General features: G+C 41.4%; 55 protein-coding genes, 2 tRNA genes and 1 other RNA gene (1 of these 58 running past the window's edge). 31 read left to right on the top strand and 27 right to left on the bottom strand.

Features of this window, described 5'->3' with window-relative positions:
- Positions 1-130 precede the first annotated feature (130 nt).
- The 6 genes from A3775_RS23380 to murA form a co-directional block, all read right to left on the bottom strand.
- The gene (locus A3775_RS23380; protein WP_082803665.1) at positions 131-1,207 is read right to left on the bottom strand and encodes a nitroreductase family protein; all 1,077 of its coding nucleotides are present in this window, start codon (positions 1,205-1,207) and stop codon (positions 131-133) included.
- 339 nt (positions 1,208-1,546) lie between these two features.
- Positions 1,547-1,801 (bottom strand): hypothetical protein, encoded by a 255-nt coding sequence (locus A3775_RS03385; protein ID WP_066381010.1) that lies wholly within the window; start codon positions 1,799-1,801, stop codon positions 1,547-1,549.
- A gap of 29 nt (positions 1,802-1,830) precedes the next feature.
- Positions 1,831-1,914, bottom strand: a tRNA-Leu gene (locus A3775_RS03390).
- Between the two features lie 128 nt (positions 1,915-2,042).
- The gene (locus A3775_RS03395; protein ID WP_066380632.1) at positions 2,043-3,140 is read right to left on the bottom strand and encodes an alpha-hydroxy acid oxidase; all 1,098 of its coding nucleotides are present in this window, start codon (positions 3,138-3,140) and stop codon (positions 2,043-2,045) included.
- Positions 3,141-3,263: 123 nt separating this feature from the next.
- Positions 3,264-4,139, bottom strand: a complete 876-nt coding sequence (locus A3775_RS03400; RefSeq protein ID WP_066380636.1) for a M48 family metallopeptidase — start codon at positions 4,137-4,139, stop codon at positions 3,264-3,266.
- 345 nt (positions 4,140-4,484) lie between these two features.
- The gene (gene murA / locus A3775_RS03405) at positions 4,485-5,840 is read right to left on the bottom strand and encodes a UDP-N-acetylglucosamine 1-carboxyvinyltransferase (RefSeq protein ID WP_082803666.1); all 1,356 of its coding nucleotides are present in this window, start codon (positions 5,838-5,840) and stop codon (positions 4,485-4,487) included.
- Between the two features lie 384 nt (positions 5,841-6,224).
- On the opposite strand from murA, the gene A3775_RS03410 reads away from it, so the two are divergent.
- Both A3775_RS03410 and A3775_RS03415 read left to right on the top strand, forming a co-directional pair.
- Positions 6,225-6,306: transfer RNA gene (locus A3775_RS03410), tRNA-Leu, on the top strand.
- Between the two features lie 47 nt (positions 6,307-6,353).
- Complete coding sequence (locus tag A3775_RS03415) at positions 6,354-7,148, top strand: RNA methyltransferase (protein ID WP_066423857.1); 795 nt, start codon at positions 6,354-6,356, stop codon at positions 7,146-7,148.
- A gap of 31 nt (positions 7,149-7,179) precedes the next feature.
- Here A3775_RS03415 and A3775_RS03420 read toward each other — a convergent pair whose 3' ends face one another.
- From A3775_RS03420 to ssrA, 4 genes are all read right to left on the bottom strand, one after another.
- On the bottom strand, positions 7,180-7,431 hold the full coding sequence (locus A3775_RS03420) for a hypothetical protein (RefSeq protein ID WP_066380645.1): 252 nt from the start codon (positions 7,429-7,431) through the stop codon (positions 7,180-7,182).
- A gap of 323 nt (positions 7,432-7,754) precedes the next feature.
- On the bottom strand, positions 7,755-9,467 hold the full coding sequence (locus A3775_RS03425; protein WP_066423859.1) for a diflavin flavoprotein: 1,713 nt from the start codon (positions 9,465-9,467) through the stop codon (positions 7,755-7,757).
- 141 nt (positions 9,468-9,608) lie between these two features.
- Positions 9,609-11,348, bottom strand: coding sequence for a diflavin flavoprotein (locus A3775_RS03430; protein ID WP_066423861.1), 1,740 nt, complete (start codon positions 11,346-11,348; stop codon positions 9,609-9,611).
- 391 nt (positions 11,349-11,739) lie between these two features.
- Positions 11,740-12,131, bottom strand: a transfer-messenger RNA (tmRNA) gene (gene ssrA / locus A3775_RS03435).
- A 492-nt stretch (positions 12,132-12,623) separates the two neighbouring features.
- On the opposite strand from ssrA, the gene A3775_RS03440 reads away from it, so the two are divergent.
- Both A3775_RS03440 and drt5 read left to right on the top strand, forming a co-directional pair.
- Positions 12,624-13,262 carry a Uma2 family endonuclease gene (locus A3775_RS03440; RefSeq protein WP_066423863.1) on the top strand — a complete coding sequence of 213 codons (639 nt, stop codon included), beginning with the start codon at positions 12,624-12,626 and terminating at the stop codon, positions 13,260-13,262.
- A gap of 237 nt (positions 13,263-13,499) precedes the next feature.
- Complete coding sequence (gene drt5, locus A3775_RS03445) at positions 13,500-14,972, top strand: antiviral reverse transcriptase Drt5 (protein WP_066423864.1); 1,473 nt, start codon at positions 13,500-13,502, stop codon at positions 14,970-14,972.
- A 221-nt stretch (positions 14,973-15,193) separates the two neighbouring features.
- Here drt5 and A3775_RS03450 read toward each other — a convergent pair whose 3' ends face one another.
- The 10 genes from A3775_RS03450 to A3775_RS03495 all read right to left on the bottom strand — a co-directional run bounded on the left by A3775_RS03450 (position 15,194) and on the right by A3775_RS03495 (position 24,940).
- Positions 15,194-16,141: a F0F1 ATP synthase subunit gamma gene (locus A3775_RS03450; RefSeq protein ID WP_066380662.1), complete on the bottom strand. Its 948-nt coding sequence runs from the start codon at positions 16,139-16,141 to the stop codon at positions 15,194-15,196.
- A gap of 98 nt (positions 16,142-16,239) precedes the next feature.
- Positions 16,240-17,760, bottom strand: a complete 1,521-nt coding sequence (gene atpA, locus A3775_RS03455; protein ID WP_066380664.1) for a F0F1 ATP synthase subunit alpha — start codon at positions 17,758-17,760, stop codon at positions 16,240-16,242.
- A gap of 131 nt (positions 17,761-17,891) precedes the next feature.
- Entirely contained in the window at positions 17,892-18,446 is a 555-nt protein-coding gene (atpH, locus tag A3775_RS03460; protein ID WP_066380665.1) for an ATP synthase F1 subunit delta, read from the bottom strand.
- Positions 18,447-18,448: 2 nt separating this feature from the next.
- On the bottom strand, positions 18,449-19,006 hold the full coding sequence (locus tag A3775_RS03465; protein WP_066380667.1) for a F0F1 ATP synthase subunit B: 558 nt from the start codon (positions 19,004-19,006) through the stop codon (positions 18,449-18,451).
- A gap of 118 nt (positions 19,007-19,124) precedes the next feature.
- Positions 19,125-19,616 carry a F0F1 ATP synthase subunit B' gene (locus tag A3775_RS03470; protein ID WP_066380668.1) on the bottom strand — a complete coding sequence of 164 codons (492 nt, stop codon included), beginning with the start codon at positions 19,614-19,616 and terminating at the stop codon, positions 19,125-19,127.
- Positions 19,617-19,743: 127 nt separating this feature from the next.
- Positions 19,744-19,989, bottom strand: coding sequence for an ATP synthase F0 subunit C (gene atpE, locus A3775_RS03475; protein ID WP_006278178.1), 246 nt, complete (start codon positions 19,987-19,989; stop codon positions 19,744-19,746).
- A gap of 145 nt (positions 19,990-20,134) precedes the next feature.
- Positions 20,135-20,890 carry a F0F1 ATP synthase subunit A gene (gene atpB / locus A3775_RS03480; RefSeq protein ID WP_066380673.1) on the bottom strand — a complete coding sequence of 252 codons (756 nt, stop codon included), beginning with the start codon at positions 20,888-20,890 and terminating at the stop codon, positions 20,135-20,137.
- Between the two features lie 52 nt (positions 20,891-20,942).
- Entirely contained in the window at positions 20,943-21,404 is a 462-nt protein-coding gene (locus A3775_RS03485; RefSeq protein ID WP_066380674.1) for an ATP synthase subunit I, read from the bottom strand.
- A gap of 537 nt (positions 21,405-21,941) precedes the next feature.
- The gene (locus A3775_RS03490) at positions 21,942-23,123 is read right to left on the bottom strand and encodes a bifunctional 2-polyprenyl-6-hydroxyphenol methylase/3-demethylubiquinol 3-O-methyltransferase UbiG (RefSeq protein WP_066423865.1); all 1,182 of its coding nucleotides are present in this window, start codon (positions 23,121-23,123) and stop codon (positions 21,942-21,944) included.
- Positions 23,124-23,419: 296 nt separating this feature from the next.
- Positions 23,420-24,940, bottom strand: coding sequence for a PIN-like domain-containing protein (locus A3775_RS03495; RefSeq protein WP_066423868.1), 1,521 nt, complete (start codon positions 24,938-24,940; stop codon positions 23,420-23,422).
- Position 24,941: 1 nt separating this feature from the next.
- Between A3775_RS03495 and A3775_RS23385 the strand changes: the two genes are divergently transcribed.
- The 11 genes from A3775_RS23385 (at position 24,942) to A3775_RS03545 (ending at position 35,160) form a co-directional block, all read left to right on the top strand.
- Complete coding sequence (locus tag A3775_RS23385; protein WP_231866934.1) at positions 24,942-25,175, top strand: WD40 repeat domain-containing protein; 234 nt, start codon at positions 24,942-24,944, stop codon at positions 25,173-25,175.
- A 140-nt stretch (positions 25,176-25,315) separates the two neighbouring features.
- Positions 25,316-25,600, top strand: a complete 285-nt coding sequence (locus A3775_RS03500; protein ID WP_066423869.1) for a ribonuclease domain-containing protein — start codon at positions 25,316-25,318, stop codon at positions 25,598-25,600.
- Positions 25,601-25,624: 24 nt separating this feature from the next.
- The gene (locus A3775_RS03505) at positions 25,625-26,008 is read left to right on the top strand and encodes a barstar family protein (RefSeq protein ID WP_066423870.1); all 384 of its coding nucleotides are present in this window, start codon (positions 25,625-25,627) and stop codon (positions 26,006-26,008) included.
- Positions 26,009-26,350: 342 nt separating this feature from the next.
- Positions 26,351-26,797: an Imm30 family immunity protein gene (locus A3775_RS03510; RefSeq protein WP_066423871.1), complete on the top strand. Its 447-nt coding sequence runs from the start codon at positions 26,351-26,353 to the stop codon at positions 26,795-26,797.
- 69 nt (positions 26,798-26,866) lie between these two features.
- The gene (locus A3775_RS03515) at positions 26,867-27,187 is read left to right on the top strand and encodes a hypothetical protein (protein WP_066423872.1); all 321 of its coding nucleotides are present in this window, start codon (positions 26,867-26,869) and stop codon (positions 27,185-27,187) included.
- Positions 27,177-27,593 (top strand): type II toxin-antitoxin system VapC family toxin, encoded by a 417-nt coding sequence (locus A3775_RS03520; RefSeq protein ID WP_066423873.1) that lies wholly within the window; start codon positions 27,177-27,179, stop codon positions 27,591-27,593. The genes A3775_RS03515 and A3775_RS03520 overlap by 11 nt, the downstream gene beginning before the upstream one ends.
- 660 nt (positions 27,594-28,253) lie before the next feature.
- Positions 28,254-31,661: a phycobilisome rod-core linker polypeptide gene (locus tag A3775_RS03525; protein ID WP_066423875.1), complete on the top strand. Its 3,408-nt coding sequence runs from the start codon at positions 28,254-28,256 to the stop codon at positions 31,659-31,661.
- A 396-nt stretch (positions 31,662-32,057) separates the two neighbouring features.
- Complete coding sequence (apcA, locus tag A3775_RS03530) at positions 32,058-32,543, top strand: allophycocyanin subunit alpha (protein ID WP_066380685.1); 486 nt, start codon at positions 32,058-32,060, stop codon at positions 32,541-32,543.
- A 68-nt stretch (positions 32,544-32,611) separates the two neighbouring features.
- Positions 32,612-33,097 carry an allophycocyanin subunit beta gene (gene apcB / locus A3775_RS03535; RefSeq protein WP_015141457.1) on the top strand — a complete coding sequence of 162 codons (486 nt, stop codon included), beginning with the start codon at positions 32,612-32,614 and terminating at the stop codon, positions 33,095-33,097.
- A 236-nt stretch (positions 33,098-33,333) separates the two neighbouring features.
- Positions 33,334-33,540, top strand: a complete 207-nt coding sequence (locus A3775_RS03540) for a phycobilisome linker polypeptide (protein WP_066380687.1) — start codon at positions 33,334-33,336, stop codon at positions 33,538-33,540.
- Between the two features lie 414 nt (positions 33,541-33,954).
- Complete coding sequence (locus tag A3775_RS03545) at positions 33,955-35,160, top strand: glycosyltransferase (RefSeq protein WP_066423877.1); 1,206 nt, start codon at positions 33,955-33,957, stop codon at positions 35,158-35,160.
- On the opposite strand, the gene A3775_RS03550 is transcribed toward A3775_RS03545, so the two are convergent.
- The gene (locus A3775_RS03550) at positions 35,124-36,323 is read right to left on the bottom strand and encodes a glycosyltransferase family 4 protein (protein ID WP_066423879.1); all 1,200 of its coding nucleotides are present in this window, start codon (positions 36,321-36,323) and stop codon (positions 35,124-35,126) included. The two genes, A3775_RS03545 and A3775_RS03550, sit on opposite strands and share 37 nt — an antisense overlap.
- A 141-nt stretch (positions 36,324-36,464) precedes the next feature.
- Here A3775_RS03550 and A3775_RS03555 point away from each other — a divergent pair, with 141 nt between their 5' ends.
- The 9 genes from A3775_RS03555 to rnhA all read left to right on the top strand — a co-directional run bounded on the left by A3775_RS03555 (position 36,465) and on the right by rnhA (position 46,556).
- The gene (locus tag A3775_RS03555; RefSeq protein WP_066423880.1) at positions 36,465-37,367 is read left to right on the top strand and encodes a hypothetical protein; all 903 of its coding nucleotides are present in this window, start codon (positions 36,465-36,467) and stop codon (positions 37,365-37,367) included.
- 1 nt (position 37,368) lies between these two features.
- Entirely contained in the window at positions 37,369-38,037 is a 669-nt protein-coding gene (locus A3775_RS03560) for a hypothetical protein (protein ID WP_066423882.1), read from the top strand.
- Between the two features lie 3 nt (positions 38,038-38,040).
- On the top strand, positions 38,041-38,652 hold the full coding sequence (locus A3775_RS03565) for an FHA domain-containing protein (protein ID WP_066380697.1): 612 nt from the start codon (positions 38,041-38,043) through the stop codon (positions 38,650-38,652).
- A gap of 53 nt (positions 38,653-38,705) precedes the next feature.
- Entirely contained in the window at positions 38,706-39,701 is a 996-nt protein-coding gene (locus A3775_RS03570; protein ID WP_066423884.1) for a glycosyltransferase, read from the top strand.
- Between the two features lie 195 nt (positions 39,702-39,896).
- Positions 39,897-41,090, top strand: a complete 1,194-nt coding sequence (locus tag A3775_RS03575) for an FtsW/RodA/SpoVE family cell cycle protein (RefSeq protein ID WP_066423887.1) — start codon at positions 39,897-39,899, stop codon at positions 41,088-41,090.
- 86 nt (positions 41,091-41,176) lie between these two features.
- On the top strand, positions 41,177-42,829 hold the full coding sequence (locus tag A3775_RS03580; RefSeq protein WP_066423889.1) for an ABC transporter substrate-binding protein: 1,653 nt from the start codon (positions 41,177-41,179) through the stop codon (positions 42,827-42,829).
- Between the two features lie 249 nt (positions 42,830-43,078).
- Complete coding sequence (locus tag A3775_RS03585; RefSeq protein ID WP_066423890.1) at positions 43,079-44,104, top strand: ABC transporter permease; 1,026 nt, start codon at positions 43,079-43,081, stop codon at positions 44,102-44,104.
- Positions 44,105-44,299: 195 nt separating this feature from the next.
- Entirely contained in the window at positions 44,300-45,523 is a 1,224-nt protein-coding gene (locus A3775_RS03590) for a glycosyltransferase family 4 protein (protein WP_066380706.1), read from the top strand.
- 124 nt (positions 45,524-45,647) lie between these two features.
- Positions 45,648-46,556: a ribonuclease HI gene (rnhA, locus tag A3775_RS03595; RefSeq protein ID WP_066381014.1), complete on the top strand. Its 909-nt coding sequence runs from the start codon at positions 45,648-45,650 to the stop codon at positions 46,554-46,556.
- 51 nt (positions 46,557-46,607) lie between these two features.
- Here rnhA and cruG read toward each other — a convergent pair whose 3' ends face one another.
- Complete coding sequence (gene cruG / locus A3775_RS03600; RefSeq protein ID WP_066424005.1) at positions 46,608-47,807, bottom strand: 2'-O-glycosyltransferase CruG; 1,200 nt, start codon at positions 47,805-47,807, stop codon at positions 46,608-46,610.
- A 267-nt stretch (positions 47,808-48,074) separates the two neighbouring features.
- A complete protein-coding gene (cruF, locus tag A3775_RS03610; RefSeq protein WP_066381015.1) occupies positions 48,075-48,980 on the bottom strand; it encodes a gamma-carotene 1'-hydroxylase CruF in 906 nt (301 codons plus the stop codon).
- Positions 48,981-49,247: 267 nt separating this feature from the next.
- Between cruF and A3775_RS03615 the strand changes: the two genes are divergently transcribed.
- Positions 49,248-49,694: a hypothetical protein gene (locus A3775_RS03615; RefSeq protein ID WP_066380712.1), complete on the top strand. Its 447-nt coding sequence runs from the start codon at positions 49,248-49,250 to the stop codon at positions 49,692-49,694.
- Positions 49,695-49,764: 70 nt separating this feature from the next.
- Here the strand turns inward: A3775_RS03615 and rpmA are convergent, their stop codons facing one another.
- Positions 49,765-50,043 carry a 50S ribosomal protein L27 gene (gene rpmA, locus A3775_RS03620; RefSeq protein WP_066380715.1) on the bottom strand — a complete coding sequence of 93 codons (279 nt, stop codon included), beginning with the start codon at positions 50,041-50,043 and terminating at the stop codon, positions 49,765-49,767.
- A 32-nt stretch (positions 50,044-50,075) separates the two neighbouring features.
- Entirely contained in the window at positions 50,076-50,471 is a 396-nt protein-coding gene (rplU, locus tag A3775_RS03625; protein ID WP_066380717.1) for a 50S ribosomal protein L21, read from the bottom strand.
- A gap of 409 nt (positions 50,472-50,880) precedes the next feature.
- On the opposite strand from rplU, the gene A3775_RS03630 reads away from it, so the two are divergent.
- The gene (locus tag A3775_RS03630; protein ID WP_231866935.1) at positions 50,881-51,030 is read left to right on the top strand and encodes a DUF2281 domain-containing protein; all 150 of its coding nucleotides are present in this window, start codon (positions 50,881-50,883) and stop codon (positions 51,028-51,030) included.
- 82 nt (positions 51,031-51,112) lie between these two features.
- A complete protein-coding gene (locus A3775_RS03635) occupies positions 51,113-52,201 on the top strand; it encodes a DNA polymerase beta superfamily protein (protein WP_066380720.1) in 1,089 nt (362 codons plus the stop codon).
- Between the two features lie 171 nt (positions 52,202-52,372).
- Here the strand turns inward: A3775_RS03635 and A3775_RS03640 are convergent, their stop codons facing one another.
- Both A3775_RS03640 and bchI read right to left on the bottom strand, forming a co-directional pair.
- Positions 52,373-52,672, bottom strand: coding sequence for a hypothetical protein (locus A3775_RS03640; RefSeq protein WP_066380722.1), 300 nt, complete (start codon positions 52,670-52,672; stop codon positions 52,373-52,375).
- A gap of 61 nt (positions 52,673-52,733) precedes the next feature.
- Positions 52,734-53,858 carry a magnesium chelatase ATPase subunit I gene (bchI, locus tag A3775_RS03645; RefSeq protein ID WP_066380724.1) on the bottom strand — a complete coding sequence of 375 codons (1,125 nt, stop codon included), beginning with the start codon at positions 53,856-53,858 and terminating at the stop codon, positions 52,734-52,736.
- Positions 53,859-54,563: 705 nt separating this feature from the next.
- On the opposite strand from bchI, the gene A3775_RS03650 reads away from it, so the two are divergent.
- The 4 genes from A3775_RS03650 to A3775_RS03665 form a co-directional block, all read left to right on the top strand.
- Positions 54,564-54,887: a hypothetical protein gene (locus A3775_RS03650; RefSeq protein ID WP_066423894.1), complete on the top strand. Its 324-nt coding sequence runs from the start codon at positions 54,564-54,566 to the stop codon at positions 54,885-54,887.
- A 447-nt stretch (positions 54,888-55,334) separates the two neighbouring features.
- Positions 55,335-56,864 (top strand): photosystem II chlorophyll-binding protein CP47, encoded by a 1,530-nt coding sequence (psbB, locus tag A3775_RS03655; RefSeq protein ID WP_066380728.1) that lies wholly within the window; start codon positions 55,335-55,337, stop codon positions 56,862-56,864.
- Between the two features lie 93 nt (positions 56,865-56,957).
- Complete coding sequence (locus tag A3775_RS03660) at positions 56,958-57,065, top strand: photosystem II reaction center protein T (protein WP_066380730.1); 108 nt, start codon at positions 56,958-56,960, stop codon at positions 57,063-57,065.
- A gap of 366 nt (positions 57,066-57,431) precedes the next feature.
- Positions 57,432-57,671, top strand: partial view of a 30S ribosomal protein S1 gene (locus A3775_RS03665; protein ID WP_066380732.1) — the start only. Its footprint extends 816 nt past the window's final position; only the first 240 of its 1,056 coding nucleotides appear in the window; the start codon lies at positions 57,432-57,434; its stop codon lies beyond the right edge, outside the window.

Below are 57,671 nucleotides of genomic sequence, written 5' to 3' on the forward strand. Positions count from 1 at the left end.
GTTCTGGAAACATTAAAAATGTGCCAGAAGCCTACATCGACCCGCTAGGGCGATGTAGGTAGTTCACTGAGTTCCTTCAAGTAGCCTACCAATGTTTGAGTCGGGTAAAGCATGCAACATTCAGTAATGGCTATTTCATCACCAATACTTCATCTACCTTTTTTCTGGCAGATTGAGCAACATTTAATTTTTCAGGTATATGCCCAACTGCAATCATCATGATTATTGATTCTGAATCTTTAATGCCTGTAGTTTGCTTAAGTGCTTGGTCTACTTTATACTCAACACTCCAATTTAGACAACAAGTACCCAAACCCAAGGAATGAAGAGCATAGACAAGAGACATAGCATACATTCCTCCGTCAATCCAACATTGATTTCGCTCTCCTATGGAGGTAAAATTTTCTAAGTCTGATACAACGATTAAAATTTTGTTGGCTTGATCACCAAAACCACGATTGCCATTTTGGTAGCTCAGAACTTTTATTTTATCTTCATAGCTACTGAAAACGTACACCTTACATGATTGTCGATTACAAACTGATGGAGTTTTCTGAGCCATAGTCACTGCTTTTTCTATGAGGCTCATATCCACATCTTCTGAATCAAACTGTCGAATACTATGCCGAGATTTAAAAAAAGCTTGAAGATCCATCTGGGCTGCTTCAACAATAGTTTTTCTGCTTATCTCAAGGATGCCTCCTTGATTTGTAGTATTTTGGGAATCATGAATATAGTTTTTGAGCTTCGTAATCTTTTGAAAAAGGTCTTCATCTACTAGCCCATGCTCTAAATTAAATTGATAATAAGCAGACAGAGTATTAAGTGCTATTTGTCCAATAGTATCGATACCATACTTATTCTGAAGTTCCTCTAAATTAGATACAAGTCTTTTAATGGTATCTTTGCCAAAGCCTACTTTTGGCTGTCGTAAAGCTAGTCCCTTTTCAATACTATGATAATTCTTCGTGATTGATGCGTGAAGTTTACTCTTGGTGTTAAATCCACTGGTAGCTGATGACCATTTTATCAACCGATTATAATCATAATAGTAATTGTATATTAACAACACATTTTGGATAATTCTCCAGATGAAAACACTACTTTTATAAAGAATACTTTGATGTGAAACCTTGCTCAGTTTTTGTTTTGCGAAAGACCGTAAACTGTTCGAGGAATAGTCAGAATAAGACTGTAAAGTTTGCATATTTATTGCCGACTAAATTTCCGAATATTTGGTTGAGATGATTTTACGCAGTGCTTGATGAGTCATACACTCTATCTTTAGAAATAGATTTACATTTACTATACGTTGTTATATAGTGTTATCTTGGTTATCTCTTGTTCGCTTTACTACCTATAAACTTTAATATTCCATGCCGCAAAAGTGATGCTTTGTCTGCTTAATCCCTAAAGTTTTTGGTGTTTTACAATTACCCGATATCAGGGGAGGAAATTAATTAGTCGGTTAAAATAAATGTGTAAATAATAACTAATAATTAATACTTAATATTTATACAGATTTACATGAAAACTTCATGAAAGTTCATAAATAAAGCTGACGATAAGATTTGTGTTCGCGTAGTATTTTACGCATACCTATCAAACAACATAAAAAAACAGGGAAGAAAAAATCTTCCCTGTTTTTACTATTTCGTTGACTGTCCTGATTGTTAGTCTCTTTCAGTTTTTTACGTAACATCTGACGTTGTTTTTTGAGTTGTCGCTGTCTGGCAGAACCGCCTCTACCTTTATCGTTTCTCCCTTCACGACGGGGAGACTCCCATCTTTTTAGTCTCATTGTCTGACTTGTTTTTAGTTTATTAACAGTGGGCAGGAGGAGAATCGAACTCCTATGACCGCAAGGTCGCCACATTTTGAGTGTGGTGCGTCTACCAGTTTCGCCACCCGCCCTCGGAGGCAACTACATTAATATAGCGCATCCCAAGAGTTTCATGCAAGTAATTAATCAAAATTTTTTCTTGCTACTTAGATTGTAGCGTGACAGAAAATTATCGACCAAAAGAAAAGCTGTTGATTAACTAGAACCTGAGTAGACTGGAGTCAATATCTTGTAGCTGGCTACAGCCACTCAGAGCCATAGCCAAGTTTAATTCATTTTGCAGCAACGAAAGGACATGAGATACACCTGATTGTCCTGCTACGGCTAATCCCCATAGTATAGGTCTGCCAATCAAAACGGCGTTTGCGCCTATGGCTAAAGCTTTGAGAATGTCTGTACCTCGGCGGATACCTCCATCAACTAAGATTTCTACTCTACCATTAACGGCTGTGACTATTTCAGGTAGGGCATCTAAGGAGGCGATCGCACCATCCAATTGTCTGCCTCCATGATTAGACACTACAATTGCTTTAGCTCCATACTCGACAGCACGCACCGCATCATCTCCTCGCAAAATGCCTTTAAGTACCAAAGGTAGAGGTGATAACGACTGTAACCATTCTAAATCCTGCCAAGTCAAAGCCGGGTTGAGTTGTTGGGCAAAATAACTAAACAAGCCCGACTCCCCTGGTTGATAGGGAATTTCTAGCCCTGACATGGTGGCAAGATTAGCTAGATGTAACCCTGATGGTAAGACAAACTCGTTGCGTCTATCTCTTTCTCTTTGTCCTAATACGGGTGCATCTACGGTCAGACACAAAGCTTTGTAACCTGCTGCATAAGCTCTTTCCACTAAGGCGCGAGTTAATCCTCTATCTTTGTGAATGTATAACTGAAACCATTGCTGGGAATCAGGAAATTGACTCCCAACCTCGGCGACTGCTTCTAAGCTGGTGGTGGATAGGGTACTCAATACCATACCCACACCTGCTGATGCGGCAGCTTTGGCTGTGGCTGTTTCGCCTTCTGGGTGCGCCAGACATTGAAACGCCATTGGGGCAATTAATAGGGGAAATTCCAGGGGTTGCCCTAAAATGGTGGTCTTGAGGTTGATGTGGCTGACATCTACTAGCATCTTCGGCCGCAGTTTGATGCGCTCAAAGGCGGTGCGGTTCTCTTGCAGGGTGATTTCATCCCATGCGCCACTGCTGTAGTAGTCAAATGCCATTTTTGACAGATGCGTTTTTGCTAGTTGTTCGTATTCAAAGAGGTTGATGGGATGGGGGGCATCTGTCATACTGGCGATTTGAGTTATTGGGTTTTTTTATCTCACGCAGAGGCGCAGAGGCGCAGAGGAGGACACTTGCGTGGGCGGCTTTGCCGACTTGTAGCAACTGGCGTGCAAAGAGAATTTTGGAGTTTACCAGTTGCGCCAGCCGCCTTTGGGGGGGGTTTGAGTGGGGTGTTTGTGTTGGTGGTTTTGTAATAATGATTGATATTGTTGACTACTTGCCCAACGGTCGATTTCTCTGGCTCGTAGGACTGGTACGGGGTGGGTGAGTTGGGCTGTCCGGGCTGATTTTACCATTTCGCCGAGTTCGGTTTTACTGATGTCGTCGTAAGCACGGGCTTGGGCAATGAAGGCATCCAGGTTAAGTTGTGGTGCTAGGGTGGGTGAACCACCTGCTAGTTTCATTAATACGGACATGACAACTTTGGGGTCTTGGGTGGCTAGTAAGGCGGCGCGATCGCAGGTAAACTCAGCACAGCGTACCCATTCTAAAAGTTGTGTCTGTATGGTTTGGGCAAGAAAAGCACCTATGTTTGGTACTACTGCTGCTGCTAATACTAATAAATTTACTGGTGTTAAATAAACGCTATGGTCACATTTAAGATGCCCTAATTCATGGGCAATTACCGCTTGGGTTTCCTCTGGGGTGAGCATATCAATGAGGGAGGTGTGCAACACGATGAAAGGTTGCTTACCCCGCATGGCAAAGGTGTAGGCGTTAGGCGCAGGATGTTGCCTCACGTATAATTGGGGAGGCTCCATATCTAGAACTTTACAGGCTTCTAATAACAGCTTGTGTAAATTCGGTAGTTGTGTTTCACCTACTAAAACACTAGAAGCTATGTTTTCCACATAAAAAATCTGCTCTGCCATTGGGCCGAGCAAATTTCGCACTATCATATCTAAGCCTGGGAGCTGCTTCAGAGCTTGGGTAGCTTCCAGGTCTAAGGGATGACGAAACGAGTCAGCTTTTAAACCGATGAGTGAGGATTTTAACAATGACATGACGCAGACAACTGTCACAAACAATAATCAACAGCCTCCCATCGTTAGTATAACGATTTAGGGATTGGGGACTGGGGACTGGGCATATAAATTCAAAATACCCTACGGGTTCGCGTAGCGTCTCTGTACCCCTACGGGGAAGCAAGCTACGCGGAGCGTCCCGTAGGGAAAGAGAAGCAAGCTACAAAATTCAAAATTTAAAATTAAAGGATTTTGGGGAGATTTTCTCCCCTGCTTCCTCTGCTTCCTCTGCTTCCTCTGCTCACGGCAGTCCGCTCAAGTCGGGAAACCCGCCCACGCGGCTGCCTCCCCTGTTACCTATGTTTAGGTGGAAATTGAGGCTGTTTAATTGTTAGTGGGGGCTACTTCCGTATCTGCTGGTGCTTCGCCTAGCCGCAGGATGCGCGCGCCTAATTTTTGCAGTTTCATGTCTATTTGATCGTAGCCCCGATCTAGGTGATGCAAACCTTGGATTGTGGTTTTACCTTGGGCTGCTAGTCCTGCGATGACTAATGCTGCTGATGCTCTTAAGTCAGTACCAATGACTGGCGCACCGGACAGCATCGATACCCCCCGCACAAAGGCTGTGTTACCTTTAACGCGAATGTCTGCTCCCAAACGATTTAGTTCGGACGCATGGCGCAAGCGATTTTCAAACACAGATTCGTTGATAATGCTGTCGCCTTCCGCTAAGGTGAGCAAGGCCATAAATGGAGCTTGCATATCTGTGGGAAAGCCGGGATGGGGTAAGGTTTTGATATCGGTTGCTTTGAGGACTTCGGCTGGTAGAATGCGTAAGCAATCTGCGCCTTCTTCAATGATTGTCACACCCATATCCCGGAGTTTGGCAATCACTGGGATTAAATGGTCTGATAGGACTGGGGATAGTGTCAGTTCGGAACGGGTGATAGCTGCGGCTACTAAAAATGTACCTGCTTCTATGCGATCGGGAATAATGCTGTAATCCACAGAATGCAGTTTGGGTACACCAACAATGGTAATTGTGCTGCTACCAGCACCTTGAATTTTTGCCCCCATTGCGTTACAGAAGTTAGCTAAATCTACTACTTCTGGTTCTCGTGCGGCGTTTTCAATGATGGTTTCGCCATCTGCTAAAGTGGCAGCCATCATCAAGGTTTCCGTCGCTCCGACGCTAGGAGTATCTAGGTAAATTTTCGCTCCTTTTAATCTGCCATTGCTACCAGGAACATAGGCGTTACAAATGCCATGCTCTATCTGCACTTCTGCCCCCATTGCTTGCAGTCCTCTCACGTGCAGATCAACTGGTCTAGCTCCAATGGCACACCCTCCGGGTAATGGCATTTGCGCTACTCCTAGTCTAGCCAAAATTGACCCTATGGCAAAAAAGCTAGCACGCAATTGAGTAACTAATTCATAGGGAGCTTTTGAGGTGGCAATCTCGCTGGCATTGATATCTAAAATATCGCCTTCTCTTTTTAATCGTACACCTAATGCTGATATAACTTCACCCATCCGTTCTACGTCCGCTAATAGGGGAACGTTACGAATACGGCAATCGCCAGAACATAGCAAAGCTCCAGCCATGATCACCAAGGCTGAATTTTTCGCGCCGCTAATTTTTACATGACCTTGCAACGGATGCCCACCGCATATCTGCAAGACTGAGGAGTCTACTGCAACAGCCGGTTTGGCATCTGGTAAGCTGCTAGAAGGATTAATAAGCCTACCTCCAAATTAAATACGTAATTTTATCAGTTAGAAGTTGGTTTTGATTCTACAGTAAAGAATTGATTTGTCTACATTTTGTTGCTATGTCTTGTGTTGTTATCTTACCTCTGAATTCTCTTTGGCTCTTGCAAAACAAGTATAGGTAAGGTTTTGTAGATTTTAAAGTATTATTTTTTGTCTGGAAAATAATATTTATGAAAGTCAAAGTATATACTCAGTAAAATAATACGATATTAGCTTGATAGCTAAGATTAGTCATTTTAGATGAGTAATTGCCGAGTTTTGTTGGTTTATGGCGGTGAGAATAAAATAATTTTTGATGAGACTTGACAGATTAAAAGTTTTCGGTAATAATAAGAAATTGGCGATATGCTAGCGGAACTGGCGGAATTGGCAGACGCGCTAGATTCAGGTTCTAGTGCCGCAAGGCTTCCGGGTTCAAGTCCCGGGTTCCGCATATCTCAGGGCGAAAAAACATTTAACTGTTGATTGTCAGCCGGCGTAGTGTTAACAAGTTTACAAAATTCTTTAGTTAAGCAAATTCGCAAGTTGCACTCTACCAAGGAACGACATAAGCAAGAGTTGTTCTTATTGGAAGGAACGCACTTGTTAGAAGAAGCTTGTGCGGTGAATTATCCTTTAGTAGCGGTGTGTTGTACGCCAGAATGGCAAGCAAATCATCCAGCGTTATGGGAGTTAGCTTGTAGTCGATGCGATCGCGCGGAAATTGTCAGCGAGGAAGTTTTAGGTGCGATCGCTACTACTGTACAACCAGATGGGGTAGTAGCCACAGCAAAACGTAGTCAACAGCAACAACCAGTCCCCTACACTGGGATTGTGTTAGCTTTGGAAACCATCCAAGATCCTGGTAATTTAGGGACGATAATTCGCACGGCGGCGGCGGCGGGTGCGTCGGGGTTATGGTTAAATCAAGATAGCGTAGATTTAGATAATCCTAAAGTGTTGCGTGCTTCGGCTGGACAATGGTTCCGGCTAGCAACGGCGGTGAGTGAAGATTTAACAGCGACGGTGCGGAATTGTCAGCAAGCAGGAATGCAGGTAATAGCTACGTTACCAACTGCTAAGTTAACGTACTGGGAAGTAGACTGGCGAAAACCGAGTTTAATTTTACTGGGAAATGAAGGTGCTGGTTTGTCGGCGGATTTAGCCGCAATGGCAGATACACAAGTGAAAATTCCCCTGAGTCCGGGTGTAGAATCTTTAAATGTGGCGATCGCCTCAGCTTTAATGTTATACGAAGCCCAACGACAATTGATTTATGAGGGGCTTAAAGGCTAAGTTTAATCAACAGCACCAGGAAAGCTAAGAATTAGTTACGTTTTCTCAATTTTGTTCTCTCTTCTAAATAATGTTCAATATCAGCAACCGCGTCTTCCCAAGCTGCTAAATTAGTGTCGGTAGCATCCTGACTCTGTGCAACTGTATTGGTATTTTCAGTAGGGATATCTGGTATTTCCTGATTATCAGTCGAATTTTCTTGTAAGATATCCTCTAACTGTTCGAGAGATGCTTGAAACTCTTGTTCAGCCTCACGGCGTTGTTCTCGCTGATTCTGCTCCATAATTTTGATTGAAAAATTTGGATTGACAAATTAAACATTCATTGTATTGCTTATCAATCTAAATGTTTCCCATCTTCAATGGTATTTGCAGCTATTTGCTGTATAATCTTTACAAATTCCTCAGCTAAACAAGTAATCTGGGGTTCTCAATGAGAGTGAGAAGAAAAATAATTGAACGCAGATGGACGCAGATGAACGCAGATAAGGATTACACTACACACACAAATGTGATAGTTGCGGGAATTGACAAACAATAAGAGACGTTGCATGGCAACGTCTCTTATTGTTTGAAGTTCGTAGTAAGGACTTTAGTCCTTCAGTCTTTAGTAATGAGTACCTGTTTTGCGGTGGTTGATAGCGGTTATATCATCTGGTTTGACGAGTTTACCGTCGTCAACTGTGGCATAGACTACCCAGTGGTCGCCACATTCCAGACGTTGGTTAACTGAACATTCTACATAAGCTAAAGCATCGTTGAGAACGGCACAACCGTTTTGTGTTTGTGTGGTGCTGAAGTTAGTAAAACGGTCTTCTCCGGGTTGGAAATTCTTGCGGAAGTGCTTCATGTATTCGGAATGCTCGCCTTCTGGTAGAATATTGAGGACGAATTTACCACCGGGATACATCAGGGATTCGATAGCTCGTTCTTTAGCGATCGCCACTGTCAAACCTGGAGGATTGAAGGTAGCTTGAGAAACCCAAGTACCAAGCATTCCTGTAGATACTTCGCCGTGCTTGGCTGTAATTACACAAACTGAGCCGACAATTCTACCTACAGCTTGTTCTACAGGTGTAGCTGCTTGTTGAGGTACGCGGACTTTCTTGGCTTTCTTTAAGGTTTGAGCAAAGTCTGTCCCCAGTTCTTCGCAATACTTGAGGGTAACGTCGTCGGGTTTAAATTTGACTTTCAGGGTTTCAAAGCCAAAGCGGTATCCTGCGTCTCTCAGTTTACCTTCAATCATTTCTACCGCTTCACCACTCCAGCCATAAGAACCAAACACCCCAGCGAGTTTGTTGTTGTCACCAACTTTGAGGACAATACCCAAAGCTGTGTGAATGGGGGTAGGTGCATGACCACCAATTGTAGGTGAACCGATGAGGAAACCGTCTGCTTGTTCGATTGTAGATTGAATTTCTTCCGGGGTGGCGAATTCGCAGTTAATCGATTTGACGGCTACACCACCTTTAGTTAATCCGAGAGCGATCGCCTGTGCTAAAGTAGCAGTGTTACCATAAGCTGACGCATAAAGTAAAGCCACAGAAATTTCTCGGTTTTTCTGGGCTAAACTCCACTCAGCATAGAATTGGGTGAGTTCGATTAATCTGGTACGTACCAAAGGCCCGTGACCTACAGCATACATTCTCACCTGTAAGTCGGAGATTTTTTCCAATGCTGCTTCTACATGAACAACATGGGGAGCCATCAAACAATTGTAGTAGTAACGTTGGTCTTCTTTGAATGATTCCCAATGATCATCAAATACTTCCGCACCGCAGATATGTGCGCCAAATAGCTTATCTGTGTAGAGAATTTGGGTTTCTTGGTCGTAGGTACAAAGTGCTTCCGGCCAACGGGGACTAGGAATAGGTAGGAACTTCAACAAATGACCCTTACCTAAATCTAAGGTTTCTTTCCCCCGCATCACCAAGATATTTAAATTGTCATCTGGGAAAGCTTGGCGTAAATTCGCCGCACTTAGAACGGAACATACAAAGGTAATTTGTGGACACAGTTCTAGTAACGCTTTCAGGGTAGCTACACGGTTAGGGCTAAAATGACCCAGGATGACATAATCCAAGTTTTTCAAATTGACCGTCTGCTGCAACGCTTGCAGATAAATAGCAGCGAAGGTTTCACCAGGTGGGTCAATAATTGCCGTTTTATCACCTGTGATTACATAGGAGTTAGCGGTAGTACCTCTTTCTAAAGCATATTCAATTTCAAACCGCAAACGTGACCAACTACGCGCTCTGAGAACTTTGGTATTTGTACCAATGGGAAGAATTTGTACGTCACGGGGCTTGGAATCGCTCATAATATGTTTTTTCAGGTTTGTAAAAAAATTGCCGGAATGGGGACTGGGGAATGGGGACTGGGGACTGGGGAATGGGGACTGGGAAAGAATTTCTCCCTCATCTCCCTCATCCCCCTACTCCCTCATCCCCCTACTCCCCTTTTAGTAGTAATTACCTACCTTGCGGTGACGTACTGCGGTGAGTCCATCGGGTTTGGAAACTCGACCATCTTGGACGGTGCAGTATAACAGCCAGTGGTCGCTACATTCCATACTGCTTTGAACTTCGCATTCCATGTATGCTAAAGCGTCTGTAAGGATAGGAGAGCCATTTTTGGCGGTTTGGGTTCTGACTCCGGCAAAGCGGTCAGCACCGGGCAGCAAACGCTTGAGGAAGTGTTTTTTGAGTTCTTGGTAGTTGCCTTCTTCGAGGACGTTGAGAACGAAGCGATCGCCTATTTGCATGAAGCTATCAATGGCGCGGTCTTTGGCGACTGCAATGGTGAATCCTAATGGTTGCAAACTCGCCTGTGCTACCCAAGAAGCTAACATTGCACTGCTGACATCGCCTTTTTTGGCGGTGACAATGTACAAGCCGTTGCTAATTCGTCCCAATGCCTTTTCCATGTTGACATCGAGAGTCTTGAGTTGCTTAATGTTGCGTTGCCGTGTTAACAATTGACCTAAGTCGATACCAGCTTCTGTACACATTTGGTAGGTGGAAGGGGCTGGTACATCTTTAATGCGAATGGCTGGGAAGGCTTCTTTTACACCCAGGTCAATAAATTTGCGGCGCAGTGTATCAATAGGTTCGTCGTCGCCACCGAAGCACTCAAACAAGCCTACTACTTGCTTATCTTTAGCAACTGCTAATAGTGAACTAATCCCAGCTTGAGCCGCAACGGAAGTAGTAGGAGGCATACCGATAATTAAACCAGATGCTCTACCTGCTAGTTCTTGAATTTCTTGAATTTCGGCGGTGCTGAGGTCGATAAATTCTGTACCCACCCCGGTTTTTTGGATACCTTCGGCAATGGCTTGACCGAGGCGATCGCTATATCCATAATCGGAGGCGTAGAATATGCCTACAGTGGTTTCTGTTTTGGCTTGTCTTTGACTCCAATTTTGGTAGCACTCAGTTAATACGTCTAGGTGATGGTATAATAAGGGCCCGTGACCATTGGCAATAATGTTAATTTTGCCCAGTTCACTCATGCGCTTCATGGCGTTGAGCAGAGAACGAGCGTTAGGCCCCATGAGGCAGTCGTAGTAAAATCTAAAATCAGCTTCAATCGCTTCTAAGTCTTCGTCAAAGGTGCGATCGTCGCAGAAGTGCATCCCAAACGCATCACAGGTATAGAGGGTTTGGGTTTTGCGGTCATAACTAAAGATGGTATCAGGCCAGTGGAGGTTAGGAGCACTGACGAATTCGATGACATGACCTTTACCAATATCGATGCGATCGCCACTTTTGACAATCCGTTTAGAAAATGGCTCGTGTACCAAACCTTCTAAAAATTGCAAGGCAATTTTAGAAGCTAAAACAGTCGCTCTTGGTGCTAATTGCAGCACATCTTCCACCAAACCGCTATGGTCTGGTTCTGTATGACTGACAATAATGTAATCAATAGTCTTGGGGTTTACGAGACTTTTTAGTGTATCTAAATAAAGTTGGCTAAACTTCTGGTGGGAAGTATCGACTAAAACAGTTTGTTCGCCCCGAATGAGATAGGAATTATAAGTCGTACCGTTTTGTAGTCCGAATTCAATATCGAAGCGATCGCGATCCCAGTCTAGACAGCGAATCGCCGTAGTATTAGGGGCAATTTCTACAGTTTGGACAGTTAGCCGATGCTGAACATTTTCTGCTTGGGCGTAGCCGGTCGTAGACATCGCTGCCATTATTTTTTTAGTCTCCGAGTGCAAATAAACAGTATTGTTTCTCTGCCCCCCATTGTGCCGCCAACTGTCATTTCAAGTTGTAATAAAAACGATATTTCCCCAAATTCAACTTGTAACAATTATTGCTATTTTTTGGAGTCTTTTTTAACCCTAAAACTCTCGGAATTTATTGGTAAATATAAACGTATCAAATTTTAAATATTGATATTTGTTCGCATATTTTTACATCCATCACATATCATACATAACTTCTTATAATTAGGCACTTTTTCGTTACAAAACGCATATATTACAACCGATTTATAAGTATAAAAAAATGACTAATGACTAATGACTAATGACTAACCAAAACAAAATCCACCTAAAATTAGGTGGACTTGTTAAGTATATTTAGTGGATCCGAGCAGAGTCGAACTGCTGTCCAAATTGGGTATTGACCCCCCGCTCATTCACAGGTTTAGCCTTTCTGACCCTCAAGGCGGGAATCGTTCATTATCCCGAACGTAGGATACTCTGATTAAGTCTTAGCTAGCAAGTCAACCAGAGAATACTTGCTAGGGCATCCGTTGGGGGTTGGTCTTTAATCCTTAACGGAGTCAGACTAAAGACGCTCGAATCTGTGAGAGATTATTAGGCAACTGCTACAGTAGCAGGCTTACGAGCAAATTTTACGATGTTATTCGCATTTACTTTTTTTTGAGCCTTGGATTTGCGAGAGATGACTCACTCTCGACCTGAATCACAGAGCAGCGTTCGCCAACCTGTCGAAACCGTTACGGACCCATGTGCTTCATAGTTTTATTATAGTGTGCCGTTTTGGAAGTTGACAACCAAAAAGTATAGTTATGTGAATTTATATCTTGCACCATTCTCAACCCCCGTAGGGCGATGCACTGCCACCAATGTCAAAATGAGGGTTTGAGCGAATTTTTAGCAATGCCCACCTTCACCGTAGGCTGGGCATTGCCCCAAGGTAAAAATTAGGGCTTTAGCGGATTTTTAGGATTGCCCACCTTAATTTAATTGTAATCTAAGAGAATTTTGGAAAAATATTGCTATTAACACCAAATTCTTTCAAACCTCTCCCTAACCCTCTCCTACGAGGAGAGGGAAAAGGAAAAACGAGTATTACAGAAATCAAGCTGTAAATGTAGAGACGTTGCATGCAACGTCTCTACTTTCATATCTTTCCAAACATCTTTTAAGATGCAAGCAAATAAATTTTTGGCATAAATTAGGGATAGGAAAAATATTGTATAGCCTGGTGCTATAGCCATGACTAGCCAGACTCTGATTCAACCGGAAGAAATAGTTCATTTATCAGGTATCAGTTGGCATACCTATGAGAGTTTGCTAAATGAACTCAGTACCAGCCGCCGTTTGCGTCTGACTTATTACCGGGGTAATTTAGAAATTATGCTTCCTTCACCTGAACACGAAAGTTACAAAAAAGTCTTAGGTCGATTTGTGGAAACTTTAGCTGAAGAATTAGAAGTGAGAATTAAACCGCTTGGTTCTACTACTTTCAAACAACCAGAACTGAGTGGTGCAGAACCAGATGAATCCTTTTATTGTAAAAATATCAATTTCATCAAAGGTAAAAAAAGAATTAATTTACAACAAGATCCACCACCTGACTTAGTTATAGAAGTTGATATTACTAGCAGTTCCAAAGACCGCTTGACTATTTATGCAGAAATGGGTGTGCCGGAAATTTGGCGATACAATGGTCAATTATTTACTATCAATATTTTAGAAAATGGTCAATATAAGGTTGTTGATGAAAGTTTAGCTTTTCCAAATTTACCTTTGACCGAGATATCTAACTTTTTATCGCAGGTTGGAGAAAAGGATTATTTAGATTTAATTCAAGAATTTAGAAATTGGGTCAGAAGTAAAATTACGGCTTGCTGAATATATTTTGGATAGCTATAGTGTAGCTAACCTGATAGTTTTCAATCCTTAAATTTTACGGGTTGCGTCCGACCATTGTTATGCTTCTGCCTTTGGGAAATTTGCATGAGCAACCGAAGTGCTTCATTAGCATATTCGCTTATGGGGAAGTACGGACGGCAATTCTGGCGTAAATCAATTTTTTTGAGAAGAACTTGGTATTCTATTAAATAGAAATAACATTTTGCCTAAAAAATAATGACCAACACCAATAGCCCGTTAACCAACTTTATTCTTAATGATGTAAGAAGAACATTATTTCCATTGAACATTACTACATTTATTGCTCAATATGCTCAGAGAGGACTTGAAGAGTATATTCAAAAAATTTATGCAAAGGAAGAAAATTTTAATCCGCAGACTAGAGTTTATGCAGACAAGCCTAATAGAACTATTAGACGGACTTTAAAGCTAGATCCAATTGCCGAGTGGTATATATATTCTATTGTGTACAAATATAGAAGAAAATTTCGACAATTCACAACAGATCGTGTAAGTGTTTATGGTTATACTTTTAAAGATGGTAATCCAACGCCAGGTAGAGAATCTTATAGGAATTTTAAGAGGGAATATTACAATTGCCGAGATCAGTTTAGATACTCGATGCAATTGGATATTGTTAATTATTTTAACAGTATTTATCATCATGATCTTCACCACTGGTTTACAAGATTAGAAATTGACAATGATGATGCTGAGGTGCTTGGCCAGTTCTTGCGTGAAATCAATTCAGGTCGTTCTATAGACTGTTTACCACAAGGGATATATCCATGCAAAATGATAGGAAACTCTTATTTACAATATATTGACGTTAATAGTAGTTTACGCTCTCAACGTTATTTAAGATTTATGGATGATTTTGTGTTGTTTGACAACAATCAATCTGTTCTTTATGAAGATTTATATAAAATCCAAATTTTATTGGGAAATAAGGGTTTATCAATTAGTGAGGCAAAACTAAAACTTCCTGTTGAAGTAGATAATTCTAATTACATAGATATTGATAATGTAAAAATTGATCTCCTAACGATTCGTGAGAAGTTATTACAAGATTATGATGATATAGAACAAGATGATCAAATTCATGATGTTGCGCTTACTGAAGAACAAAGAGATTTTCTTTTAGAAATTTTGAATAACGATCATATTGAAGAAGAAGATGTTGAACTTGTGCTTATATTGATGCGCGACAGTTGGGAATATGCTTTGGATAAAGTTGCTAATATAGCGTTTGAATATCCAAACTTAGCAAAAAGTGCCTATAATTTTTTTCAATATGTTGACGATAAAAATAGTGTAACTCAGATTATTTTAGATAGAGTCCGAACAGGTGAACATTTAACAGAATATCAATTGTTTTGGATGGCTAAAATGTGCGAGGACTTCTTAATAGAAACACGATTTATTGGAGAGCTTTTACATACCCTGTATGAGCATCGTTCCGCAACTGACATATCACGCGCTAAAATACTTGAAATACAAAGCGGACGCTATGGATTGCCTGAACTTAGAGAAAAAGTTTTGAGAGATGGATCTTCAACATGGTTATCTTGGTGTTCTGCTATTGGCTCAAAATCCGAAGTTAAGTCACGTAGAAATCAATATTTAAAATATTTCCAGAAAGCTTCTAGTGTGAACAGGATAGTTGGATCTGCAATTTTTGACTTGTAGTTTCACTGTTTCTTGTGCAAAGAACTGATTGGGATTTAGACTAATCGGTGGCTGAATGCTTTACCATAGCTGCTTTCACTCCAATGTCGTGATAGTTCAATATACTGACTCCTAAGCAAACCAAAACTAAAATCTAATCACCGAAAACACAAATAGCTAATCGCTAGTTTTAAACTCACCAGCAATTAGCTATTTTGTTACAGCTAGCAATTGTCTATTCCCTAACCTAATGCTTCTGCACCACCAACAACCTCTAGGAGTTCCTGGGTAATTGCGGCTTGGCGGGCTTTGTTGTAAGACAATGATAGGGACTTAATTAATTCACCGGCGTTGTCGCTGGCGTTGCTCATCGCTGTCATCCGCGCTGCTAGTTCACTAGCCGCAGATTCTTGCAATGCCCGCAAGAGTTGGTTACTCAAATACAATGGCAGCAAGGAATCCAGAATTTGTACTGGGTCTTGCTCAAAAATCATATCACGGGGCAAAGGCCGAACTTGGTTAGTAACTGTCTGCCGTTCAACTTCAAATTGACCGCCACGGGTTGTTAAGCGGAAAATTTCGTCATCGGCTGCTTCTAAACCTTGGGGGTCAAGAGGTAGCAAAGTTTGCACTACAGGACGAGAACTTACCAAGGAGACGAAGCGAGTATAAACTAACTCGATGCGGTCTACTTTCTCTGAGAGGAACAAAGACAGCAATTCATCAGCAATCTTTGTTGCTTCTTCGGCGGTGGGGATTTGTTCTAAACCACTGTAGGTAGCATCAATCGGCTGATCACGGCGTTGGAAGTATTGAGTCGCTTTACGTCCAACAATGACGAAGGTGTAATCTAAACCTTCGGCTTTCAGTTCCTTAGCACGGTTTTCGGCGCGACGGATGACGTTGGTGTTGTAACCACCACACAGACCTCTGTCACCGGAAATTACCAGCAAACCGACTGATTTAACTTCGCGTTTTTTCAGTAGGGGTAGGTCTACGTCTTCAAACCGCAACCGGGTTTGTAAGCCATACAAAACTTGTGCTAAACGGTCAGCAAAGGGACGGGTGGCGATTACTTGCTCTTGGGCGCGACGTACTCTAGCCGCAGCCACTAGCCGCATAGCTTCTGTGATTTTTTTGGTGTTTTTGACCGACTGAATGCGATCGCGTATTGCTTTAAGGTTAGGCATATTCTTAAGTTCTGAGTCCTTAGTCAATAGCCAACAGTCAGCAGCCAATAGCCATTAATGTATTTACTAATGACTAATGACTAATGACTATTGACTAACTACGCTGTAGCTTTGAAGGTCTTTTTGTATTCGTCTAAAGCAGCCTTCAATGCTTTTTCTTCATCGTCACCCAGTACCTTCTTAGACTGTACGTCTTGGTAGTAAGGGTTAACACCAGATTTCAAGTAATCTCTGAAACCTTTGGTGAAGGTGGTTACTTTATCAACAGGGATATCATCTAAGTAACCGTTAATACCAGCGTAAAGAATTGCCACTTGTTCAGCTACGGACAAGGGTTGGTTTTGGGGCTGTTTCAACAGTTCCCGCAAACGTTGACCCCGTGCCAATTGGTCTTGGGTAGCTTTATCTAAGTCAGAAGCAAATTGCGCGAAAGCTTGCAAGTCGTCAAACTGTGCTAGTTCGAGTTTAATCTTACCAGCAACTTTTTTCATCGCTTTGGTTTGCGCCGCAGAACCTACACGGGATACGGAGATACCGGGGTTTACAGCCGGACGTACACCAGCGTTGAACAAGTCAGAAGACAAGAAAATCTGACCGTCGGTAATAGAAATTACGTTGGTAGGAATGTAAGCGGAAACGTCACCAGCTTGGGTTTCGATGATGGGTAGGGCGGTCATGCTACCTTTACCCAATTCGTCGCTGAGTTTAGCAGCGCGTTCCAATAAGCGAGAGTGAATGTAGAATACGTCTCCGGGGTAAGCTTCCCGTCCGGGTGGACGACGCAGCAGCAAGGACATTTGGCGATAAGCTTGTGCTTGCTTAGACAAGTCGTCGTAAACTACCAGGGTAGCTTTGCCTTTGTACATGAAATACTCAGCAATGGTAGCACCGGTGTAGGGTGCGAGGAATTGCAGGGTAGCAGGGTCACTGGCGTTAGCAGCTACAACTACGGTGTAGTCCATTGCGCCTTTTTCTTGCAGGGTTTGGACTACGTTAGCAACGGTGGAAGCTTTTTGACCAACGGCAACGTAAACACAAACTACATCTTCACCTTTTTGGTTGATGATGGTGTCGATCGCGATCGCAGTCTTACCTGTTTGACGGTCGCCAATGATCAATTCCCGTTGACCACGACCGATGGGAATCATGGAGTCAATCGCGGTAATACCTGTTTGCATCGGTTCATGTACAGACCGACGGGCAATAATACCAGGCGCGGGAGATTCAATCAAACGGCTTTCGGTGGTTTTGATGTCGCCTTTACCGTCGATAGCACGACCCAAAGCGTCTACAACACGACCAATTAGAGCTTCACCTACAGCTACCTGAGCAATTCTGCCGGTGGCGGTAACGGTGCTACCTTCTTGGATGTCGCGACCTTCACCCATTAATACCGCACCAACGTTGTCTTCTTCCAAGTTTTGGGCGATACCAACTGTGCCGTCTTCAAATTCTAAAAGTTCTCCAGCCATGGCCTTTTCTAGACCATAAATCCGGGCGATACCGTCACCCACTTGCAGTACAGTACCAACGTTAGCTACTTTAACTTCTTGGTCGTACTGCTCGATTTGCTGCTGAATAATACTGCTGATTTCGTCAGGTCTAATTGAAATGCTCATCTGTGTATCTTTTTTTTCTTGCGAGACGGAAGATATGGAATAGACGCGAGAAGTATCGCGTCTGCATTTAGCTTGAGGAGTTAAGAGTTAAGTTTTAATTGCTTTGCCTCTTAACTTTACCTTCTAACTTTTCAGCTACTGCTTAAACGCAAGGAGAGGCGACGCAGTTGACCCCGGATACTGGAGTCAATTACCTGAGAGCCTATTTTGATAATCACACCACCAATCAGGTCACTATCTACTTTAGTTTCTAGTTCTACCTGACGAGCTTTACTGATGGCGAGTACCTTTTCTTTTACAGCTTCCAGCTGTTCTTCTGTCAGTGGCACAGCAGAAGTAACTTCTGCCAATACGGTTTGATTGAGTTGCCGCAATAGTGCTAGATACTGCTGGAGAATTTCCGCCAAGAAGAAAATCCGGCGTTTATCTACTAGCAGCAGTAAGAAATTGCGTAAATATGGGTTGGCATCTGCGCCCAAAATTTGTTTAATCGCAGCCTTTTTGTTCTCGGCAGAAATAAAAGGGTTGTCGATAAAAGTTTTTAGCTGCTGGTTCTCGGAAAGCAGACTCAGCAAAGTCCGCGCATCTGTGCCGAACTCTTCCGTCAAATTTTGCGATTGAGCGATGGACAACAGGGCCTGTGCGTAAGGCTGGGCTATTTCAGTGTTTGCTACTTTACTTGTCATACCTAGCCTCCCAGTTGTGCAATGCTGCGGTCAATTAAAGCTTTTTGAGCGTCATCAGCAATGCCGCCTTTAAGTTCTGTTTCGACCTTTTGCAACGCCAAAGCTACTACTCGCTGCCGCAACTGCGCGATCGCTTTATCTAGTTCTGCATTTAAGTCTGCTGTGCCGGCAGCTTGCAAGCGTTCAATATCTACAGCAGCTTGGTCGATAATTGCTTGACTTGCGGCTTGGGCGTTTTCTTGAGCAGCTGCTTTGATTCTTTCAGCTTCTGCTTGTGCTTGCGTTAGCTTTTGTTGTGCCTCTTGCAATTGCTTGGCGGCATTTGCGGCACGTTGTTCTGCATTCTTAATTGCTGTCTCAATGTTCTCGCGGCGAGTTTTGAGGGTATTACCTAGCACTTTCCGCCCAAAAACCAACAGCACAGTAATAATAATGGCTAGGTTAATCAGGTTGGTTTCTAGAATATTGGTATTTAGACTAAAACCACCTTCCGCCGCACCCTCTGCCAATTCACCTCCAACGGCGGTGGCTTCCGCCATCAACAGTAAAAAAGTCCCCATGATTCTTCATCCACAACTGCGCTGTCAAAGGTTTGTCATTTGTCCTGTGTCATTTCTGCTTGATTGTGGCTGAATGACTCAAACACAATGACTCATGACTGATCACGAATTTGTTGAGTTAACGCTGGTTTGCTAGATCAGCTCCTAACAGCTTTTCTAGAATTTGGCGACTTAGGGCATCGACTTGTTGCTCTAAAGAAGCCAGAGCTTGCTGTTTTTGCTGCTCAATTTCACTAGCAGCTTTTTCTCTTTGCACTTGAGCTTCTTGTTGTGCTGCGGCTATTTTTTGGGCAGCAATTTTTTGTGCTTCTGCTTGAGCTTCCGCAATAGTTGTTTGGGCTTGTCGTCTAGCTCCTGCTAACTCTTGCTCATATTGCTCTGCCAACTTTTCCGCTTTGGACAAACGCTCTTGAGCATCTAATTGATTGTTACGGATATATTCATTCCGTCCATCAATCGCGTTGCCTAGTGGTTTGTAAAGGGTGGCATTCAATAACAAGGCTAACACTAAAAACTGGATTGCCATTAAAGGTAGGGTAGCGTCTAAATCAAACAGCCCCCCTTCTTTAGCAACCTCTTCCACAGCCAATAAGGTGATCCAATGTGTCATGGTTGCTTATTCCTATCTACTATGCTTAGTCCTGAGTCCTGAGTCGTGAGTTATAGAGTTAGGAGATAAACTCGTAACTCTTAACTCTTGTGTACTCAGTCCTCAGCACTCAGTACGCTGTACTGAATTATGCGAAGGGGTTAGCAAATAGTAGTACGAGAGCAACTACTAGACCGTAGATGGTTAACGCTTCCATGAACGCCAAGCTGAGTAGCAATGTACCGCGAATTTTACCTTCTGCTTCTGGCTGACGAGCAATACCTTCTACAGCTTGTCCTGCTGCATTACCTTGACCAATACCAGGGCCGATAGCAGCCAAACCAACAGCTAAAGCAGCAGCTAAAACGGAAGCAGCAGAAATCAATGGATCCATGATATTCTTTCCTTACTTTACTGAGTCGAGTGGGTTTTGATGTTGTGTTGCATCAATGGTCTTTTGTCATTATTTCATGACTTTTGTATAGGCGCGATTCATCACGTCTTTACTGACCAATGATTATCTGTCGTCTGAGGGATTTTTAGTGGTGTCCCTCATGCTCTTCGCCATGATGGTCTTCCATCGCTTCACCGATGTAAGCCGCGGCCAATGTGGCAAAAATTAATGCCTGGATGGCACTGGTAAATAGTCCCAAAGCCATGACTGGCAAAGGTACAAATAAGGGAACTAATAATACCAATACACCAACTACAAGTTCATCAGCTAAGATGTTACCGAATAAACGGAAGCTTAGGGATAGGGGCTTGGTGAAGTCTTCAATAATCTTAAACGGCAACATGAAGGATACAGGTTGCACGTAGTTGCCAAAGTACCCCAAACCTTTTTTGCTGAATCCGGCATAAAAATATGCTAAAGATGTCAACAAAGCTAAGGCAACCGTTGTGTTGATGTCACTTGTAGGTGCTGCTAATTCCCCTTCTGGCAAATGAATCAGCTTGAAAGGAACTAGGGCCCCAGACCAATTTGACACAAAAATGAACAAAAACAAAGTGCCAACGAAAGGCACCCAAGGGCGATATTCTTTTTCGCCAATCTGGTTTTTCGCCAAATCCCGAATGAATTCTAGGGCATACTCCATTAAGTTCTGTATGCCACTAGGAATCCGTTTAACGCTGCTGCTTGCTGCTACAGAAACAAGCACTAGCACGCCAATAACAAACCAGGATGTGAGAAACACCTGACCATGCAATTTTAAGTTACCTATTTGCCAGTACAGATGTTTTCCCACTTCCAATTCGGCAAGTGGAACAGAGTAGAAGTTCAGAAAATTCAGCATTTTCTTTCCATTTCAAATTCTTCTCTCAGGTTAACCGGAGAAGCGGAGCCTTTTAAGGTTGCCGGAGCTTTGGCGAGTCAGAGATAAACGCCACCCTAACTACATAGATGATGAGCGTGGCTTTATAGGTGAGAAATCCCAAAAATATGGGCATGATTTGTAGTTGATTCCACCGCGATGCTAGCAAAATCAGAGCTACTAACAGGGCTAACCGAGTTTTACTCAGCTGCTGTTTCTCTGTACCTAAACGCTCGACATCTTTCGCCAACATTCTCAAGTAAACCACACCTGTACACGCTCCCAACAAATAATTCAGGGCAACGTTTAAGGAGTAGAAGAACCAGACAGAGACAAAAATAATCCCTGTTAAGACAAGTGTGATTAGCAACAACTCCTGATAGAGTTGATAGAACTCCTGCATAGAAGAGTTTACTGGTTCTGTGTCCTCAAAACCAGGCTGAGTATCTTGTCGCGTTGTCTGAGTGGGTGCAATTGATTCGTCTGACAAGCTCACGGGACTTGAAACCAGTACAGCTAATTATGGTGACTGCACATTCAGTCAGCTGAATCATATCACGATCCGGTAACAATACTTTAGAAAAAAACAATTAACTTCTTGTTACACTCCCAAAAACAGCAAAAGATTACTTTCCAGCATCGAAGAGGAAAGTCTGGTATGCAGTCATCTAGCCACGTTCCTGGTTGAAAATTCAGAATTTCACTTGATTTGAGTAAACTTCTATCCTCCAATCTGGTTTTTTGAGTGTCCAGTCAGTTCTGTGTTGTGGTGATGCAGTCGGGTTTCTTCAACTCAGCTAGTGTTTGAGGCGCAATCACTTCACTGCTGAATTTCAAGAAACTCTGACTTACGGAGTGATCATCATCAGATATTGAGCTACTGCTGGTCACTCTTCTACTTTACATGAGTTTTCCTGAAAACGGTTGTAGGCGATCGCCCATCACCTGATAGGGTGTAAGAGTTTTGTTGTTCTAGACTCCTACACACTTTTTTTAGATTATCGTTTCAGCGTTTATTTTTACTACAACAAAATTAAGCAGGTGTTAATATGAGTAACTGCTGTTGCATCAATGTTCTAACTGTATCTAACCCTAGTTGTACAGTTGTCAAAATCTCAGCCACAGTGGAATTACCATCACACTTTTGTAAAAACTCAAACTCGGCTGCTGACAGGTTAACAATTTGGTAGTCGTAATTAAATAAACACTGACTAGGAAATCCGTCAATACAGGGGTTGAGTTCGGGAATTGCTGAGAGTAGAATCTGATCATCTGACCAGTCGGTTTTGCTGATGGGTGGACGACCAAGGAAGAATTCGTAATGTGTGACTTCTGGGTTGAGTAATTCTATTAAACGGTAACGTTGGCGATCGCTCAACTTTTGCGCCCGTGCAATTAACTCTGGTGCTTTCCCCAAAAGTCTGTCTAAATTCCAAAAACTCGGATTTGAGAACCCGATAAACTCTAAACCTGAAGCATCAATTAATTCAAACAGAGTATCAATATTGTAGTCAACCTCTTGGGGATGAACATACATATCAGCGAAGCATTCATCCCGTTGGTTTTCCATAGCCCAGCGTTCTTTTTCCCGCTTGACAAGACGGTTATTTTCTGGTAATGAGGCGAAGATTTGGCGACCGACTTGTACACCGTCGCGATAATCGCCTTGTTTTTCATTTTGCAGGAGAGCGATCGCTTTTTGCATCAATTGAATTTCCCAGCGTCCCAACTCCCCGTAGACAAAAATGTGCATCAACCCACCAGGGGCTAACTTTTGCGCTAAAGCTTGTATACCACGTATGGGGTCGGGTAAGTGATGCAACACACCCACACAATTAATTAAATCAAACTCACCCGGTAACTGAGCCACATCATACAAACTCAGGTGATGAAATTCAACACGGTCAGCACCAGAACTTTTACAACGTGCTTTTGCTACTTCCAATGTACCGGAACTTAAATCAATACCGACTACCTGCGCTTGGGGGTTGAGATGTACTAAATATTCCGTTCCGACTCCCGAACCACAACCAGCATCTAAGATGCGGATATCTTGCTTTTGTGGTTTCCTTCCTGTGCAGAAGTTGTAAGCAGCCAACCAATTCCAACGCCAATTGTAACCGGGGGGTGGTTCATCTAGTATCGGTTCTGGCGGGAAGGGGTAAGTATCGTAGAGTTTCGCAACAGCACTACTGACAGCTTGAGAATCGGACATGAGCAGGACTAACGCAGCATTTCTGAGTTTAGCGGATAGGGGTAATTAGGGCAAAGGTGATTACAGGTAAGGGAAGCGATCGCATTTGCTCTGTCTATAACCCAGATAGTTCTGGGTGCTTAAAGTTAATTGAATACAGGGATGACATTACTGCATTACTACTAAACTTAAAACACATCTCAAGATTTTTGCAATCAAAATTTAAATAGCTTAAAAAATTCAAATATCACGATATTCAACAACCATTAAAACAGGCAAACATATCATTTATTGTGCTTATTCTGCACCGTGAAATCTTAGGAAAGTTCTTCCTGAATCAAACGAAGCCCAAATACCCAAGCTGGTGGATTATTATATGTATAATCACCGCGAAAGTAACCGTTAATTGGTGACTCTGTAGGTTTTGTAATTACTCTCCATGTTTTATCAAAACTTGGTGATATAACCTTTTGGATATCTGGATTAATTGACATGGGAATATCCATGTAAGCATCACAGTTGTTAAAGGTTTCAGGATAAACTCGCAACAAATTAGTTCTTATAGTTAGTCGCAGTCCAATAGAGTTTTCTACTTCTACCTCTTCTTGCCAATAATCTTGCTCTTGTGGATGATGATATGATGGCATCATTATATTATCCTTTTCTAATCTGGCTAACGAATAAAAGCTATTGTCTCCATGACGCAATATGTTGATAAGCTGATTTACAGCCATAACATTATCATTACCGATGTTCCCAATTTGGGATGTAATTTTAACGGATTCATTTTCCCTTTTTTCTAAGAGTTCTTTTTCAATTTCTTGAATATTTTCTAATACTTTATTATCTACGTTTGTATTTAATAATTTACCAGCATGATAAACAAAGTCGGAAAAAGTATACATCCATAATTCCATGCCAGTAAGATTATACAACTCATTAATCAAGTCTTCACGAGGTTTTTCAATTTTTTTCTCGTTTTTGTAACACCAATCTTCCTTAATGTCATTAATTATTAAAATTATGGGCTTTTTCACGTTATTAGCATAATCTATAATTTGTTTCCAAATGATTAAATCGCCATAGATACTTATACCTTTTTTATCGCTTTGATCTTCATATCCAGGAGGAATTTTTGAACGATAGCGTAATTCACCCTCTTTGACAATTTCCATCAGTTCGCTAAAGCTGTATCCTTCACCCACTTCCAAATATTGATTGAATATCTCAAATACTGTATCATTTTGAGCAAGTAAATTTATTTTAGCCTCTTTATTAGATATTTCACCTTTTATCCGATTTTCCAAATCTTGAAGCTGTTCTTTAAAATTCTTTAACTGATTTCCCAATGAGGTTTTTAAATCTTCAATCGCAGTTCCCAAACATTCGACTGATTCAATCAATTTTTCATCTTCAAAATAAGGATGTTTATCCTGTCTTGTAGTTTTTTCTTGTAGAGTTTTGAAATGGCCTAATATTGTAGTGATTTCTGTGTTGAGTGACTTATCTATCTTATTAATACTTGTTGAGATTTTGTTTAAATGACCGCTATCATTATTCTTTCGCTCGTCATTTATTAAATTATTGTAAGACTGGATAGGTTTTCTAATAACATTTTCTCGTCCTTTTAAGTATTCATATTCTACTTGTTGAGGAATCCACAAACGACCAATAAGTTTTGAAAAAATACTTTCAGCTATAGAATCCCACTCTCTTTCTGAATAAAAATAAAATTCTAGCAACGCCGATGTATCAAAAACAAAAATGCAATCTTGCCATAACTTATTTTCTCTTTCAGGTGAGAGGTTATAGATTTCTATACTTTTTTTATTTATCATCTTGTTATTACTCTTTGTTTACCTAAAGCTAAGTATTAATATCTTCTTTTTTGTTTGGCTATACATTAATATACTTTTACACGCTAGTACGCAAGATTTATGTAACAATTTTATACAAAATTTCAACACCACTGGTCATTCTAGCTGGGTTTATTCTGTAACATACAGCCCCGATGGCCTAACCTTAGCCAGTGGGAGTGGGAACAAGACTATCAATATATGGCGGATACGGTGAAGTAAATGGTATCCAATTTAACAAATTTTTTCGTTATAATCATTAATTGTACTAATATTACAAAAATAACATCCCATAAAAAGCTGCTGTGCTTCTATACAATCAGCTAAGGGTAGATAAAATCAAATAAAGTATTTATAATGAGTGGAATACCACAAGTTGAAGTTACTCAATTACCTCCAGAAGTTCAAACTACTATCAATCTTATTTCCATAGGTGGCCCTTACCCTTATAGCAAAGATGGCATTGTGTTCAAAAACGTTGAAGGGTTATTGCCACCACAAACGCGAGGATATTATAAAGAATACACAGTACCAACTCCCGGAGCAACAGACAGAGGTAGCCGCCGCTTAATTACTGGGCAAAATGGCGAAGTTTACTATACTGCTGATCACTACAATAGCTTTCAAGAAGTCATCTATTAGCTGTGATAAGTTACGAGCAATATTATGAATGAATTTCTTAATGTTTTACCAATAGATATTAAACAAAACATCCGTGAAGCAGTGGAACAAATAGCCGCAGAACCAGGAACAAAAGTTTTTTATTTTGATGGTAAAAAAATTAATAGCAAAGAAACATTTTTAAAACAAGCTGCTGAAGCAATGGACTTTCCTACATACTTTGGTGCTAACTGGGATGCTTTTGATGAATGTATCACCGATTTAACATGGTGTCCTGCTGAAAGATATGTCATTTTATATGATCATGCTGATATCTTTGCTCAAGCTGACCCGACACAGTACCAAATAGCATTGGATATTTTCAATTCAGCTAAAGAATACTGGGAAGCTAATAATATTTCTTTCAAATTTTTAGTTATTAACAAATAGGTAATTTCACTTTTCACCTATTATCTATTTTCTTATCCTATAAATCATTTAATCCTGTAAATCCTGATTAAGACATTTTTTATTTAGGCAAATTACCAGTCCAATCTTCTAAACACAAATCAGGCACTTTTTCAAAATCCTTCCAATTGAGGGTTACTAAAATCCCATCAACTGATTCTGCAATTGCAGCAATGCGTAAATCGTGTGTACCAAATACAATTTTTTATAAAATCTGTTTTTGTCAAGGTTTGTATAATAGAGTAATCAGGGAAAGTTTGCAAACATTAATCAGATGGAATAAAGGTACTTGTCCATGTATTTTTGATAAATAAGGTAAAAAAAATGAATCAAAATAATTTATTGGCAACTTTGCAAGAAAATCACTTAATGCAAACAGAAGAACAAGTTACCAATTTTGAAAATGCTTTAGCCGAACTAGCTGAAAATGCTGATGAAAATAATTTATCTGCATATCATCTAATTTTAGACGACCAATGTCAACAGCCAGAAGTGATGTTTAGCTTAATTCATTTTCTGGAATCTTTTGATATGGAAAAACAAATTACAGCATTTATTAATGTTGTTCCTCAATTAATGATAACTGCTCCTGAATGGACAAGAATGATTCACCACCGAATTTTAAATGATGATTCGGCGTGTCAAGTTTATCAAAATCTATTACACTCAGCTAATTTAAAAACTCCTCATTTTCTCTACCATCTTTTGGAAGAAAGTATTGTAAACCAACTTAAAGCTAAAGAAAGCTCATTAAGCATCAAAAATAAATAATATTTTATATTTAGAACCCTTTATTTGAGATAAGATACGTAAAACCTAGATTCAGGAGTTTTAAAAAATATGCAAGTAACAATTGATTTACCAGATAAGTTAACAGAGAAAGTTCTCAATAAATGGGTTGATTTACCGCAAACAATCCTCAATAATCTTGTGTTGGAAGCATTTCGAGAAGGGTTAATTAATTTTGATGAATTAAAAGATTTACTAAATTTTACTTCTGATGCTGAACTCAAGGAATTTTTGAAACAAAAAAATATTCTGCATTCGGCAGGTTTACTTAATTTATATGGTGCTTGTGCTGATATTGATTTTGCAACGGATGAACTAGGGATTTCTCCTGATACAGATGATGATTTAATTGGGGTTTTTAATGAAGAATAATACTTTAATCTATTTACTAGATACTAATGTTTGTATCATGTATCTCAAGGGTAAATCTCCTAGCATTAATCATCATCTTGATAAGTTAGAACCTGAAAAAATTGCGGTGTGTTCTGTAGTCAAGGCTGAGTTATTCTATGGTTCTATGCGTAGTAATAATCCTCAAAAGGCTATAACCGTACAAAAAATGTTTATAGAACAGTTTGTTTCTTTACCTTTTGATGATTACTGTGCTGAATTTTATGGCAATATTCGGGCTGATTTAACAAATGCTGGCACTCCTATTAGTTCAAATGATATACAAATAGCTTCTATTGCTTTGGTGAACAATTTGATTTTAGTGACTCACAATGTCAGGGAATTTAGTCGAGTTACAGGGTTAAGAATTGAAGATTGGGAAGGGTAATAATTCTATAAACATAAATAAAAATGTTGGTCAATTCTATCTTTCTTGATTCATTCTATTATCTCATCGGGATTTTTAGGCGTTCCATACAAATAGTGATTATGTTGAATTGACCAATCACTTGGTGCTTCAATTATTCCTGTTAATTTTATATTTAATTATAACTGTTAACATTTGTGGGATAAGCTCTCTAGCCTGTCTGGTGCGGGCAAGATGCCCACACCACAAGAACTATATTTTTGCATCATTTTAGTCTAGAATGCTGATATCATGTAGCATTTGCTACTCAAACCACCACTGAGAAGCACAAATTTAGCATTTAAAGTACCCAGTACGGATTTGCTGAGAAAATTTCACAAGGGAAAGCAAAATAAAATATTTGGGGCAGTTTGTAAAGAAAATTTACAAAAATTAAATTTTTTCTCAGCCGCCAAAGAGTGGGTACTTGTGGAAATAGACAGTTCAAGACCAAAAAATCTACATAGTTCTTAATAAATGAACAGTGCAAACGCAAAACGTTCTAATCTAAAAGCTGACTGGGTTAAATTTACTGGCAGTTTTGTAGGCAGTAATCGCGATACATAAAAACAACTATGTGTCAAGCCTCAAGCAACCCAGACTTAACACATAAATAATTATGATGGGAGTTTTAAAAATCCGATGAGTGTTAAGGCGAGTGGTGGAAGCTCAGTTGCGCGCCCGCAACTATATCAAACCCTAGCTGTAGCAACCATTTCTCAAGCGGAACAACAAGACCGCTTTTTGGGAAGTGGTGAGTTAAAGGAATTAGCAAGCTATTTTGCATCTGGTGCAAAACGTCTAGAAATTGCTCAAATCCTCACTGATAATTCTGAGATTATCGTATCCCGCGCTGCTAACCGGATTTTCGTGGGTGGTTCGCCAATGGCTTTCTTAGAAAAGCCCAAAGAACCCGAAATGGCAATGGCTGGTGCTGCTGTTGCTGCTGGCGGTGAGATGAGAGAAGGAATGAAACTCGGAACTGTCACCTACGTTGAAACTCGTGGTGGGTTCTTTGAAAATTTACGCTCCATTTTCAACACATCTGCTGGCGGCCCAACTCCTCCAGGCTTTAGACCAATTAACATTGCCCGTTACGGCCCTAGCAATATGTCCAAGAGCTTGCGGGATTTATCCTGGTTCTTGCGCTATGCTACTTATGCGATCGTCGCTGGCGACCCCAACATCATCGCAGTTAATACACGGGGCTTGCGGGAAATTATTGAAAATGCTTGCTCTGGTGAAGCAACTCTAGTAGCTTTACAAGAAATTAAAGCAGCATCCCTGTCTTATTTCCGTAAAGATGCTGAAGCCACAGACATTGTGACTCAGTACATGGATGTGTTGCTGACCGAGTTCAAAGCACCCACACCCTCTACCAAACTGCGTCAACGTCCTTCTGGCGACCAACAAGGTTTACAGCTACCACAAATTTATTTCAACTCGGCTGAAAGAAGACCTAAGTTTGTCATGAAGCCTGGGTTATCAGCTAGTGAAAAAATAGAGGTAGTGAAAGCAGCCTATCGGCAAATCTTTGAGCGCGATATTACCCGTGCTTACAGCTTGTCAATCTCTGACTTAGAATCCAAAGTGAAAAATGGCGACATCTCCATGAAGGAGTTTGTGCGTCGTTTGGCAAAATCTCCTCTTTACCAAAAACAGTTTTACCAACCTTTTATTAACAGCCGCGTGATTGAGTTAGCTTTCCGTCACATTTTGGGACGGGGGCCAAGTAGCCGCGAAGAAGTACAAAAATATTTCTCAATTGTGTCTAGCGGCGGTCTACCAGCTTTAGTAGATGCTTTGGTAGATTCTCAAGAATACAGCGACTACTTTGGGGAAGAAACTGTACCTTACCTGCGTGGTTTGGGTCAAGAAGCTCAAGAATGTCGTAACTGGGGGCCACAGCAAGACCTGTTTAATTACAGTGCGCCTTTCCGTAAAGTACCTCAGTTTATTACCACATTTGCGGCTTATGAACAACCACTACCAGATCAACACCCCTACGGTTCTGGTAATGACCCCTTAGAAATTCAGTTTGGGGCGATTTTCCCGAAAGAAACCCGCAACCCCAGCACCAGTCCTGCACCTTTTGGTAAGGACACCAGACGCATCTTGATTAACCAAGGCCCTGGTATTAATAACCAATTGAGCAACCCGAAAGCAAGAGGTGTAGCTCCTGGTACTCTAGGCCCGAAAGTGTTCAAGTTAGATCAAATTCCGGCTACCCTGAGCAGAAACACTGGTAAGGGAGCTAGCGTTAAATTCTCTGAAAGCTCTACCCAAGCGGTAATCAGAGCGACCTACTTACAAGTGTTTGGTCGTGACGTTTACGAAGGTCAACGGCTGAAAGTGCAGGAAATTAAGCTGGAAAACGGCGAAATTTCGGTACGGGAATTTGTTCGCGCTTTGGCTAAGTCGGATTTATTCCGCAAGCTGTACTGGACTCCGCTTTATGTCTGTAAAGCGATTGAGTACATTCATCGCCGCTTGTTGGGTCGTCCTACCTATGGTCGTCAAGAAAACAACAAGTATTTTGACATCGCTTCTAAGAAAGGCTTCTATGCTGTTGTTGATGCGATTCTTGACAGCGTAGAGTACAGCGAAGCTTTTGGTGAAGATACTGTTCCTTACGAACGCTATCTGACTCCTGCGGGTGTAGCAATGAGAAAATTGCGTGTTGGTAGCATCCGTGAAGATGTGGGTGCGAAAGTTGAAAAACAAGAAACACCACGCTTTGTTGAATTGGGTACTGTTGCAGAAACCCGCACCGCACCAGATGTAAACTTCCGCATTAACCAAGGTGTTACGAAGCAACGGGAACAAACGAAAGTCTTTAAGCTGGTAGCTAACACTGTTGATAAAGTTGCTGTAAAAACTTTGATCAGTGCGGCTTACCGTCAGATTTTCGAGCGTGATATTGCTCCTTACATCGTTAAGAACGAATTTACAACTTTAGAAAGCAAGTTAAGTAACGGCGAAATCACCGTTAAGGAATTCATTGAAGGTTTGGGTTACTCTAACCTCTACCTGAAGGAATTTTACACACCTTACCCCAACACTAAAGTAATTGAGTTGGGTACTAAGCACTTCTTAGGACGCGCACCGATTGATCAAGCTGAAATCCGCAAGTATAACCAAATTTTGGCTACTCAAGGTCTACGGGCGTTTATTGGTGCTTTGGTAAATAGCCAGGAGTACAGCCAGGTGTTTGGTGAGGATACTGTTCCTTATCGTCGCTTCCCAACTTTACCTGCGGCTAACTTCCCCAATACCGAGAAGCTATACAATCAACTGACCAAGCAAAACGATGATTTGGTTGTACCTAGCTTTAAGCCTGTGAAAGCGCGGATGGAGTCGGATAAGACACCGATTTTGGCGAAGGCGATCGCAGATTTAGCCGCCCAAGCCAGACAAATGGACAAGAGTAAACCCTTGTTCATTGAATTGGGTCGTTCCTTCAACGATGGCCGCGGACAGTCTGTAGAAGTGGGTGTTGGTACAACTCGCCGTAAACCGATTCGTATTTACCGCCTGACTGATGGTACAAACTCAACAGAAACACAGGTGGTAATTAACGCGATTTACCGTCAGGTAATGGATGTATTTAGCGGACAAGTTCCTGACTACCTCCGCCGTTCTGACTTAGACAGTAAATTGCGGAACGGTGAAATTTCCGTGCGTGAGTTTGTGCGGGAACTAGCTAGTTCAGAAATCTATCGCAAACGCTTCTACACACCTTATCCCAACACCAAGGTAATTGAATTCTTGTTCCGTCACCTGTTGGGACGTGCGCCAGCTACCCAAGGCGAAATCCGTCAATATAACAAGTTATTGGCTGATAACGGTTTACGGGCTGCTGTGGAAGCAATTGTTAACAGCGCAGAATACAGCCGCTACTATGGCGAGGATGTAGTTCCATATCCACGCTTCCCATCTCTACCCGCAGGTAACTACTTGGGTAGTGTGCAAGCTGCTGCTGATTTGGTGAAACAATCTTGGTCTAGCTTGTCACCTTCTACTCTCACTGGTAGAGCAGGCGATCGCTAAATTCCTTGAGTTCCGAGATAGGGGACTAGGAACTAGGGACTAGGGACTAGGGACTGGGAAACTTACCCAGTAACCCATCCCCAAGACCCAGTACCAAATCCCCAGTTTTGCCGTGACAACTGTGGGAATCACGGTTAAACTGAAACGAATGTTACAAAGTATTAAGAGCAGTCATAAATGCTCAACAGAATGCCGGAGAATATTTTGCGTAAGGTAGCTGAGTTTAAAGGCTTGTTTAGTTGTGTGAACTAACGCCTACTTGTATGCTGATGACAATAGCAGTTACTTCAGTGAACTGTTGTGTCAAAAACGCGAGAGAATAATCTCAGCAACCAATTTAAAGTCGCACCAGTTTAATCAAAACCTGGTTTTATTTCGTACTGGAGGAATCCATTAATGAGTATCGTCACGAAGTCCATCGTGAATGCTGATGCAGAAGCCCGCTACCTCAGCCCTGGCGAATTAGATCGGATCAAGAGCTTTGTTGCTGGTGGTCAACAACGCCTACGCATCGCTCAAGTTTTGACCGACAACCGCGAGCGCATCGTTAAGCAAGCTGGCGACCAACTGTTCCAAAAACGTCCTGACGTTGTTTCTCCTGGTGGAAACGCTTACGGTAAAGAAATGACCGCTACCTGCCTGCGTGACCTAGACTACTACCTCCGCCTGATCACCTACGGAATCGTTGCTGGTGACGTTACCCCCATCGAAGAAATCGGTATCGTTGGCGTTCGCGAAATGTACAAATCCCTCGGTACTCCCATCGATGCAGTAGCTGGTGGCGTTGCTGCTATGAAGAACGTTGCTGCTGGCATGCTGTCTGCTGAAGACGCATCTGAAGCTGGTGCTTACTTCGACTACGTTGTTGGTGCAATGCAGTAGGTCGAAGCTGTTTCCACGGCACGAACTGAAATCTATTGCAATAAGGTTGGACATAAGGAAATAACAACATGCAAGACGCTATTACCTCTGTAATTAACTCCTCTGACGTTCAAGGTAAGTACCTTGACACCGCAGCTTTAGAAAAACTCAAAGGCTACTTCGCTACAGGCGAACTGCGTGTACGTGCTGCTACCACCATCAGTGCTAACGCAGCTGCGATCGTTAAAGAAGCTGTAGCTAAATCCTTGTTGTACTCTGATATCACCCGTCCCGGTGGTAACATGTACACCACCCGCCGCTACGCTGCTTGTATCCGTGACTTGGATTACTACCTCCGTTACGCTACCTACGCTATGCTAGCTGGCGATCCTTCCATCCTGGATGAGCGCGTACTCAATGGTTTGAAAGAAACCTACAACTCCTTGGGTGTACCCATCGGTGCTACCGTTCAAGCTATCCAAGCAATGAAAGAAGTAACCGCTAGCTTGGTAGGCCCCGACGCTGGTAAAGAAATGGGTGTTTACTTCGACTACATCTCCTCTGGCTTGAGCTAAGAGCTAATTGCACTTAAGTTGTTAGGTGCGGCTTTATTAAGGTCTGGAAATCAACCGTGAGTGCTAGAACGTCTAGTGGCTTATCAAACTAAAATTTAGTTATGAGTGTTAGGTGTCTAGTATTGATGTTTGATTTCCAGACTGGGAGAGATTATTAAATATCTGGGTAAAATACATAACTCCCGTTTTTTTTTGAAATAAAAAAGTTTTTCCATTTATCATAGGAGATTCAACTAATGGCGCGGTTATTTAAAGTTACAGCTTGCGTTCCTAGCCAAACCCGCATTCGTACCCAACGCGAATTACAAAACACCTACTTTACTAAGCTGGTTCCCTACGAAAACTGGTTCCGCGAACAACAAAGAATTCAAAAAATGGGCGGCAAAATCGTTAAAGTGGAATTGGCAACTGGTAAGCAAGGGCTTAATGCTGGTTTGCTGTAATTGCTATGAGTTGAAAATTATTATAGAAAGCTATACAAAGAGGTCTGATTTAGACCTCTTTGTTTTTTTGTTATTAAACGCAGATAAACGCAGATGAACGCAGATGAATTTATGTTTTATTTTGCACTATTCTTATACCGTTTCTTGATGTAGCTTGCGTGGCGTAGCGTTGTAGAGACTTTGCATGCAACGTCTCTACATCATTGATTTGATGCAACTTCGTAGAGAATTGGTATTAATCAGAACAGGCGATGCACTGCCCACAACGTAAAACTACAGCTTTGAGAAATTTCCAGGCAATGCCCACCCTACAAAAATTATCATCAAGGAATAGGTGCAATCTGCTATGAATTTTGGTGCGTGACGGCGAATGTGGAAATTTTCCCATGAATCAAGTGAAATTTTGAAATTACGATGAAACGTCTTTTATTAATTACAGAAAGATTTGCGCCAGATTTGGGGGGAGTGGCTAGTAGTGCCACGCGACTGGTGAGAACATTATGTCAATTGGGTATAGAAACTGATGTTATTACTTGGAGTCGTTATTTACAACCGGGTGAGGTTTTACCGCCAGAGTCTTTAGATATTCAGCCTCGTGTTTATCGTGTGGGTTTATATCGCCATTGGGATATGACTATGCCCCATACTTTAAATTTTTTAGAGTGGCTGCATCAAACTTATAATTATGATGCTGTGTGGGGACATTATCTGTTTCCTAGTGGTTTTTTGGCGACTTGGTTCGCAAAACTTCAGGGAATAGCTAGCACTGTTAGTGCGCGTGGTAATGATGTTGACAGGGAAATGTTTCCGCCTGGAGATTTTGCCCGGTTACAATGGACGCTACAACACGCCAATGTGATTACAGCCGTTAGTGGTGATATGGCGCGGAAGATGCGGCTACTGTGTGGGCGTGATGATGTGTTAGTTTTAAAAAACACGGTTGATACAGAAATCTTTTCCCCTGAAAATCAAACTTCCCAGAAACTCACGCCTGTTTCTGCTAGCGAGGAGGAGTTGACAGGGGATAATCTGCGGGATAGTTTGGGAATTGCTTCTGAGGAAGTGGTGCTGGGGTTTTGTGGGGAATTGCGGGAAAAGAAAGGGCAGCAGTTTTTACTGAATGCTTTAACAAGAGTTCGCCAGCAACAACCAGCTTGTCTGTTAATTATTGGCGAAGTTAGGACTTCTCAAGAATCTTTGTTGCAATTGTATGCAACTCATCAGCCAGAAGATGCCCAGCGAGTTATTGTTACTGGGCATCTATCTAATTCTGAAAAAGTTGCTGCCCATCTGCGGTTGTGTGATGTTTATCTTCAGCCTTCTCTGTGGGAGGGTATGCCTAATGCACTATTAGAGGCGATGGCTTGTGGTTGTTGTTGTATTGCTAGTGATGCGGGTGGGATTCCTGAGATGATTTCTCACGGTGAAAACGGGTTTTTGTTGTCTCGTTCCCATCTACATAAGTTGGGTGAGGCTGTTTTGGAATGTTTGGCAATGCCGTTAGGGGAAAAAAGGAGAATTCAGGAAGCAGCACGCGATCGCATCTTAACTGCCCATTCTATCACTCAAGAACTACAACAACTTCAAACTGTCATCGACCGCTTAATCCCTAACTCTTGATAAGCAGCAACTAAAGCCTCACCAGCCCGTCGCCAAGTATAATACTCTTCAATTCGCTGACGGGCATTAATGGCTAATTGAGTTGCTAATTCCCTCTGATTTTGCAAGCGTAACACGGCATCTTTAATTGCTTTAGCTGAACCGGGTTTAACTAATAAAAAATCAACTCCATCTTCTCCTAACTCCCTCACCACCTGTAAATCACTAGCAATTACTGGTGTTCCTGTTGCCATACCTTCTAAAATCTTCAAAGGACAACAACCTTGAATTAAATTGCGATCGCTTGCTGTGAGAGGGGCTAAAATCACATCTGAGTTATGAATATATGTCACCAATTGTTTTTGTGAAATTGGTTCTAAAACAGTCAGATTTTCTGCCACTCCTAACTTTAACGCCAGTTGTTTTAAATTTTTAATCTGATACTCTCTGGCTTGCCCAATTACTGTTAAATTAGCCGGAAAATCTCGATTTATCAACCCTAAAGCTTCAATAGCTAATTTTACACCCTGCCAGGATGAAAGTGTACCAAAATATAACATTTGTAAAGGTACATTGACAATATTACGCTTACTTAATTCATAACTAAATACATCTAAATCCACACCATTAGGAATCACTCTAATTTTATCTGTGGGAATGTTTCTGATTTGGTGCAAATACTCAGCAGTTACTCCACTAGGCGTGACGATTAAATCTGCTGCTGTTAAACAAACTTGTTCTTGGGAATGTAATTTATGTAAAAGTTCTCTGTCATCCACAACCGCAGGATAACGATACTTTAACTCGATGGAAGGTAAACCATTGACTTCAAAAATTAACTTGTCACAATATTGCTTTTTGTTAAGGGCAATGACTAAGCCTTCGTAAATTGAGCGAATATGTATAGCATCAAATCGCTTTCCTTCCAACCATCCACGCAACAGACGACGAAAGTACAAAACTCGCTGAATTAAATTTTCACCCAAAGCTGGCAACATGGTTTGCATAACTTGTGGATGAATGTGGTGATAATTTATTAGTTCGGCTGTAGGAGAAACTGTTAATAAATGTATATCACCAAAAGCTGCTGCTAAAGCTTGAGAAAAAGCCTCAATATGGATAGCAGCACCCTTTGGTGCGGGTACGGTATCAAAGGAAATATACGCTATTTTTGATTGATTCATAAAAGTTTAATCTCGTTGACACTTAATTTTTTGTTTGGTATACTGGCGGCGTTTTATACCGTTTTGATGTCAAAAATATTGTTACAAAAATCAGCATTGTTGCAAAAAATTAAGCAATTGAGTTAATGGACTTAAGATAATATGCCCATTGAATTAGAGAAATTTCGCAAAGAATTAATTTATGAAGAGACTGCACCAATTACAGTGATTACCACTGATTTGGATGATTTGTCAGCCCTTGATAAACTGGCAGAGTTAAAACAACAGAAGTATGGTTCAACAGCACTTTACTATTTTTTAGGGTTATTAACCTTAAGTGTTCTGACTTTTATTGTATTTAGTTTTGGCATCGAAAAAGCATTTATTAATATAGCTGTTGTTGTATTAATTACGGGCTGCATTGGTTTGGGTATTGCTTGGATTTATTACTTGAACATGAGTAATAAATATAAGAAATTGAATCTTAGTAATTATCGATATGATTTAACTAAAAGTCTTTTGCAGATGCTAGCGAGAGATATGGATGAAACAGCTTCCATATATGTCAGGCTAAGTTTCAAGAAAACTGAGAGAGATGATAATAAAAACAATACAATACCACACCCTTACAAATTTGGATTTAAAATAGATATTTATGAAAATGAATGGTTAAAAATTAAAGGTAGTTTTTTAGATAAGACTCGATTTTTCTTAAATACTAATGAAGTTTGTAAAAAACAATATGGCTATAAGCGTAGCCGGAGTGGCAAGAGTAAATACAAGTCGAAAGTTAAATCTTATGGTTTAGAAGTAAATTTAAGTTTAACTTATCCTCAGCGTCGCTACGGTGCAGTTAAAGGTTTAAAAAATGATGTAATTAAAGCTATAAAGCTACCAGCAGCATCAACGCTGAGAAGAATAAAAGTTACAGATAAGGTAATATATCTTCTCGTCAGAATTCCGCCTGAGTTTGCTGAAAATAAAGAGAAAGTTTACCAAACAATTACATCAATGTTTTTGAGTGTTTATCAGGTACTTAATTTAGCTAAAATGCTATCTAAATAATATGACAAAACAACTTGTCAAATTTATCATTTGTTGCTTCTTGCTAACATCGATTTTTAGCTGTACTAACAATCAAGTTAATAATACGACATCTAGTAGCAATAACCAAGCAACAACAACTGTAGCTAGCGTTGCTGAAACTACAGAGAAAATTAAGTTTAAAACCGCAGGTGATACAGATTTATTTTCTCTGAAACAACAAGCTGATGGTTCAAAGTTAGTTGATGGCAATAATCAGGAAATTGCCAGAATTAAAGCTGATAAATCGGGAAAGATTAAAATTAAAAATGCTCAAGAAAAAGTTTTAGGCTATGTAGTTAGTGCGCCAGGTGCTTGGATATTAAAAAATCCCGAACAAAATCAAGATTTATTTACTTTCAAACGTCAGAGTGATAGTGACTATCAATTAGAAGATGCAAATAAAAAATTAGTCTATAGAATTCAAAGCAGTCAGAATAGTTTAGAAATTGCAACACCTGATAAAAAGTTAGTTTATCAAGTAAAAATTAAAGATGGGAAAATGTCTTTAAGAAATCCATCGGGAAGAACAATTTTCTCGACAAAATCAAGTATGTCTCCCATTGCGGTTGCTTGCTTTGGTTTAGATGCACTCACCCGCGAACAACAAGCAGCTTTAGCTTATGCTGTAAATTTAACAGGAGGTAAATAAATTGTGCAGATTCAGCTAAATTGGATAGATCCGAATACAGGCGATCGCAGACAACCATTATTACAGATACCCGTGGCAATTGGCAAAGAATTCGCAGCTATGCCACCAGAAATTAATCATCAACAAGTTTCTAGAATTGTCATTCAAGATGACTTAGTTGCAGCTTATCATGCTTTAATAACTTGGGAAAATCAAGAGTTAATTATTCTTGACCAAAATACAAGTAATGGCATTAAAATCAATGGTGTACAGTTAACCACTGCTAACTTGAAAGATGGCGATCGCATCCAAATTGGTAACTGTGAAATTATCATCAACTATACAGCGACGGCTTGGGTGTGCGATCGCATGGTAGGATTTTTGTTTAAACGTGCTTGTGGACGCACTGATACCACAGGTTGTCCTTACTGTCAACAGACTTACGAAGAAGACTACGCCTATTATTCTAACTATGGTGATTATCGCTATCAGTCTTGGAGTAGTGACTACTACTATAACCGCGATCGCTATAACTATGACCCTGAAACTGGTAATATAGACTTTACAGAAGCCGATGCTATCAGTTTAGAAACTGAAAGAGATAGCGATTTTGAACGCTACATGGGAGCAAGTTAATTTAAAATCCCAAAGCCAGACAATCTTTACTAATGACTAATAACTAATGACTTTTGACTAAAACTTGGTTAATTTACGCCCTTGGTGGCGGTTGGGGACATTTAAACCGGGCTTTATCTTTGGGGAGAATTGCAGTTAACCAAAGAAAAGTCGAAATTATTACAAATAGCCCTTATGCAAAGCACATCCATAATCAAGGGTGCTTATTACATAGCATTCCATATCATACAGGTTTTGCTGCAACTTGTCTACAAGTACAAGAAATTTTATTAAATACTGACTATGATTGCTTGATTGTTGACACCTTTCCGAGAGGATTGGGGGGTGAATTGGTGGATATTTTACCGCGACTGCATAGTATACCTCGGATTCTGATTCATCGAGATATTAATCCCCGCTATGTGATTGAGAAAGACTTGCGTTCATTTGTGGTAAAAAATTTTCAGGCGGTGATTGTACCGGGGGAAGGAAAAGATTTACCCTTGGGTGACTTACCGGGAGTGATACATACAGCACCGTGGTTAGTGCGGAATGCTGGGGAACTACTGGATAAAAAAACCGTGCGATCGCATATCCTCAGAGTTGATGATACTCAGAAAATTATCCTAGTGTGTGCAGCAGGACAAGCATCCGAGTTAGCGTTATTTAGTCAACTCACCCTGAAACTACATCAAACCTTTCCAGAATGTGCCGTGAGAATTTTAACACCCCATTCTCCCCAAGATGAGCTTAAAGATTTATGGGTATTTCATCATCCAGGGATAGAATGTTTAGCCGCAGCCGATGTAATTGTAGGTGGTGCAGGTTATAACACAGTTTACGAATGTGCAGCTGTGGGTGTACCGTTGGTAGCATTACCATTAGCGCGATTGTACGATCGCCAACACAAAAGAGTCAGCAGAAGTTATGCAGTCAAAAACATTCAGGAGGTGCTAACCACCGTCAACCAACTTCTACAAACCAGAGAACCAGCAAATAAACCAGCTATCCCAACTTATACTAATGGTGCGATCGCTGCCTTGCATCACATCATCAATTATGAGTTATAAATTACAAGTGTAATTTCTCATCTATCTAGCCTTTTCTATTCTTATCTGCGTTTACACCGTTCGCGCAGCGTCTCCGTTAGGAGAAGTTCTGATGTCTACGACAAGCCGCTTGCGCGTCTACGGCGGAAGCCGCCGCTCAGACTTCTCTCTGCGTCCATCTGCGTTCAATTTTAACTAATTTACCTATACTGAATCGTGAATCTACGCAACCTGATTCCAATTTTTGATAATTCCGTCACCGAATGGGGATTAGAAGCGCGGTTACTGCGCTGGTTAACATTTACTTGGCTATTTGTCGGATTAATTATTTTATTTTCCGCATCCTATGTAGTAGCCGATGTGCGTCAAGATGATGGTTTATACTACTTTAAACGCCAAGTCGTTTGGGGATTAGCCGCCCTAGTAGGATTTAATCTGATTGTGAATCAACCCTTGCAAAAAATCATCAATGTATCTCATTGGTGGTTAGGGTTATTTTTATTGTTAATTTTTTTAACTCTCGTGCCAGGATTAGGCAAAAAAGCCTTTGATGCAGCCCGTTGGATAGCAATAGGGCCGATTCCAGTGCAACCCTCAGAACTAATTAAACCATTTTTAGTATTGCAAAGTGCGCGTCTATTTGGTCAATGGGAAAGAATACCTTGGCGAGTGCGATTTACTTGGCTGGGGATTTTTGGCTTAGTAATTTTAGGAATTCTCGCCCAACCTAACTTGAGTACAGCATCGCTGTGTGGTATGACTATATGGCTAATTGCGCTAGCTGCTGGTTTACCTTACAAATACCTAGGAGGAACAGCAATTGGTGGGTTCTTATTAGGATTACTCAGTATCAGTATTAAAGAATATCAACGTAGACGGGTAATGTCATTTCTCAACCCTTGGGCGGATGCAACAGGAGATGGCTATCAATTGGTACAAAGCCTTTTAGCCATTGGTTCTGGTAAAATTTGGGGTGCTGGCTTTGGAATGTCGCAACAAAAGCTGTTTTACTTACCAATTCAGGATACAGATTTTATTTTTGCCGTCTTCGCCGAAGAATTTGGTTTTATTGGCAGTATTGTACTGTTGCTGATGTTAGCCACATTTGCGACTTTAGGGTTAATTGTGGCATTAAAGGCGAAAAATCCCATACATCGATTAGTAGCGATAGGGATTACTATTGTCATGGTAGGACAATCACTGTTACACATTGCAGTAGCCACAGGAGCATTACCAACTACAGGCTTACCCTTACCCATGTTTAGTTATGGTGGTAACTCCATGATTGCTAGTTTAATCGGTGCAGCATTGCTAATTAGAGTCGCGCGGGAAAGTAGCGAAGCGGAGGTAGTACCCTTAATAAGACCCCAGGAAAAGAATCCCCGTCAACGTCGGCGAAGTTTAAGATAAAATAAATCTACATTAACCCTAAAAAATTCGTTATGATTGGCACTCATGTAGTATGATTACTGGCTAATTTTACAAATCACAGTGCCATGACTTGGTTTTCCTTATCAGGGAGAAGATGGGGACGGGTAACAAAATTTCTGTCTTTGTTCTCTCTATGTTTATTGTTAGTTATCAGTTGCGGACAGCAACCACAAACAACTAATGTATCTTCTAGTTCAGGAAGTACAGCTGCGGGTGATGGACGGATTACTATAGGGACAACATCCAAACCGAGAACTTTAGATCCAGCCGATGCTTATGAATTAGCGTCCTTGGGTTTAGTATTTAATATGAGCGATCGCCTCTATACTTACGAACCAGGAAGCACAGAAATTAAACCACAACTAGCAACAGCATTACCAAAAGTCAGCGCAGACGGCTTAACTTACACAATTCCTCTGCGTCAAGAAGTCGTATTTCATGATGGCACACCCTTCAACGCCAAAGCAATGGAATTTAGCATCAAGCGATTCATTGAAAACAAGGGTAAACCGTCCTTCTTACTAGCCGACACAGTAGACTCAGTAACCGCCACAGGCGATTATGAACTAACAATTAAGCTGAAAAAACCTTTTGCAGCTTTTCCTTCCCTCCTAGCCTTTTCTGGCGTGTGTGCTGTTTCACCCACAGCGTATGAACTGGGCGCAGGGAAATTTAAACCAGATATTTTTGTGGGAACAGGGGCTTATAAATTGGCGCAGTATGGTACAGACTCCTTGCGTCTAGATGTGTTTGATAAATATTGGGGAGAAAAACCAGCAAATAACGGAATTAATTTACAAATTCAAACTAGCCCAGTCAACTTGTTTAATGCTTTCCGTACCAATGCGGTAGATGTAGCGTACTTGTCACTACAACCTGATCAAATTCGTAGCTTAGAAGAAGGTGCGAAAAAAGGAGATTGGCAAGCGATTACGGCGCAAGGTAGTGTAGTTAGTTATTTAGTGTTGAATCGCAATCAACAACCATTAGATCAACCAGAAGTGAGACAGGCGATCGCTGCTATAATTGAACGACCCTTATTAAATGAGCGAGTCTTATACAGTCAAGCCGACCCGCTTTATAGCATGATTCCCACCACATTCAATGTTTCCCAACCATTATTTAAAGATAAATATGGCGATGGTAACTTTGAAAAAGCAAAACAATTGTTAACTGCTGCTGGTTACTCCAAAGAAAATCCAGTCAAAATTCCCGTTTGGTATCCTTCCAGTTCACCCACGCGCAGTTTAGCAGCACAAACATTAAAATCCCTTGCCGATACCAGAATGGAAGGCATAGTACAATTAGAAGTCAACACAGTAGAAGGCGCGACATTTTTTAAAGACATTTCCAAAGGTTTATATCCCGCCGCATTACTAGATTGGTATCCAGACTTTCTCGATCCAGATAACTACGTGCAACCATTCTTATATTGCCAAAAAGGCTCAGAAACTAAAGGTTGTGAAGACGGTGGAAGTCAAACTCAGGGGTCGTTTTACTATAGCGAAACCATGAATAAATTAATTGACGACCAACGTCAAGAACAAAATCCCGCAGCCAGACAGAAGATTTTTGAGCAAATTCAAACACAAGTAGTGAATGATGTTCCTTACGTTCCCCTATGGCAAAACAAAGATTATGTATTTGCCCAAAAAGGTGTAAGTAACGTCAAACTAGACCCCACCCAAAACTTAATTTATCGCACCATCAAGAAATAATAATTGGGTAATTCGTAATGTCTAATTATGAATTACCCTTCAAGTGAGGTACAGTCAGAAGGGAACGCAGATAAACGCAGAGAGAAGTCTGAGCGGCGGCTTCCGCCGTAGACGCGCAAGCGGCTTGTCGTAGACATCAGAACTTCTCCTAACGGAGACGCTGCGCGAACGGTGTAAACGCAGATAAATCTGTAGCTTAGTAGATTAGAAAACGCTGTATTAATTTTGAATTTTGAATTTTGAATTATTATGTCTCGTTCTAAAGCTTTACAATATTACATTTTATCCAGGTTGCTGCTAGCACCACTCCAGTTATTAACCATTATTACCATAGTATTTTTATTACTAAGAGCCACACCAGGCGACCCAGCCGATGCGATTTTGGGTGGACGTGCGCCAGAAGCAGCTAAAGAAGAATTACGAAAACAATTAGGATTAAATTTACCCTTGTGGCTGCAATATCTCAATTACTTAGGTAATGTACTTCGGTTTGACTTAGGAACATCATTAACCAGCCGAGGACAGCAAGTTTGGAATATTATTGCACAACATTTTCCCGCAACCGTAGAGTTAGCAATATCTAGTATGCTAGTTGCGCTGATTGTTGGCGTTATCGTTGGGATACTATCAGCATCTCGCCCTGGAACATCCTTTGATATTGGCGGAAGATTATTTGGAATTATCACTTACGCACTACCAATGTTTTGGGCAGGAATGCTATTACAATTAATTTTCTCAGTCCAACTCGGTTGGTTTCCTAACTCCAACCGCTTTCCACCCAATTTAGACCCTCCCATAACAATTACAGGACTATATACCATTGATAGCTTACTCAGAGCTAACTTTACTCAGTTTTTTGCAGCTTTACATCATTTAGCCCTTCCCAGCCTCACACTAGGAATTTTGCTGAGTGGAATTTTTGAAAGAATTGTTAGAGTTAACCTCAAACAGACCCTGCGAGCCGACTACGTAGAAGCCGCTAGAGCCAGAGGAATCACTGAAAACAAAATTTTAGTCTCCCATGCCTTAAAAAATGCCTTAATCCCCGTAATAACCGTCTTAGGTTTAACCTTTGCCTCCCTATTAGGCGGTGCGATTTTAACCGAAGTGACATTTTCTTGGCCGGGGCTAGCAAATAGACTATATCAAGCCATCGCCGATCGCGATTATCCCACAGTTCAAGGCGTGCTAGTCTTCTTTGGAGCGATCGTCGTCAGTGCCAGCATACTAATTGACATACTCAACGCCTATGTTGACCCACGCATTCGCTACTAAAAATTGACTCTCCCCTAACCCACCACCTCAAAACAAACCTCCGCGCCCCTCCGCGTTTAAAAAACCAAAGTAGACACAGGCGCACTCTTCATTGTGCGCCTTTACTGTATAGATTTTCTTTATAGTGCAGAATTCAAGAAAATACAGCAGATATATTGAAATCAGCAAGCCTTAATTAAACCCTCTTAATAATTCATGCGAGTTCTCTTTCTCCATTCCAACTTTCCGGCGCAGTATCGTCATGTAGCCCAAGCCTTGGCGAAAGACCCCAAAAATCAGATAGTTTTTGCCACCAAAAATCAAGATGTCACCCTTCCTGGTATCAACAAAGCAATATTTGCACCTAGCCGGGAAGCGCACCCTACAACCCATCACTACGTCAGACCCCTAGAAAATGCGGTTTTACATGGTCAAGCAGTATTTAAGTTAGCTGAACAACTAAAAAAACAGGGCTTTGTACCTGATGTGATTTATGGTCATTCTGGTTGGGGGCCGACTTTGTTTATGAAAGATGCTTTCCCAAACACACCTCTAATGTGTTATTTTGAGTGGTTTTATAATGCCGTTGGTTCAGATGCAGATTTTGACCCAACAGACCCGCTAACAGTTGATGATATAGCACGTATCCGTGTCAAAAATGCACCAATTTTAATTGATTTATATACCTGTGATTGGGGTTTATCGCCAACATATTGGCAAAAAGCTCAGTTCCCCAAAGAATTCCATCCCAAGATTTCTGTGCTGCATGATGGAGTCGATACGGAATTCTTTAAACCCAACCCAGGCGCGAAATTAGTATTACCTAATCTAGACTTATCCGGTGTTGATGAAATTATCACCTATGTAGGGCGAGGAATGGAGCCTTATCGTGGGTTTCCGCAATTTATCGAAACCTTGGCCTATGTACAGGAACGCAGGCCGAACTGTCATATAGTCATTGTAGGGTCAGATAGAGTTTGTTATGGCAAGTCTTTACCAGATGGTATGACCTACAAAGAATTGATGCTGAAAAAAGTACCGCTAGATTTATCACGGGTTCACTTTACTGGGTCATTGCCCTATCATCTATACTTACAAGTAATTCAAGCATCATCAGCCCATATTTATCTCACTAGACCGTTTGTTCTGTCTTGGTCGATGATTGAGTCTATGGCGACGGGATGTTTAGTAATTGGTTCTGATACCGCACCTGTGAGAGAAGTGATTAAAGACGGTGAGAATGGTTTGTTGGTGGATTTTTTCTCACCCCAAAAAATTGCAGACCGCATTGATGAGGTACTAGATCATCCTACCCGCATGGCAGAACTTCGAGCCAATGCCCGGAAAACTGCCCTAGAGCGTTATGATTTAGCCAGATTATTACCTCAGCATTTGCAATTGATTGAAGATGTTGCTAACGGCTCAAAATCCATTGCCTAAAGTTTGTAGTAAGGACTTCAGTCCTTACTCTCAACAAATCAACTTAACTGTGTAAACTTATATATTGCTTCCTATCTTGTGCCGCTAAAGTCGTTGCGTACCAATGCGGTTTAATATTTTTACTATGTCTACTCAACCGATAATCGAAAGTATATACACAGATGGTGCTTGCACCGGTAATCCTGGCCCTGGGGGTTGGGGTGTGGTTGTCTATTTCAATGATGGCTCAATTCATGAAATGGGCGAGGCTGCCAGCCATACCACGAATAATAAAATGGAAATGCAAGCTGCGATCGCCGCTTTAAAATTTTTCCACGCTTCTGGACAAACTCAACCTATCACCCTCTACACTGATAGCGAATACTTGATTAACTGCGTTACCAAGTGGGTAAAAGGCTGGAAGCGCAAAGGCTGGAAAAAAGCCGACGGCAACCCCGTACAAAATCAAGACTTACTCGAAATTTTAGACGAACTGAATACTATGCAAGTCAATTGGCATCATGTACGTGGTCATTCTGGTAACGTCGGTAATGAACGCTGTGATGTGATTGCTCGCAGTTTTGCTACTGGCAAAGTCCCATCTTTACAGCAATTATCTGCATCTTTTCCTTACAAATCTTTACCTAATCCCAACGCAAATACTGTAACAAAAGTACCTAATTATGTTACAAACTCTACAATAGTTAATAAAAAAACACAAGAAGTCGGTACTTCTGTAACAAACACAACCACTATGGAACCACCTACCGCACAAGCGGCGGCTACAATCGAAGACAAGCTACCCGAACATCGGGTTGACCAACTGCGTAACTTAATCGAAACTCTACGTATTGCTGACGAAATAGCCGCTAAAGGCTACCTGATCACCAGTTCTGAGTTAGCAGATTTGATGGATGTTCACGCCAGTGCTGTCACCAGTCGCGGAGACCAATGGCGTTGGCGAAATTGGATAGTGTCACGGGTGAGACGCGAAGGTAATCAAATTCTCTGGGAATTAGAACGAGGCGATCGCCTGGGAGGTGAAGAAGATTAATTGAGTGCTGAGTGATTCTAGAGACGCGATTTATCGCGTCTCTAAGCATTTTTACTGTTGACTATATTTTCTACCTCGCCACTCCTTGGGCTGACGAAATGCAGATAAAAAGATACGCAACACTGCCAAAGGGTCAGCCAAAGGAGACAACCAGAACAGCCAACCACCTTGAGCATTTTTTCTGTCATAGGAAGGAGCGATCGCTAATAGCATAGCAAAGCGAATCACCAATAAAAATACATTCAATCCCAATAAACCCTGTAAAGGCAACACCGCAGGCAAGGGCAGCAGTAACGAAACTAACAAATAACTTAGTAAAATCAGGATGGGTAAACCTTGCACTGCCGACAATAACCATAAATCTCCCCAAACCTGCGCTTGCGGTGATGCGTCTTTGAGGTCGAGACTACGCCCCCATTCTTTCCAAGTTTCTCTCGCACCCTCATACATTCGTACCTTCAGCACCTTTGCACCGTCTAAAAAGCCTACCTTAAATCCTTGGGCAGCAATATAACGTGCTAAAGTGACATCATCACAAAAAGAACTACTCGCACTACTATAACCACCCACAGCCGCCAACACAGAACGCCGACACAAAAAGCATTGACCATTAGCCATGACTCTTTGTGGTTGGTCTGTAGTAATCCCTGCCGGGTCAAAGCGGTAAAGTAGAGTCATCAACAATGCAGGTTGCAGCCAACATTCCCCAGGATACTTGAGGATAAACTGAGGAGACAGGGAAACCAAATCATAACCCTGTACTGTTGCGGTTTTCACTAAGCTAGCCACTAACCCAGGATGAGGCTGTGTATCAGCATCCATCCCTAAAAACCATTGACTATCTTCTGCGCTAAACAAAAAGCCATTATGCAAAGCCCAAGGACGACCAACCCAACCAGGGGGTAAAGGGTCATCATTCATCAAGCGAAAGCGCGGGTCTTGTTGCTGTGTCGCTTTTACTAAGTCGGGAGTCCCATCTTGAGATTTGCTATCTACAACAATAATTTCTCGCACTTCGTAACTTTGCCGACTCAAACCTGCTAACAATGGGCTAATGCGAAGTGCTTCATTTAGCGTAGGCACTACAACGCTGACACTACCGAACATCTCTGGTGTGGGCTGTTGCGGTTGGATAGGGGGGTTACGTCTTGGCCCCTTGAACAGACGAGAAAGCAGTATTGCTGTTGCAGGTAATTGCAAAACTAACAGTAGTAATGAGAGGATGCTGACTACTGTGACAGCGTTATCCACGGTAAAAATATTCTGCAATGGGAATCTTTACTATAACTAAGATGTATTTTTTAGCGAATTGGGGATTGGGGATTGGGCATAAACAAGTCAAAAGTCACACATTCAAAAGACAAAAGTCAAGAATTGTGGGAAAAAATCTCCCCTACACCCTGCGGTTAAAGCTCACGGAAGCCCCTACAATGCCATTTCCGATTACTCAACAATTCTTTAATTTTGAATTTTGAATTTTGAATTTTGAATTGATTTGTCCCCATTCCCTAAACACGTTTACTTCAAAGCAACTTTAACGCTAGCCACAGAGACTTCATTGGCTGGTTCGACGGCAATTTGGGCGGGAGAAGCTGAACTGTTCCACCATAACGCCAAAGCAGGAGCTACACCTAAGACCAAGCCCAATAATACAGGAATGGAAAACCCAGCAGCCAAGCTCATCACAGTAGCAAAACCAAAGTTGCCGAGATAAATAGCTAGTGGTACATTTAGCTGCGATCGCTCAAATTTGATTGGCTGATTTCTCCACAACAATGCCGCCACAGTCATAAATACCGCACCAGTACCCAACCAGCCAGCAAAGTTTTGATAAGGCATCCCAAAGAACGCCCCTGGTTGTTGCCAATACCAGAAGGGTAGGGAAGTTTGGCTCATTGCCGGATCAAGTACAAAATCCCAGGAAGTCAGCAACAATGCACCCAAGCCAATCGCACCTACATGACGCAACAAACTGGGTTTTTTGTCAACTTCTAAACCAGCACGCCCCAACAGATAGGCAGAACATCCCACATAGAACCATGACAAAGGAATGGTAAATGGTACTAAACCTGCGATTTTATACCCCAAGCCACTTAAGTAACTGTAGTGTCCAAAAGGAAAACCTGTGCTAGTTCCTAAAAGTTCACTGGTTAAGGAAATCAAGACCGCAGGCAGCATAAACCCCAAAATACGACCTAAACCTAATGTCCGCAAGCCATACAAAAATACAGCTGCTGCACCCAAGATCATATAGACCACACCACCACCAGCCATACTCCACTGCATGGCAGTCTGTCCAATCTCGGATAAGTGTAAAATCACTTCGGCATTAGGTATAACCAGTAGTATACCTACCAATCCAAATACCATTGACACAATATGACCGATGAGGCTGACGCGCTCAACGATAACAAGCTGTTTGATCATAATTCCTTAAACACAATGTGATAATTCGCTACTCTGCTGCTAACAGTTTACAAATATTTACGAAAAAATTTAACTATTTTTTACCCTAATCTCTGCGAAAATTTGTTGAACTTGCTTGTCACAGCATAACAATCTGTGAATTACATCTACAAAAAATATGATGATAAACTTATAGTCTAAGCTATTGCTGCCACAATACATTCAGATAACTGATTTAATCTCTAGTTCATCCCATAACTAGACTAGCTATTAATACACCAACCCATGCTAATTGTCAACAAAATTCCCTGGATAGCCTTAACGCTATTACTACTTAGCTACAGTACCTTGGGTTGGGTATTATCTGAGGCAAAAGCCCCTTGGTTTGTGTGGCTCGCCCTGGTACTAACATTATTACTGTTGGTAGGAATTTTAACCGCTCCCTATGCAACAATAGCAAAATACTTCGGTGTTTTCTTTGGCTCAAATACTAAGAGTTTCATTGCTACCGTATTCGGAGCATTTTTATTTTTCATCATGCTTGCCTGGTTTCGCGTATTTCTTGATACATTGCTGATTATTTCTGCTGCTATACTAGCGAGAATTGATTTTCAATCAGCTGGTTTTAAAGAAGGACAAGCATTTATAATTACGTCTATTTTCTCCATTGCTGGCGTAGGATTAGGCGCGCTGATAAATATGATATTTATGCAGCGATTATTACTGTGGTAATCGCTGGTTATTTCTGGCATCCTACTAAAACCTAAATTTTAGGGTGGGCATTACCCACCCTGAGAATTATCTAGCTAGCTACTGCTTCTGCTGCAACTGCTGGATAAACACTGACTTTTTTGCGGGATTTACCTTTTCTTTCAAAGGTAACTACACCATCAACCAAAGCAAACAAAGTGTCATCTTTGCCGATACCGACGTTGTTACCAGGGTGAAATTTGGTTCCCCGTTGACGCACAAGAATATTACCCGCGCGTACAGCTTGCCCACCAAAACGCTTCACACCTAGACGCTGGGCATTAGAGTCACGACCGTTACGTGTACTACCTGTTCCTTTCTTATGAGCCATAATTTCCTGTTTTTATCGCTTCTTCTTTACTATTATTCAGCAGTTTCCGCACCTGGGGTACTAGCAACACCAGCCTCAGCAGTTGCGTCTGCGGGTGCGGTGAATACAGTACCGTTAAGGGTGATGGAATTAATCATTAGTCTAGTGATTTCCTGGCGATGCCCCCGTTTTTTGCGGGTTTTCTTTTTGGGCTTCATTTTATAAACCAGGACTTTGCGCCCTCTCAGATGGCGCATCACTGTTCCTTCTACTGTTGCCCCTGAGACTAACGGCTGTCCAATGGTAACTTCACCGTCATGCTGCACCAGTAATACAGAATCTATTGTAACTGTTGCATCTGGTTCAGCAGCGAGCAGTTCAATATCATAAAAACGACCTGGCTCTACTCTTAATTGTTTGCCGCCAGTTTCAATAATTGCGTAGGTCATGTAATTGTCCTTGAGGTTGCCGTACAGGTAGCTGGACTTTATCTGTTGTAGATGTCAGCTTTTGTAGGATGTCTACCTGATCCGAGCAGGAATTAGACAGACAATCTAAAATCATATACCATCCAATAGTGTTAAGTCAAGTCAGTAGCCATAGGTTATGACTAGGGATTTAGAAGTATTGAGCAGAGGAAAATTTATCAATAATTTCGACATGAGTTTACGAAATTTTGAAAGTCGTTGATGTAGTCAATAGCGACACAGAACAGCACCAATAAATCTGAGCAACTACCGGATATGTTTGCTCAGATTTTCCCTTTAGAGCCAGCTTCGATTTGTAGAGTGATAAATTAGGCGATCGCCTAACATAAACAAGTAACATAAAATTAGACTCTACTAAGGAGAAGCTGAGATGACTGCTCAAGCTGTCGATATCACCTCAGAATTAATTGCTAAACTGCAAACCCTCGCACCGGAACAGCAACAGCAGGTTTTAGATTTTGTAGAATTTTTAGCACAAAAATATTATCAACCTGAACAAATGCCTGAGAAAAGGTACTAGGTTTAAATCAAGGTGAAATTTGGATGAGTGATGATTTTAATGAGCCTTTACCTGATGAATTTTGATATCTTAAATTATTGCTATGAAAAGAATAGAAGTTGAAAAAAGAACTATTTTAATTGGTTTAGCAGGTAGTCATGGCTATGGGCTAAACCGCCCTGATTCTGATTTTGATTTCCGAGGTGTGTTTATCGCGCCTAAAAGATATTATTTAGGATTTGATCGCATCGAACAAAAAGATACTGGTTGGGATGAAACAGGAATTTTTTCGTTTATTGATGGTAATAAAGATACAGTTATCTATGAACTAAAAAAAGTCCTTCAGTTATTAGCAGGTGCTAATCCCAATGTTTTAGAATTGCTGTGGTTACCTAATTACCCGGTTTTAACTTCAGTCGGACAGCATTTAATTAAACACAGAAAATTATTTTTAAGTAAGAAAGTTAAACATACTTACTCTGGCTATGCTTTTGCTCAAATCAAAAAGATGGAAACTCATCGGAAGTGGTTGTTGAATCCCCCGCAAAAGAAACCACTACCATCTGATTTTGGCATGGAAAATGAACAGCCTTTGATTAAAGATGAATTAAATGCTTTTTTAGAGTATTTGTATATTTTAATTAGAGGGAAAATAGAATTTTTAGAAGAAGCTGAACAATTATATAAATTGCTAACGGCTGATATTGATTTTAAAGGGTTACTAAAACAATACACTTTACCTGATGAGGCTTTGGAATATACCCAAAAGTTAACTAATAGCCGTAAGGATTTTATTCGCCTATTACAGAAAAGCCAAAATTACCAAATAGCGTTAAGAGAATGGCAAGCTTATATATCATGGCAAGAAAACCGCAATCCCGCTAGGGCGGAAATGGAAAGAAAGTCAGGTTTTGACTTGAAACATGGGATGCACTGCATTAGATTACTACGCAGTGGTTTAGAAATATTGCAGACAGGACAAATAATTGTAGATAGAAGAATAGCGGGTGATGTGGAGGATTTAAGAGCTATTCTCAAGGGTGCGTATTCTTATGAAGAGGTGATGAAAATGGCAGATGATTTAGTTGCTCAAATGGAATCTGTCTATGAAAATTCAAGTTTACCTCATCAACCAGATTTAGAGCAAATTAATGATTTGTGTATGGAATTAGTGGAAATGGAAGGGTGGTAATTAATTCAAAATTCAAAATACCCTACGGGAAGCAAGCTACAAAATTCAAAATTAAAGAATTCTTGGGCATTGGGAATAACAATATGTAGGGTGCGTCAGTCAGAGAAACCCTTGATATTCCCAGAAATGATTCGTACTGACGCACCCTACTAACTGACTTTACGATAGCCATTAGTCAAGAGTTTTGATTAAGTCGGCGAAACCGTAGAAACTGATAAGACATAATAATACTGCTGTGAGTTGGGTAAGTCTGGTTTGGGGTGAGGGTGCGATCGCCTCTCGCACTAAAATAGAAATAGATGCACCAATCACCAAGCTTAAGCCCAAGACTAAATAGGGTAGTTCTGGTAAAATCGTCGCTACAGCTAACATGGCGATCGCTAGCATCAACATCACTAACTCTACAAACCGAGGCGGATTGTATTGGCTAGCTAAAATCAAGCTGTTTAACCAAAATTGCCAAACTCTCATGAGTGCTGAGTGATGAGTTCTCAGTGAACAGTTAATCATGATTACTGTTCACTGACGATAATTACCGGACACCTGTCTTCATTTGACCAGCACCGTTTTTCTGTGCCGCATCATCTTCTGGTAGTTCTACACCAAAAACACGGGCAAAAACTTTTTCGACTTTATAACCAGAATCAATTGATTCTAAGGGGTCTTTCCGCAGACGGTGACGTAAACATAAAGTAATTACACGGCGAATATCATCAACTGTGACTTCTGTACGTCCCTCAAAAGCTGTTAAAGCTTTGGCGGCGCGGTTAGTCACGATATCACCACGTAAACCGTCTACATCTAATTCTGAACAAACCTCAGAAATTTTCACCCGCAGGTCATAGTCAAGCTTAACTTCTGGTAAAAGCTTTTGCGCGTTGACTATTTTTTGTTGGAGTGCTTCTTGGTCAGTTTTGTGTTTTTCCAGAAATGAGGGCGGATTTTGGTCAAATTCTGACCGTTGTTCGACAATTTGCACCCGCAAAGCTGGTTCTTTAACCGTGTGAATTTCTGCGTGCATCCCAAAGCGGTCAAGTAGCTGAGGACGTAATTCACCTTCTTCTGGGTTTCCAGAACCGACCAAGACAAATCTTGCCGGGTGACGGATAGAAATACCTTCCCGTTCTACAGTGTTCCAGCCACTAGCAGCAGAGTCGAGGAGTACGTCTACTAGGTGGTCATCTAACAAGTTGACCTCATCCACGTAGAGGATACCCCGATTTGCTTTAGCCAGCAGACCTGGTTCAAAAGCTTTCACACCTTCAGATAAAGCTTTTTCAATGTCGATAGTGCCACATACCCGGTCTTCCGTAGCACCGAGGGGTAGGTCTACCATTTGAACTTTTTTCAGTTCTAAGGCAACTTCTGCCCCTTGGTCAACCTTTTGGCGGACTTCATCACTCATCAGGTCGGGGTCGCTGGGGTGGCTGTTGAAGGGGTCATTGGCAACCACAGGAATTTCTGGTAATAGGTCAGCCAGCGCCCGGATAGTTGTGGATTTGCCGGTACCGCGATCGCCCATAATCATTACACCACCAATTTTGGGATCAATCACGTTTAACAGCAGTGCCAGTTTCATTTCTTCCTGGCCCACAATTGCCGTAAATGGAAATACCACGCGACGCGCACTTGCCGTGGATTGAGCAGTTGGAGTCACTAAATTACCTTAACAATATTTTTCTTATTACAGTTCTTTATTGTGCCACACTTAGGGCTTCGGGGGAGCGAACAGATCAGATGTAGATTCTAGTTGGGCAAAATTTCATTCTTGGCGACTCGAACAAACAGAACCACCCACCGGGCTTTTGCGGTTTCCTAACTTCTAGAGAGTGGCGAAAATATTTTTCTTGATCAGAGGCTATGCCAACATGCAGAGTCTCATGAATAATTTCGGTGTTGAGCAGCAATTTTTGGTATTAGTATTGCCACCGAATATCATTAAGTTTTTCTTAAGAAGAATAACCAAATCATTTTTATAAAAAACACCGACATTATTTAGTCAAAATCTCAAACATTGACTAAAATTGTCATAAATTCACGATTACCAAAGAATGAGGTTTGTTAAGCGTCTCAAGCAGGAACAATCTTTAACATTAATTAATAATAAAAATTGAGTTATTGTTACTTGGTTGTAGCCTGCACAGACAATTGCTACTAAAATCTAACCTCAGAGAAATCGTTTTTTTAGTATCTCAGGGTTATCTTGTGGAATTAGGTAGACTAAGGAGTAATTAATTACTACAACACTCCAAAGTCACCATGATGGCTTAACTAACAAATCTCATGTTTATACATCATCTAATGCGATGGTGGCGAGACTGTAAACAGCAGATTATAAAGTTACAATAGTGAGACTAAAACCGTGAAATATTTCTTTCTTGCTGAAGGATGGACTGTAGGCAGAGTGTGGGCATCTGATGGACTATGGCAGATAACCGCATGGCGACGACAACCAGATATTCAACGCCTAAATATTTGTTTAGTAGAAAAAAATGAATTAATGTGGCTGTACCGCATTGAAGATAATGTGTTAACCGTAGAAGTGAAACCAAGCACATCAGAATTTGTAAATCAAACTATTGGTCAAGTTGTAATAAAACGCTTGCTGACGGCTGAACAAGTAATTGAGCGACTAGGAACTGCTCAAGCCAAGTGTCATTTGCAAAATATCCAATTAGTCGTTTAGGGGATGAGGGGGATGAGGGAGCGGAGGAAGAAAAACTTTTACCCAGTCCCCAATACCCAGTCCCCAGTCCCCAGTCCCTTCCAATCCCAAAATGTAAAGATTTATAAAAATACGCAAAATATATATTAACGGCGATTCATGGCAAGATAAATCTTACAGACCATCTGAGCGCATCTATTTACACGCTTGCAAACAGTTCCATCAATAGTTACACTTTTTTAAATAATTCTCATTTTTACTTAGCGATCGCTAGCATCTGGGATAATTTCTCCGAAATGTGTCAGCATTGCTAAGGCGGCCATATCTAGCTGACAAAGCTGGATGATGGCAAAGCTCAGGCTCTGGCAGTAAAAAAATCAGAGAAGTCCGAGGTGAGGCTTCCAACCTTGGCACCTTAAGTAAGAAAATTGTTTTGTAAACATAACTCATCGAGGAGGAGCGTAGTCGATGGGACTACCCTGGTACCGAGTACATACAGTCGTTCTGAATGACCCAGGCCGACTGATTTCTGTACACTTGATGCACACAGCCTTAGTGGCAGGCTGGGCTGGTTCAATGGCTTTATACGAATTAGCTATTTATGACCCCAGCGACCCAGTTCTCAACCCCATGTGGCGGCAAGGAATGTTTGTGCTGCCCTTCATGGCGCGGTTAGGCGTTACCCAATCTTGGGGCGGTTGGAGTGTGACTGGAGCTTCAGCAGTTGATCCTGGTTTCTGGTCATTTGAAGGCGTTGCCGCAGCTCACATCGTTCTGTCTGGTTTATTATTCTTAGCTGCCGTTTGGCACTGGGTTTACTGGGATTTGGAACTCTTCAGAGATCCCCGCACTGGCGAACCTGCTCTAGACTTGCCAAAAATGTTTGGCATTCACCTGTTCTTATCTGGTTTACTTTGTTTTGGTTTTGGTGCTTTCCACCTCACAGGTCTATTTGGCCCTGGAATGTGGATTTCTGATGCCTATGGTATTACTGGTAGCGTGCAACCAGTAGCACCAGAATGGGGGCCAGCCGGTTTTAACCCGTATAACCCCGGTGGTGTAGTGGCTCACCACATCGCTGCTGGTGTTGTTGGTATTATTGCTGGTTTATTCCACCTGACAGTTAGACCACCCGAAAGGCTCTACAAAGCCCTGCGGATGGGTAACATTGAAACCGTACTCTCTAGCAGTATTGCAGCAGTATTCTTTGCGGCTTTCGTAGTTGCTGGAACAATGTGGTACGGTAGTGCTACCACCCCCATTGAACTGTTTGGGCCTACCCGTTACCAATGGGATCAAGGCTACTTCCGCCAAGAAATCGAGCGTCGTGTGCAATCTAGCGTAGCTCAAGGTGCAAGCCTTTCTGAAGCGTGGTCACAAATTCCTGAAAAATTGGCTTTCTACGATTACGTTGGTAATAGCCCCGCTAAAGGTGGTTTATTCCGTACAGGGCCAATGGTGAAAGGTGATGGTATTGCCCAATCTTGGCAAGGTCACGCCGTATTCACAGATGCTGAAGGTAGAGAATTAACTGTACGTCGTCTACCCAACTTCTTTGAAACATTCCCAGTTATCCTGACCGATGCTGATGGTATTGTCCGCGCTGACATCCCCTTCCGTCGGGCAGAATCTAAGTATAGCTTTGAGCAAACAGGCGTAACTGTTAGCTTCTACGGTGGCGATTTGGATGGTAAAACCTTTACCGATCCCGTCGATGTGAAGAAATATGCCCGGAAAGCTCAAGGTGGAGAAATCTTTGAATTTGACCGCGAAACCTTAAACTCTGACGGTGTATTCCGTACATCTCCTAGAGGTTGGTTTACCTTTGGTCACGCTATATTTGCTCTATTCTTCTTCTTTGGCCATATCTGGCACGGTTCTCGGACAATCTACCGAGACGTATTTGCTGGTGTGGAAGCGGATCTAGAAGAGCAAGTGGAATGGGGTCTATTCCAGAAAGTGGGTGACAAAACAACCCGCCGGAAGGAAGCTCTTTAATTTCCAGGGATGGGCGATGGGGAGAAGAAAATTTTTCTCATCACCCAATCCTCAATACTTTAATTACTAGCTGGATAGGCAGGAGCTTTTAACATGGAAAGCGTTGCGTACATCTTAATTTTGACCCTGGCAATTGGTGTTCTCTTCTTTGCGATCGCATTCCGCGAACCCCCTCGCATCGAGAAAAAAGAAGATAAGTAGGTCATTGACACCAAACATTGACACTCAGATCAAATTTGTATCCGTTGTTTCTACACTCAGGAACAACGGATATTTTCCGGTTTTGCTTTTTGAGCAATGTAGCTAAAATAGTTATAGTTAACTAATAGTTTTCCATGAGCAACGGGGGCATAACTCCTAAAAGCAGAACTTGGTTAATAAATTTGTGAATAAATCTTGTTCAGATAGTTATGATATAATTATCTATCTGGAAGTTGATATGTGTTAATACTAGCTTTTCTAGGCTAGGATTAAAAAAAGTCGGTGTACACTACCATTTAGGCAGTTGCATACATATCGCTATTATGGCATAACCTTTACGGAGACTCGAACCAGGAACAAATCAGCATGGTCAATCAGAACTTAACCGCTACAGAAATAGGATTTACTCACGAAGATTTCGCCGCCCTACTTGATAAGTACGATTATCATTTCAGCCCCGGAGATATCGTACCAGGCACAGTTTTTAGTATAGAACCGCGTGGCGCTCTGATTGACATCGGTGCTAAGACAGCAGCATACATACCTATACAAGAAATGTCTATAAACCGGGTTGATGCCCCGGAAGAAGTTTTACAATCAAACGAA

Source organism: Anabaena sp. 4-3 (genome assembly GCF_001597745.1).
GTDB lineage: Bacteria > Cyanobacteriota > Cyanobacteriia > Cyanobacteriales > Nostocaceae > Trichormus.

Bases quoted from the DNA above. Each gene is read 5' to 3' on its own strand.
- A3775_RS23380 (WP_082803665.1), bottom strand. From the start codon at position 1,207: ATGCAAACTTTACAGTCTTATTCTGACTATTCCTCGAACAGTTTACGG.
- A3775_RS03385 (WP_066381010.1), bottom strand. From the start codon at position 1,801: ATGAGACTAAAAAGATGGGAGTCTCCCCGTCGTGAAGGGAGAAACGAT.
- A3775_RS03395 (WP_066380632.1), bottom strand. From the start codon at position 3,140: ATGACAGATGCCCCCCATCCCATCAACCTCTTTGAATACGAACAACTA.
- A3775_RS03400 (WP_066380636.1), bottom strand. From the start codon at position 4,139: ATGTCATTGTTAAAATCCTCACTCATCGGTTTAAAAGCTGACTCGTTT.
- A3775_RS03420 (WP_066380645.1), bottom strand. From the start codon at position 7,431: ATGGAGCAGAATCAGCGAGAACAACGCCGTGAGGCTGAACAAGAGTTT.
- A3775_RS03425 (WP_066423859.1), bottom strand. From the start codon at position 9,467: ATGAGCGATTCCAAGCCCCGTGACGTACAAATTCTTCCCATTGGTACA.
- A3775_RS03430 (WP_066423861.1), bottom strand. From the start codon at position 11,348: ATGGCAGCGATGTCTACGACCGGCTACGCCCAAGCAGAAAATGTTCAG.
- A3775_RS03440 (WP_066423863.1), top strand. From the start codon at position 12,624: ATGACTAGCCAGACTCTGATTCAACCGGAAGAAATAGTTCATTTATCA.
- drt5 (WP_066423864.1), top strand. From the start codon at position 13,500: ATGACCAACACCAATAGCCCGTTAACCAACTTTATTCTTAATGATGTA.
- A3775_RS03450 (WP_066380662.1), bottom strand. From the start codon at position 16,141: ATGCCTAACCTTAAAGCAATACGCGATCGCATTCAGTCGGTCAAAAAC.
- atpA (WP_066380664.1), bottom strand. From the start codon at position 17,760: ATGAGCATTTCAATTAGACCTGACGAAATCAGCAGTATTATTCAGCAG.
- atpH (WP_066380665.1), bottom strand. From the start codon at position 18,446: ATGACAAGTAAAGTAGCAAACACTGAAATAGCCCAGCCTTACGCACAG.
- A3775_RS03465 (WP_066380667.1), bottom strand. From the start codon at position 19,006: ATGGGGACTTTTTTACTGTTGATGGCGGAAGCCACCGCCGTTGGAGGT.
- A3775_RS03470 (WP_066380668.1), bottom strand. From the start codon at position 19,616: ATGACACATTGGATCACCTTATTGGCTGTGGAAGAGGTTGCTAAAGAA.
- atpE (WP_006278178.1), bottom strand. From the start codon at position 19,989: ATGGATCCATTGATTTCTGCTGCTTCCGTTTTAGCTGCTGCTTTAGCT.
- atpB (WP_066380673.1), bottom strand. From the start codon at position 20,890: ATGCTGAATTTTCTGAACTTCTACTCTGTTCCACTTGCCGAATTGGAA.
- A3775_RS03490 (WP_066423865.1), bottom strand. From the start codon at position 23,123: ATGTCCGATTCTCAAGCTGTCAGTAGTGCTGTTGCGAAACTCTACGAT.
- A3775_RS03495 (WP_066423868.1), bottom strand. From the start codon at position 24,940: ATGATAAATAAAAAAAGTATAGAAATCTATAACCTCTCACCTGAAAGA.
- A3775_RS03500 (WP_066423869.1), top strand. From the start codon at position 25,316: ATGAGTGGAATACCACAAGTTGAAGTTACTCAATTACCTCCAGAAGTT.
- A3775_RS03505 (WP_066423870.1), top strand. From the start codon at position 25,625: ATGAATGAATTTCTTAATGTTTTACCAATAGATATTAAACAAAACATC.
- A3775_RS03510 (WP_066423871.1), top strand. From the start codon at position 26,351: ATGAATCAAAATAATTTATTGGCAACTTTGCAAGAAAATCACTTAATG.
- A3775_RS03515 (WP_066423872.1), top strand. From the start codon at position 26,867: ATGCAAGTAACAATTGATTTACCAGATAAGTTAACAGAGAAAGTTCTC.
- A3775_RS03520 (WP_066423873.1), top strand. From the start codon at position 27,177: ATGAAGAATAATACTTTAATCTATTTACTAGATACTAATGTTTGTATC.
- A3775_RS03525 (WP_066423875.1), top strand. From the start codon at position 28,254: ATGAGTGTTAAGGCGAGTGGTGGAAGCTCAGTTGCGCGCCCGCAACTA.
- apcA (WP_066380685.1), top strand. From the start codon at position 32,058: ATGAGTATCGTCACGAAGTCCATCGTGAATGCTGATGCAGAAGCCCGC.
- apcB (WP_015141457.1), top strand. From the start codon at position 32,612: ATGCAAGACGCTATTACCTCTGTAATTAACTCCTCTGACGTTCAAGGT.
- A3775_RS03540 (WP_066380687.1), top strand. From the start codon at position 33,334: ATGGCGCGGTTATTTAAAGTTACAGCTTGCGTTCCTAGCCAAACCCGC.
- A3775_RS03545 (WP_066423877.1), top strand. From the start codon at position 33,955: ATGAAACGTCTTTTATTAATTACAGAAAGATTTGCGCCAGATTTGGGG.
- A3775_RS03550 (WP_066423879.1), bottom strand. From the start codon at position 36,323: ATGAATCAATCAAAAATAGCGTATATTTCCTTTGATACCGTACCCGCA.
- A3775_RS03555 (WP_066423880.1), top strand. From the start codon at position 36,465: ATGCCCATTGAATTAGAGAAATTTCGCAAAGAATTAATTTATGAAGAG.
- A3775_RS03560 (WP_066423882.1), top strand. From the start codon at position 37,369: ATGACAAAACAACTTGTCAAATTTATCATTTGTTGCTTCTTGCTAACA.
- A3775_RS03580 (WP_066423889.1), top strand. From the start codon at position 41,177: ATGACTTGGTTTTCCTTATCAGGGAGAAGATGGGGACGGGTAACAAAA.
- A3775_RS03585 (WP_066423890.1), top strand. From the start codon at position 43,079: ATGTCTCGTTCTAAAGCTTTACAATATTACATTTTATCCAGGTTGCTG.
- A3775_RS03590 (WP_066380706.1), top strand. From the start codon at position 44,300: ATGCGAGTTCTCTTTCTCCATTCCAACTTTCCGGCGCAGTATCGTCAT.
- rnhA (WP_066381014.1), top strand. From the start codon at position 45,648: ATGTCTACTCAACCGATAATCGAAAGTATATACACAGATGGTGCTTGC.
- A3775_RS03615 (WP_066380712.1), top strand. From the start codon at position 49,248: ATGCTAATTGTCAACAAAATTCCCTGGATAGCCTTAACGCTATTACTA.
- rpmA (WP_066380715.1), bottom strand. From the start codon at position 50,043: ATGGCTCATAAGAAAGGAACAGGTAGTACACGTAACGGTCGTGACTCT.
- rplU (WP_066380717.1), bottom strand. From the start codon at position 50,471: ATGACCTACGCAATTATTGAAACTGGCGGCAAACAATTAAGAGTAGAG.
- A3775_RS03630 (WP_231866935.1), top strand. From the start codon at position 50,881: ATGACTGCTCAAGCTGTCGATATCACCTCAGAATTAATTGCTAAACTG.
- A3775_RS03635 (WP_066380720.1), top strand. From the start codon at position 51,113: ATGAAAAGAATAGAAGTTGAAAAAAGAACTATTTTAATTGGTTTAGCA.
- A3775_RS03640 (WP_066380722.1), bottom strand. From the start codon at position 52,672: ATGAGAGTTTGGCAATTTTGGTTAAACAGCTTGATTTTAGCTAGCCAA.
- psbB (WP_066380728.1), top strand. From the start codon at position 55,335: ATGGGACTACCCTGGTACCGAGTACATACAGTCGTTCTGAATGACCCA.
- A3775_RS03660 (WP_066380730.1), top strand. From the start codon at position 56,958: ATGGAAAGCGTTGCGTACATCTTAATTTTGACCCTGGCAATTGGTGTT.